Genomic DNA, 57,671 nt, shown 5'->3' with positions numbered 1-57,671 from the left:
GTACGCTGATCGGCTATTGCGTATTGATGCCGGTGGTCGATGAAATGCATCTGCTCAACTTATGTGTGACGCCCGCCGCGCAGGGCGCCGGCGCCGGGCTCGCGCTGCTGCGCGAGGCGGTGCGCATCACGCGCGCCGAGAAACTCGAAGGCCTGCTGCTCGAAGTGCGACCGTCGAATCATCGGGCGATCCGGCTTTACGAACGTTTTGGCTTTGCGTCGATCGGCCGGCGCAAGAATTATTATCCGGCGCGGCATCGCAGCCGGGAGGACGCCATCGTGATGCGTTACTCGTTTGCCACGGAGGGCGCAGATGGCGCTGCATGAATCGGTACTGGAAGAGTTTGGGCTGACGCCGCTGTGGGTGCGGCGCGGAATGGCGGCGGCGCGGGAAGCGGTCGCCGAGGCCGGCGTCGAGCCGGATGCCGCGGCGTTAGCGGAGCACGGCGCGCGCGGTGACGATCAACGCTTCGCGGCGCGCGAGCCGGCTTCGGTTGGGCGCGAGCAGGGCGGCAGCCAGTCCGCTCGCACGGAGAGCGCCGAGCGGCCCGCGATGCGCGCGGGCGAAACCCGGCCCGTCGGCTCCGCGCAAGCGGAGGTCGAGCGGCGTGGGGCGAATCGTGCGGAGCCGTCGTCACAGTCGGGCGAACCGCGCGGTCGGTTCGACCGCGAGGCTTCGGCACGCACAAGCGAGTCGGCGCCGCCGACGCAGGCTGGCGGGCAGGCCGAGCGTCGCGCGCCGTTGGCGGAACCGCGTCAGCCGCAATCACCGCGGTCCGGCGCTGCCGAGCGGGCGCAATTCGACGCGCCGCCCGACGACGATTTCGCGTGGTTCGACGATCTGCCCACCGACGCGCACGTCGCCGCCGAAGCCCGCCATGAAACCCCCGAACCGCCCGCGATCCACACGCTCGACTGGGACTCGTTGAGCGAGCGCGTCGCCGGCTGTCAACGCTGCCGGCTGTGCGAGAAGCGCACGAACACGGTGTTCGGTGTCGGCGATCGCAACGCCGACTGGATGCTGATCGGCGAAGCGCCCGGTGAAAACGAAGACCGTCTCGGTGAGCCGTTCGTCGGCCAGGCCGGCAAGCTGCTCGACAACATGCTGCGATCGCTCACGCTCGCGCGCGACGCCAACGTCTATATCGCGAATGTGATCAAGTGCCGCCCGCCCGGCAACCGCAATCCCGAGCCGGACGAGGTCGCGCGTTGCGAGCCGTATCTGCAACGCCAGGTGGCGCTGGTCAAGCCGAAGCTGATCGTCGCGCTGGGCCGCTTTGCCGCGCAAAGTCTGCTGAAAACCGACGCGAGCATTTCGTCGCTGCGCGGCCGCGTGCACGAATACGAGGGCGTGCCGGTCATCGTCACCTATCACCCGGCGTATCTGCTGCGCAGCCTGCCCGACAAGGCGAAGGCGTGGGCCGACCTGTGCCTCGCGCGCGATACGTGGCGCGCGGCCGGCGGCGCGTCGTCGAACGTGGCGCAGTGATGGCCTCGGACGGGCCGACGGCGGCCCCCGCCGCCGCGCCCGGCGCTTATGCCGCGCTGCTGGATCCATTGCTCGCTTCGTTGCGTGATGCGGCGGTGCGCGATCTCGCGTGGCTGCTGCTGAGCGCCGATCTGTTGCGCGCGCAGCCGCCAGTGGGCGCGCTCGCGAATCCTTTCGAAACGCCGCTCGAAGCCGCCGCCACCGTCGACTGGCTGCGCGCGCTCGACGCCGCGCCAGAACCCTTGCATCGCGATCTCGCGGCGACGCGCGTCACGCGTCTGGGCCGCTACGCCGAACGTCTGCTCGCGTGGTTTTTGCAGCATGGACCGGCGGCGCGGCTGGTCGCGGCGAGTGTGCCGCTGCGGCGCGCGGGCGTCACGCTCGGCGAATGCGATTTCCTCGTGCAGACGCAACAGGGCGCGCGGCAGCATTGGGAACTGGCCGTGAAGTGCTATCTGCACGCCGGCGAAGGGCGCGCGCGCCTCGCGGATTACGTCGGCCCGAATCTGAAAGACCGCTTCGATCTGAAGCTGGCGCATGTGCTCAATCATCAGTTGCCGCTGAGCGCGCGCGAAGAGTTCGCGTCGGTCGGCCACGAAGGGCCGTGGGCGCCGCGCATGTTCATCAAAGGCTGGCTGTTTTACCGGCATGGCGAGACGCCGTCCGATCCCGTGGAGCTCGATCCGGCGCATGGACGCGGCTGGTGGGTGACACGCGGCGATTGGCCGGCTTTCGCGGCCGCGCATGGACAAAGCTGGCGTGTGTTGCCCCGGCTCGAATGGCTCGCGCCGCGGCATCACGAACGAGATGAGGCGCGGTCCGCGGGTGGTGCTTTCGTCGACGCCGAATCACTCGCGGCGCAAATCTCGCATCAGCCTGGACCGACGATGGTCGCCGCGTTTGTCTCCGACGGCACGGGCGCGTCGATCGAGCGCTCGCGTGGATTCATCGTGCCGGACGAGTGGCCGGAGCAGGCGCGGAACTACGCGCGGCAATAGCGATAGCGACAGCAACGGTAACGGCAACCGCGCAAGGCGCGCCATGTCGCCAGTCGCGTTACCACCACCGATAAAAATGATGCACCGGCCCGACGCCGCTGCCGACGTCGAGCTGATCGCTCGCCTGCAACGCGCCTGTCAGATACTGCTTGGCGTCGGCCACGGCGCTCGCCAGGTCGCCGCGTTGCGGAATCAGCGCCGCGATCGCCGACGACAGCGTGCAGCCCGTGCCGTGCGTGTTCTTCACCGGCACGCGTGGGCCGCCAAGACGCAGCGAGCCGTGCTCCTCGATGAGCCAGTCGGGACTATCCGCCGCGCTCAGATGACCGCCCTTCATCAGCACCGCGCGCGCCCCGAGCGCGCGCAGCGCTTCGCCTTGCGCGACCATGCCGGCTTCGTCGGCCGCGGGCTGCACGCCGAGCAAGGCGGCGGCTTCCGGCAGATTGGGCGTGAGCAGGTCGGCGAGCGGCAGCAGTTCGTCGCGCACCACCGCGACCGCATCGGGCAGCAGCAGCGCGTGATTGCTCTTCGAGATCATCACCGTGTCCAGCACGATGTGCTTCGGCTTGTGCCGGCGCAGCGCATCGGCGACCACGCGCGCGATCGGCGCATTCGCGAGCATGCCGATCTTCACGGCGTCGATACGGATATCGTCGAACACCGCGTCGAGTTGCGCGGTAACGAACGCGGGGTCCGGCGCGTGAATCGCCGTGACGCCGCGCGTGTTCTGCGCGGTGAGCGCGGTGATCACGCTCGCGCCGTAGGCGCCGAGCGCAGAGAAGGTCTTCAGATCGGCCTGAATGCCGGCGCCGCCGCCGGAATCGGAACCGGCGATCGTCAGCACATTCGGAATCGGTTGAGTCATGGCAAGGCGGGAAGGTGGAGGGCGCGGACATGACGGGAGCGGGGCCCCCGCCGCGGGTCAATGCTTGACTTCGCCGATCAGCGCGACGGAGTCGAACGCGCGCTGATTCGCCTGGTGACGGCGCATCACGACCCACATCATCAGGCAGACGAAGGTGCCGAACAGCACGATCACCGCCGCGACCGGCACGTCGAGCCACACCAGCACCGCGTACAGGCACAGCATGACGAGCACCGAGAGATTTTCGTTGAAGTTCTGCACGGCGATGGAGTGACCCGCCGACAACAGCACATGGCCGCGATGCTGCAGCAGCGCATTCATCGGCACGACAAAAAAGCCCGAGAGGCCGCCGACGATCATCAGGAAGATGTACGCGACAATCAGGTAGCCCGGCACGTGCACGCGGCCGAAATACAGCCCCCAATGCGCGGGGAACAGATCGCGCGTATAGAACGCCATCAGCATCACGGCGGCGCCCATGATGATGCCGACCGGCAGCACCGAGAGCGACTTCTTCAACGGCACGCGCGAGGCCGCGAAGATCGCGCCGGCCGCCACGCCGACGGCGACCACCGCCTGCAGGACCGCCGCTTCCGAGAGCGACATGTTGAGCGACACTTCGGCCCACTTCAGCACGATGAATTGCAGCGTTGCGCCCGCGCCCCAGAACAGCGTCGTCACGGCGAGCGAAATCTGGCCGAGCTTGTCACGCCACAGCACGACGAAACAGTCGGCGAAATCGGTGACCAGTTTGATCGGGCCGCGTTCCTGTTTCGGATAACGCGCGCCGGTGTCGGGAATGCGCAGATTGAACAGCGCGGCGATCACGTAGATTCCCATGATGATCAGCATGGCCGCTTCGGCTGGCGTGTTGACGGTGGGAATGTGGTGCCTGAGGATCGGTGCTGCAATGTGCGGGCTGATCAGCGCGCCGCCGAGCACGGTGCCGAGAATGATCGAGCCGACCGTGGTGCCTTCGATCCAGCCGTTCGCGGCGACCAGCCGGTCAGGCGGCAGCAGTTCGGTGAGAATGCCGTACTTGGCCGGCGAATAGGCCGCCGCGCCAAAGCCGACGATGCCATACGCGAGCAGCGGATGCGCGCCCGCCAGCATCGTGAGGCAACCGACCACCTTGATGGTGTTGGTGATGAACATCACGTGCCCTTTGGGACGCGAGTCGGCGAAGGCGCCCACGAAAGCGGCAAGAACGACGTACGACAGCACGAAGAACAGCTTGAGCAGCGGCGTCATCCAGTTCGGAGCGTGGAGATCTTTCAGCAGTGCGATAGCGGCGATCAGAAGCGCATTGTCGGCCAGCGACGAGAAAAACTGCGCGGCCATGATGGTGTAAAAACCTTTTTTCATCTGATGCGATGCTGTCCTCGCTGCGGCCTGTCCGCCCCGGCCGCGTGCAAGGCGTCCGGGCTTATGCCGTTCGAAATGGGTTGTGCGCACGGCTTTATATCATGAAAATAGATGGATTCGGACTAGCAGAATCCTTGATCGCACCGCCCAGCGGCGGACTGGCATTGAAAACGCCCTGTAAGCCGCTGATTCGCAAGCGTCTTTACGAAAATATCCCATGCCGCGCCCCCTCTCAGCCACGATTCATACCTCCGCACTCGCCAATAACCTCGCCGTCGCCCGGCGCTACGCGCCAAAGTCGAAGATCTGGGCCGTCGTGAAGGCGAACGCTTACGGGCACGGCCTCGCGCGCGCTTTTCCGGGCCTGCGCGCAACCGACGGCTTCGGGTTGCTGGACCTCGAAGAAGCCGTGAAGTTGCGTGAATTAGGGTGGGCCGGCCCAATTTTATTGCTCGAAGGCTTTTTTCGTCCGACCGATATCGACGTGATCGACCGCTACAGCCTGACCACGGCGCTGCACTCGGACGAACAGTTGCGCATGCTTGAAATGGCGCGCCTCTCCAAGCCCGTCAACATCCAGTTGAAGATGAACAGCGGCATGAACCGCCTCGGCTACACGCCGGAAAAATTCCGCGCCGCATGGGAGCGCGCGCGCGCCTGCCAGGGCGTCGGCCAGATCACGTTGATGACCCACTTCGCGGACGCCGACGGCGAACGCGGCGTCGCGCATCAGATGGACGCCTTCGAGCGCGGCGCGCAAGGCATCGCCGGCGCGCGCAGCCTCGCCAATTCGGCGGCCACGCTGTGGCATCCCGAAACGCACTTCGACTGGGTGCGTCCGGGCATCATTCTGTACGGCGCGTCGCCCTCGGGCGTGACGGCCGCGATCGCGGGCACCGGGCTGCAGCCGGCCATGACGCTCAGTTCGGAATTGATCGCCGTGCAAACCATCGGCGAAGGCCAGACGGTCGGCTACGGCTCCTTGTTCAAGGCGCGCGCGCCGATGCGCATCGGCGTGGTGGCCTGCGGCTACGCGGACGGCTATCCGCGCATCGCCCCGGAAGGCACGCCGGTGATCGTCGACGGCGTGCGCACGCGGGTCGTCGGGCGCGTCTCGATGGACATGCTCACGGTCGACCTGACGCCGATCCCGACCGCCAACGTCGGCTCGCGCGTCGAGTTGTGGGGCGCCTCGCTGCCGATCGACGACGTCGCGCAGGCATGCGGCACGATCGGCTACGAGCTGATGTGCGCGGTGGCGCCGCGCGTGCAGGTGCGCGCCGAGTAGGCGGTTTCTTCCGGTAGCGCGTGCGGCGTTTGCACACCGACGGGCGAGCCGCCAATGGCGGTCCGCGTATATCGGCTCGGTGGCCGCATGGGTTGCCGACCAATCACTCGCCGAACTCTCCTCACCGAGCCCACCCTCCCAAGAACAGCAATACAGGCAATCGCGCGTGGCTAAACCGAAGACGTTGTACATCTGCAGTGAATGCGGCGGGCAATCGCCGAAATGGGCCGGTCAATGCCCGTCATGCAATGCATGGAACACGCTGGTGGAATCGGTCGCGGAAACGCCGTCCACCCACCGCTTCCAGTCGCTCGCGAAGAGCGCGCCCGTGCGGCGTCTCGCCGACATCGAGGCGTCCGACGTGCCGCGCTTTTCCACTGGCGTGAGCGAATTCGACCGCGTGCTGGGCGGCGGCCTGGTGCCGGGCGGCGTGGTGTTGATCGGCGGCGATCCGGGCATCGGCAAATCGACGCTGCTGCTCCAATCGCTCGCGGAAATCGCTGCGCACAAACGCGCGCTGTATATCAGCGGCGAGGAATCGGCCGCGCAGATCGCGTTGCGCGCGCAGCGGCTTTCGTTGCTGGAGCCCGGCTCGAAGGCGAGCGAGCTGCAACTGCTCGCGGAAATCCAGCTCGAAAAAATCCAGGCGACGATCGCCGAGCAACGGCCCGACGTCGCCGTGATCGATTCGATTCAGACCGTTTATTCCGATGCGCTGACTTCCGCGCCCGGCTCGGTCGCACAGGTTCGCGAATGCGCGGCGCAATTGACGCGGATCGCCAAGCAGACGGGCACCACGATCATCATGGTCGGCCACGTGACCAAGGAAGGCGCGCTCGCGGGGCCGCGCGTGCTCGAACATATCGTCGACACGGTGCTGTACTTCGAGGGCGACACGCATTCGTCGTACCGGCTGGTGCGCGCGATCAAGAACCGCTTCGGCGCGGTCAACGAACTGGGCGTGTTCGCGATGACCGAGCGCGGCCTGCGCGGCGTCGCCAATCCGTCGGCGCTGTTTCTGTCGCAGCATGAGCAGTCGGTGCCGGGTTCGTGCGTGCTGGTCACGCAGGAGGGCACGCGGCCGTTGCTGGTCGAGGTGCAGGCGCTGGTGGATTCGGCCAACGCGCCGAACCCGCGGCGGCTCGCGGTGGGCCTCGAGCAGAACCGGCTCGCAATGCTGCTGGCCGTGCTGCATCGGCACGCCGGCATTGCCTGTTTCGATCAGGATGTGTTCCTCAACGCGGTGGGCGGCGTGAAGATCAGCGAGCCCGCCGCCGACCTGGCCGTGCTGTTCTCGATTCATTCGTCGATGCGCAACAAACCGCTGCCCAAGGGACTCGTCGTATTCGGGGAAGTGGGGCTGGCCGGCGAGATCCGGCCGTCGCCGCGCGGTCAGGAGCGGCTGAAGGAAGCCGCCAAACTGGGCTTCTCCGTCGCGGTCATTCCGAAGGCCAATGCGCCGAAGCAGCCGATCGAAGGCTTACAGGTCGTTGCGGTCGAGCGTATCGAACAGGCTATCGACCGGGTTCGCACGCTCGAATAGACGGGGCTTGCGCGCCCGTGCGCGCTGGCGCGACCCGTAATGCGCGGTAAATATCTCCATATTGGTTGTAACCCATCGGACATTCCTTTTTCCTAAGCTGCGGGGATATTGCATCCCTTCTGATGCCCGAAAAAGGATCGCGCCTTGAAACAGTCATATGAAACCGTGGCCGAGCGGCCGATGCAGGTGCGCGGTTGCCGCGTCTCCGAGCCTATTCGCCAGCCTTGGGGCGGTGCTTGCCGGATCGTCGAATGGATCGATACGGCGGGGCAGATTTCGCGGGGCGTGGTCGCCGAGCACGCCACGGCCGCCGAGGTGCGAGCCACGATCAATCGTCACGTGGAAGGCCGCAAGCATCTGCTGTACGACGATGAAAAGACACCGCGTCAGACCTTGCCGCGGCAGACGCCGGCACGGCGCTGATGGTTCGGGGCAGCGGCGTTTGCCTGAACTGCGCGGTGGTAAGCGCTGCATGACTGCCGAGCCGGTCGACCTGGCTTTTGCCTCACGCCGGTCGAACGCTCCGTTCAACCGATAAACCGGTCGTCGGCTTCCGCTTCGTTTTCGCCGCCGCTCGCCGCCGCGAGAGCTTGCGGATCGAACAGCGGGTGCCGCGCGGCTTCCGCCGGCGTCAGCACCGGCGACACGCAGCAGCCGAGCGGCTCCAGCAACCGCACCCATTCCTCCAGCGCACGCTTGCCGATCATGTCGGCGAGTTCCTGCGTTAGCGCGGCGGCGTCCGGGCCGCCGATCGCCTGGCCGAGACTCCAGTGGCGCGTCGCCCATTCGGGCCGGTCGAGCGCCATGCACAGCGTTTCCCAGAACTTCAGTTCGAGCGCGCCGACCGCGAGCCAGCGGTTATCGAGCGTGCGGTACAGGTTGTAGCAGGGCACCCCGCCATTCAGCAGACCGCCGCCGGCTGCCGGCGCGGCGCCGTCATTGACGAGCCCGACTTGCGCGACGATGTTATGCGCATGCGTGACGTGCGCCATCGATACGTCGATGAAGCGGCCCGCGCCGCCGCGCGACACGTGCCATAACGCGGCGAGAATCTGCGTGACCGCGCTCAGCGCGCCGCCGAGCAGATCCGCGATCTGGAAATTCGGCAGGATCGGCGTGCCGTCGCGGCTCGCCAGTTGATCGAGCACGCCCGCATAGCCGATGTAGTTCAGGTCGTGGCCGGGATGGTCGACGAATGGGCCGCTCGTGCCATACCCGCTGATCGCGCAGTAGACGAGCCGGGGATTGGCCGCGCGCAGCGTTTCATAGCCGACGCCGAGGCGCTCCATCACGCCTGGCCGAAAACTCTCGATCAGCACGTCGGCTTCGGCGGCGAGCGCGCGCAACACGTTGCGTCCCGCCTCTGATTTGAGGTCGAGGCGCGTTTCGCGCTTGCCGCGATTCACCAGCCGGTAAAACGCGCCGGGCCGTCCGGCCACGCGGTCGCTCGACGACTGCATCATCGCGCGGGTGGGGTCGCCGGCGCCGGGCGCCTCGATCTTCAGCACGTCCGCGCCGAGTTCGGCAAGCCGCAACGCGGCGACCGGACCGGGCAGCAGGCGCGTCAGGTCGAGCACGCGCAAGCCTTGCAGCGCGGGCGGCACCGATGACGGCCCGGACGACACCCCGGATGATGTCGCAGATGACAAAGCCAACCTCCCGTCGATGCCGGTGCGGACCGCAAGCGGCGTGCCGCTAGCCGATCTGTTCGAGTTCCTCGTGAATCTCGAGCCATTCGGCTTCGAGCGTTTCGAGGCGTGCGTTCACGTCTGCCTGACGGCGGATTGCCTCCGTCAGCCTGCTTTTCTGCTCGGGCTCATAACTCGCCGGATCGACGACGAACACATCGAGCGCCGCCTTCTCCGCGTTGAGCGCGTCCATTTCCTTTTCGATCTTCGTGACGCGGCTTTGCAGCGGCTTTTTCAGGTGCGCGAGTTTTTGGCGCGTCTCCGCTTCGAGGCGCCGCTGTTCCTTGCGGTTCACGCCGCCGTCGGCGGCACTGTCCGCACCGTTCGCACCACTGGATGCGTTGCCCGCCTTGAGCGCCGCGCGCTGTTCGGCGGCATGTTGCAGCAGCCAGTCGCGGTAGTCGTCCAGATCGCCGTCGAATTCCTGCAGGCGGTGTTTCGCGACCAGCATGAACTGATCGGTGGTGGCGCGCAGCAAATGCCGGTCGTGCGACACGAGAATCAGCGTGCCTTCGAACTGCGCGAGCGCCATGGTGAGCGCGTGGCGCGTTTCGAGGTCGAGGTGATTGGTCGGCTCGTCGAGCAGCAGCAGGTTCGGCTTTTGCCAGATGATCAGCGCCAGCGCGAGGCGCGCTTTTTCGCCGCCGGAGAATGGCGCGATCTTCGAGGTCGCCATTTCGCCGGAAAAATTGAAGCTGCCGAGGAAGTCGCGCAATTCCTGTTCGCGCGTATCGGGCGCGAGGCGCGCGAGGTGCTGCAACGGCGTGTCGTCCGGGCGCAGCGTTTCGAGCTGATGCTGCGCGAAGTAGCCGATGCGCAGCCCCTTGCCTTCGCGCACCTGGCCGCCGAGCGCTTCGAGCGTGCCGGCGAGCGTCTTGATCAGCGTCGACTTGCCCTGGCCGTTCGCGCCGAGCAGGCCGATGCGCTGGCCGTTCTGGATCGACAGCATCACATGATCGACGATCGGAATCTCAATGCCGTCGCTACGATAGCCGCAGCGCACGTCTTCCATCACCATCATCGGATTGGGCGCCGAATCGGGCGTGCGGAATTCGAACGTGAACGGCGAGGACGCGTGCGCGGGCGCGATCAGCTCCATCTTTTCCAGCGCCTTCACGCGGCTTTGCGCCTGGCGCGCCTTGGTGGCCTGCGCCTTGAAGCGGTTGATGTAGCTCTGCAGATGCTCGACCGTGCGCTGCTGCTTTTCATACGCGCTCTGCTGCAAAGCGATCTGCTGCGCGCGCAGCACTTCGAATTGCGAGTAGTTGCCGCCATAGCGCCTGATCTGCTGTTTTTCCAGATGCAGCGTGACGTTGCAGACCGAATCGAGAAACTCGCGGTCGTGCGAGATCACGATCAGCGTGCCGGGATAGCGATGCAGCCAGTCTTCGAGCCAGATGATCGCGTCGAGATCCAGGTGATTGGTGGGTTCGTCGAGCAGCAGCAGGTCGGAACGGCACATCAGCGCCTGCGCCAGGTTCAGCCGCATGCGCCAGCCGCCCGAGAAGCTGCTGACCGGCTCGCGGGTCTGTTCGAGCGTGAAGCCGAGGCCGAGCAGCAAGGCTTCGGCGCGCGCGGGTGCGGTGTAGCCGTCGGCGTCCGCAAACGCGGCGTGCGCTTCGCCTTCGGCCGCGCCGTCGTGCGCGGCGGAGGCCTCGGCAATGCACGCTTCGATCGCGCGCAAGGCGGCGTCGCCGTCGAGCGTGTAGTCGAGCGCGGTTTTGTCTGCGGCGGGGGTTTCCTGCGCGACGTGCGCGATCTGCCAGGTGGGCGGGATCGAAAAATCGCCGCCGTCCGCATGCAGTTCGCCGAGCAGCACGGCAAACAGCGTCGACTTGCCCGCGCCGTTCGCTCCCACCAGGCCGGCTTTTTCGCCGGGGTTGAGCGTGAACGTGGTGTTGTCGAAGAGCGGCTTGGTGCCGCGCGCGAGGCTGAACTGGTTAAAGCGGATCACGAAGAGGCCGGCTGAAGAAAACCGCTATTTTAGACCGCCGGGGCCGGCGCCGGGCGCTCAAGCGGCATCGGCCATTCGGCCGACTGTATCGGCACGGCTTTTGGCATAGACTGACGGCTTTCAGAGAGGGGAGAGCCCATGACATCGATCTATTCGTTTTCGGCGCGCACACTGGGCGGCGAGGAAGTGAACCTCGAGCGCTATCAAGGCAAGGTGTTGCTGATCGTCAATACGGCGAGCGAATGCGGGTTCACGCCGCAATACGCGGGCTTGCAGAAGCTGTACGACGGTTACGCGGCGCGCGGGCTGACGGTGCTCGGTTTTCCGTGCAACCAGTTCGGCAAGCAGGAGCCGGGCGACGCGGCGCAGATCGGCGCGTTCTGCGAGAAGAACTACGGCGTGACCTTCCCGATGTTCGACAAGGTCGAGGTGAACGGGGCGAACGCGCATCCGCTATTCCGCTATCTGACGGGCGAGGCGCCGGGCCTGCTGGGGCTCGAGGCGATCAAGTGGAATTTCACCAAGTTCCTGATCGGCCGCGACGGCGAGGTGGTCAAGCGTTATGCGCCGTTGACCAAGCCCGAGGCGATTGCCGAGGACATCGAGAAGCTGCTTTGAGTGGCTGCTTTGAGTTGCCGCGTTGAGTTGCCGCTTTGAGTTGCCGCGGAGCGTAAGGCAAGGAACCGGCGCAAATGCAACGCAGCTAGAGAATCGGCGCGAACAGCCGCGCCACGTGCATCAACACGCGCCGCAGCGCGCTCGCATGCCGGTACTCGTTGCGATCGATTTCGATCGATTCGGCGAAGTCCTCGAGCAGCATCGCCTCAACCTCTTCGGCGAAGCCGCGGTCCACGGTCAGCACCATGATCTCGAAGTTGAGCCGGAACGAGCGGTTGTCGAGATTGGCGCTGCCGATCGCGGCGGCCATGCTGTCGATCAGCACCACCTTCTGATGCAGAAAGCCCGGCTGGTAGCGAAAGATCCGGATACCCGCGCGTAGCGAGTCGTACGCATACAGCTTCGAGGCTTCGAACACGACCACGTGATCGCGCCGGCACGGAATCATGATGCGCACGTCCACGCCGCGCAGCGCGGCGAGCCGCAAGGCCGCGAACACGGCTTCGTCGGGGACGAGATAGGGCGTGGTGATCCAGATCCGTTCGCGCGCCGCGTTGATCGCTTCGACGAAAAAGAGCGAGCAGGTCTCCTGTTTGTCGGCCGGGCCGCTCGGCACCACGAGGCAGTGCATGTCGTGACCGGCCGGGCGCTCGGCGGCCGCCGGCGCGGCGGGCATGTCGAACACGGGCAATTGCTGGGTCGCCCAGTGCCAGTCCTCGGTGAACACGAACTGAATGCTCGCGACCGCGGGGCCGCGCACCTCGATATGCGTGTCGCGCCACGGCGAGAGCGGCGGCCTCGCGCCGAGATATTCGACGCCAATGTTATGGCCGCCGACAAACGCGCGCTCGCCGTCCACCGAAACGATCTTGCGGTGATTGCGAAAGTTCAGTTGCAGCCGGTTTACGAACCGGCGATGGGTGGCGAACGGATGCATTTCCACGCCGCCTGCGGTTAGCGCCGCCACGTAGCGGTGCGGCAGATCGAAGCTGCCGATGCTGTCATACAGGAAGTAGACGCGCACGCCTTGTTTCGCCTTCGCGATCAGCACGTCCTTGAACATTTCGCCGAGCGCATCGGCGCGCACGATGAAGAACTGCACGATCACGTAGTGGCGCGCGTTTTCGATCGCCTCGAAGATCGCGTCGAAGGTCGCCGTGCCGTTCACCAGCGTGCGCACCGAGTTGCCCGGCAGAAACGGCATGCCGCCGAGCCGCGTGAGCGAATGCACGAGCCTTGCGCCGAGCGCCTGCATGGGCAGTCCCGTGGACGAAGCCTGCTCGTCCCACTCCGGCGGGTGGGCGCGTGCGCGCAGCAGTTCGTTTTCGACGCGGCGCGCGTCCGCATAGCCGGCGAACTTGCTGCGGCCGAGGAACAGGTAGGGCACCAGCGTCAGATAAGGCATCGCGACCAGCGACACGGCCCACGCGATCGCGCCTTGCGACGTGCGGGTATTCAGAATCGCGTGGCACGCCGCGACGACGCCCAGGATATGAGCGAGGGCGACCAGCGTGCCGACGTGAAGCAGGTCGAATTGCATAGGCAGGCGAAGGATTGGAAAGCGCGCTCCGAGTCACTTCCGGGAGTGTACTCAGACGCGCCGCGCGGCGAGCGACAAGCGTAGCCGACCGCCGCGCCCGGCCCGCGATAAACCGTTACACCGGCAGATCGGCGGCCTGGATCAGGAACACGTTGTCGTCGCCGGCGCTGGTGGAGAGCCATACCAGATCGAGGCCGCCGAACGCCGCCTCGACGTGCTGGCGCTCGTTGCCGATCTCGATCACGAGCACGCCGTTTTCGGTGAGCCAGTTGCGCGCGTCGGCGATGATCCGGCGCACGACGTCCATGCCGTCGGCGCCGCCCGCGAGCGCCATGTCCGGCTCGTGCTTGTATTCGGCGGGCAGCTCCCGCATCGACGCCGCGTTCACGTAAGGCGGGTTGCTGATGATGACGTCGTAGCGCCGTTCGGCGAGCGGCGCGTACAGATCGCCTTCGAAAAGGGCGATGCGGTCGTCGAGCTTATAGTCCGCGACGTTGCGCGCGGCGACTTCCAGCGCGGGCGCCGACAGATCGACCGCGTCGATATCGGCGTTCGGAAAGGCATGCGCCGCGAGAATCGCGAGGCAGCCGGAGCCGGTGCACAGTTCCAGCACTGCGCTCACCTGCTCGGGATCTTCCACGTACGGTTGCAGGCCGTCCTGCAGCAACTCGCCGATGAACGAACGCGGCACGATCACGCGCTCGTCCACGTGGAAGCGAAAGCCGTGCATCCACGCTTCCTGCGTGATGTACGCGGCCGGCACGCGTTCGGCGGCGCGGCGCTCGATCACGTTCAGCACGGCGTCGATTTCGGCCGCGCTCAAGCGCGCATCGAGAAACGGCTCCAGCAGATCGAGCGGCAAATGCAGCGTATGCAGGATCAGATAGGCGGCTTCGTCGTAAGCATTGGCCGAACCGTGGCCGAACGACAGCCCGGCCTGGTTGAAGCGCGACACCGCGAAACGCAGCAGGTCGCGGACAGTGGAAAACGGAAGCGTCATCGCAATTAGTCCTTGTTCAGGCGATCAGTTGTTCGAGCACGCGGCGGTACACGTTTTTCAGCGGCTCGATGTGCGCGAGTTCGATATGTTCGTCGATCTTGTGGATGCTGGCGTTCAGCGGACCGAATTCGACCACCTGTTTGCAGATGCGCGCGATGAAGCGGCCGTCCGAGGTGCCGCCGGTGGTCGACAGTTCGGTGCTTACGCCGGTTTCATCCGCGATCGCCTTGGCGAGCGCATTCGACAGGTCGCCGCGCGGCGTGAGGAACGGCAGGCCGCTCACGGTCCATTGCAGATCGTATTCGAGCCCGTGCTTGTCGAGGATCGCATGCACGCGCGCCTGCAGACCCTCCACGGTGCTGGCCGTCGAAAAGCGGAAGTTGAACATCACGTCCGCGTGGCCCGCGATCACGTTGGTCGCGCCGGTGCCGCTGTGAATGTTCGACACCTGCCACGTGGTGGGCGGGAAGTATTCGTTGCCGTCGTCCCAACGTTCGGCGACCAGTTCCGCGAGCGCGGGCGCGAGCAGATGCACGGGGTTTTTCGCCAGATGCGGATAGGCGATGTGGCCTTGCACGCCCTTGACGACCAGCTTGCCCGACATCGAGCCACGCCGGCCGTTCTTCACCGTGTCGCCGAACCGTTCGCTCGAAGTCGGCTCGCCGACGATGCAGTAGTCCATGCGCTCGCCGCGCGCCTCCAGCGCCTCGACCACCTTGACGGTGCCGTCGGTGGCGGGGCCTTCCTCGTCGCTCGTGATCAGGAACGCGATCGAGCCGCGATGCGACGGGTGGGCCGCGACGAATTCCTCGCTCGCCACCACGAAGCCGGCGATCGACGTTTTCATGTCCGCCGCGCCGCGGCCATACAGCTTGCCGTCGCGATGGGTCGGCTCGAACGGCGCCGAGCGCCACTGTTCGAGCGGGCCGGTCGGCACCACGTCGGTGTGGCCGGCGAAGGCGAGCAGCTTGCCCGCGGTGCCGTCGACGCCGCGCTTGACGGCCCACAGGTTGGTCACGCCGTTCGATTCGATCGTCTCGTGTTCGAAGCCGATGGCGGACAGGCGTTCGATCAGCAGGCGCTGGCAATGCTGGTCGTCGGGCGTGACGGACGCGCGCGCGATGAGTTGTTCGGTAAGGGCGAGGGTGCCGGACATGGATTTCGTACAAGCCACTTGGAAATGAAAAAATGCCGGCTGGCGGTTGAACACCGCAGCCGGCAACGGCTTTCAGGCAACGCGGCGAGGCCGCGTGTCGACTTCTTGTTGCGTTCGGGCGTGGCTTCACGCAAACAGCGTTGCGTATTCGTCCGCGGAAAAACCGAGCGACTTGACCCGACCGTTGACCACCAGCACCGGCCGCTTGATCACCGAGGGCTTGTGGATCATCAGCGCGATCGCGCCCGACTGGGTATCGGCGGCCGCCTTCATGTCGTCGGCCAGGCCGCGCCAGGTGGTGCCGCGCCGGTTCAGCAGCGCGTCGAGCTTCACGTCCTTCAGCCAGTCCTGCACGAGCGGCTCGGTCACGCCGGCTTTCTTGAAGTCGTGGAACTCGAACTCGACGCCGTGCTCTTCCAGCCACACGCGGGCTTTCTTCACGGTGTCGCAGTTCGGGATGCCGTAGACGACGGTTTTGGTGCCGCGTGCCATCAATCGCCTCGCAGCAGCTCGTTCAGGCCGACCTTGGCGCGCGTCCTGGCGTCGACCTTCTTGACGATCACGGCGCAGTACAGGCTATGCGAGCCGTCTTTCGACGGCAGGTTGCCCGCCACCACCACGGAGCCCGCCGGAATGCGGCCATACGACACTTCGCCGGTTTCGCGATCGTAAATCTTGGTGCTCTGGCCGAGGTACACGCCCATCGAGATCACCGAGTTTTCCTCGACGATCACGCCTTCCACCACTTCCGAGCGCGCGCCGATGAAGCAGTTGTCCTCGATGATGACCGGGTTCGCCTGCAGCGGCTCCAGCACGCCGCCGATGCCCACGCCGCCCGACAGGTGAACGTTCTTGCCGATCTGCGCGCACGAGCCGACGGTGGCCCACGTGTCGACCATCGAGCCTTCGTCCACATAGGCGCCGATGTTGGTGTACGACGGCATCAGCACGACGTTCCTCGCGATGAACGAGCCGCGCCGCGCGATGGCCGGCGGGACCACGCGAAAGCCGCCGGCGGCGAAGTCTTCAGCGGTGTAGTTGGCGAACTTCGACGGCACCTTGTCGTAGAACTGCGAGTAACCGCCGGCCGGCATCGGCGCGTTGTCTTCCAGGCGGAACGACAGCAGCACCGCTTTCTTCAGCCATTGATTGACGACCCAGTCGCCGTCCTTCTTCTCGGCGACGCGCAGCGCGCCCTTGTCCAGTTGCTCGATGGCGTGGGCGACGGCTTCGCGCACGTCGGCCGGCGCGGCCTTCGGCGACAGCTCGGCGCGGTTTTCCCAGGCGGTGTCGATGATGCTCTGAAGTTGTTGCGACATATGCGTGTTTTCTGAAGAGTTGAAGTCGGAAGAAGGGATGCGGTGCGGGGGCGTTAAAGCAAACTCAACCCGCGAGCGCGCGGCAAAAGTCGACGATCCGTTGCGCGCCCTGGGTGCATTCGTCGACGTCGGCGACGAGCGCCATGCGCACGAAATTGCGGCCGGGGTTCACGCCGTGCGCGGTGCGCGCGAGAAACGAGCCCGGCAGAACCGTCACATTATAGTCGGCGTACAGGCGCTGGGCGAACCCGGTATCCGTAAGGCCCGTGCGCGAGACGTCGGCCCACAGATAAAAGGCGGCGTCGGGCAGGCGCACGTCGAGCACTTCGGCGAGCATCGGCGTGACGGTGGCGAACTTGCGCACGTATTTCGCGCGGTTCTCGCGCACGTGCGCTTCGTCGTTCCAGGCGGCGATGCTGGCCGCCTGGTACACCGTCGACAAGGCCGCGCCGTGATAGGTGCGGTAGAGCAGGAAGGCTTTCAGGATCGCCGCGTCGCCCGCCACGAAGCCCGAGCGCATGCCCGGCACGTTCGAGCGCTTGGACAGGCTCGACAGCATCACGAGCCGCTCGAAGCCGCGGCCGAGCTTGTGCGCCGCTTCGAGGCCGCCGAGCGGGGGATGGGCTTCGTCGAAATAGATTTCCGAGTAGCACTCGTCGGAGGCGATCACGAAGCCGTAGCGGTCCGACAGCGCGAACAGTTCGCGCCAGTCGTCGAGCGTGAGCACCGCGCCGGTCGGATTGCCCGGCGAGCATACGTAGAGCAGTTGCGTGCGCGCCCAGATGTCGGCCGGCACTGCCGAATAGTCGCAGGCGAAGTTGCGCGCCGGGTCGCTGTTCACGAAGTACGGCTGCGCGCCGGCCAGAATCGCCGCGCCTTCGTAGATTTGGTAGAACGGGTTCGGACAGAGTACGATCGCAGGCTCGCCTTCGGCATTGCGTTGCGGGTCGATCACGGTCTGCGCCAGGGCGAACAGCGCCTCGCGCGAGCCCGACACCGGCAGCACCTGGGTGGCGGCGTCGACCGGCGGCAGGTCGTAGCGCTGCGTGACCCATTGCGCGATCGACTCGCGCAGCGGCTGCGAGCCGATCGTTGCCGGATACGCGGCCAGGCCGCCGAGCGAGGCGACCACCGCGTCGCGGATCAGCGCCGGCGTGGGATGTTTCGGCTCGCCGATGCCGAAGCTGATGTGCGCGAGGCCGGCCGGCGGCGTGATGTCCTTGAAAAGCGCACGCAGCTTTTCGAACGGATAGGGCTGGAGGGAATCGAGGAGCGGGTTCACTGGACGGTTCGGGCCTGATCGAAGATGGGCGTGGACGGATGCAGGAAGATGCCGGCACGCGCGCCGGCGGCAAAGCGCTGACCAATGCGCGAGACAGACAGCAGCGGGACGGCGGTAAAACAGCAGCGGGACGGCAGCCAAACGGACGGCGGCGAGCGGATGATTATAGCGTGGCGCGCATGGCGTAGCGCGTGGCCGTTCGCGGTCCCATCAGCCCTCTCACGACACGGCGCAGCGCTGACAAGCGGCTGGCCGCGCCGCCCGCCAGGTGGCGCAGCGCAGGCGACGCAGCGGGAACGACGCGAGCCGCCGACGGTTCGCGCAAGAAAGAAGCAGGAGCAGCAATGGTCGTAGCAGTCGTCAAGACATTCGAGACATTCGGACGAAGCGGGCGCGATAAACCCGCGGCCCCCAACAGCAGCACCGCCGGCGGTTCCGCAAGGAGCGCGGCATGACCAACTGGCTTCGCCACGGCTGGCCGACGCTTGCGATCATGCTGGGCGCTTCGGTGTGGGGCATGATCTGGTATCCACTGCGCATGCTCGCGGCGCTCGGCGTGACCGGCACGGCGGCGAGCGCGCTGACGAGCGGCGCCGGCTGCCTGTTCGTGCTGCTGGTGCGGCGTCACGCGCTCAAGACGGTGCGCTGGCATTGGCTGCTGCCGGCGTTGGCGCTGGCGGCCGGCATCACCAATCTCGGCTTCGTGTGGGGCTCGATCCACGGCGAGGTCATGCGCGTGTTGCTGCTGTTCTATCTCACCCCGGCATGGACCGCGCTGTTCGCGCACTTCATCCTGCATGAACGGTTGACCTGGCCGGGCGCGGGCCTCGCCGCGCTGTCGCTGGCCGGCGCGATGACGATGCTGTGGTCGCCCCGGCTCGGCCTTCCCGTGCCCGGCAATCTCGCCGAATGGGCGGGCCTCGCGGGCGGCATGGGCTTCGCGATGAGCAACGTGCTGATCCTCAAGACGAGCCGCGTATTGCCCGACATGAAGCCCGAAATGCGCACCGCGACGATCTTCGGCGGCGCGGCGCTTTTCGGCGCGTGCGCGTCGTTGTTCGAGGCCATGCCCGCGCCGCCCACCGGCGCGCATCTCGGCACCGCCGCGCTGCTGGTGCTCGGCCTCGGCTTTCTGCTGGCGTCGAACAATATGCTGGTGCAGTACGGGCTCGCGCGCGTGCCGGCCAATCGGGCCTCGATCATCATGCTGTTCGAACTCGTGGTCACGGCGTTTTCCGCGTGGCTTTTTGCCGGCGAGACGCCGGGGCCGCGCGAATGGGCGGGCGGCGCGTGCATCGTGCTGGCGTCCGCGCTGTCGAGCTGGATGCATCGCACGAGGGCTTTGCCGCCCGATCCCGCCAATCAGGACGTGAGCGCCGCCATCGATCCCGATACAGACCGTAAGGACGGTAAAAACCGTCCACGCGCGATGGTATGATTGCCCCTCATTAGCTGAAGCACGTTGGACAGCGCGTGCTCAGCGCCCATATCGCAGGGCGTTGCGGGGTGTCGCGAGCCTTTGCCGTTTCGCTGCTTCGGCGCGCGGCAGGCGCGGCCCTCGCGAGCCACTTTTTATTTTCCCTTTTCCAACAGCGAATCCGCCGTGCGTCTGACCTCGATCAAACTCGCTGGCTTCAAGTCATTCGTCGATCCCACGCATTTCCAGGTTCCCGGCCAGCTAGTTGGCGTGGTCGGGCCGAACGGGTGCGGCAAGTCCAACATCATCGACGCCGTGCGCTGGGTGCTCGGCGAATCGCGCGCCTCCGAGCTGCGCGGCGAGTCGATGCAGGACGTGATCTTCAATGGCTCGACCGCGCGCAAGCCGGGTAGCCGCGCCAGCGTCGAACTCGTGTTCGACAACGCCGACGGCCGCGCCGCCGGCCAGTGGGGCCAGTATGCCGAAATCGCCGTGAAGCGCGTGCTCACGCGCGACGGCACCTCGAGCTACTACATCAACAATTTGCCGGCGCGCCGCCGCGACATTCAGGACATCTTCCTCGGCACCGGCCTCGGGCCGCGCGCTTACGCGATCATCGGGCAGGGCATGATCGCGCGCCTGATCGAGGCGAAGCCGGAAGAGCTGCGCGTGTTTCTCGAGGAAGCCGCGGGCGTGTCCAAGTACAAGGAACGTCGCCGCGAGACCGAGAACCGTCTGCACGATACGCGCGAGAACCTGACGCGGGTCGAGGACATCGTCCGCGAACTCGGGGCGAATCTGGAGAAGCTGGAAGCGCAGGCGGTCGTCGCCACGCGCTACAAGGAATTGCAGGCCGACGGCGAAGAGAAGCAGCGCCTCCTGTGGCTGTTGCGCAAGAACGAAGCCGGCAGCGAGCAGGAGCGCCAGCAGCGCGCGATCGAACAGGCGCAAATCGACCTCGAGGCGCAAACCGCCAAACTGCGCGAAGTCGAGGCGCAACTGGAAACGCTGCGCGTCGCGCATTACTCGGCCAGCGACGCGATGCAGGGCGCGCAAGGCGCGCTGTACGAGGCGAACGCCGAAGTCAGCCGGCTCGAAGCCGAGATCAAGTTCATCGTCGAATCGCGCAACCGCGTGCAGGCGCAGATCGCCGCGCTCACCGCGCAACGCGAGCAGTGGCAGTCGCAAGCCGAAAAGGCGCAAGGCGATCTGGAAGAAGCGGAAGAGCAACTGGCCGTCGCCGAGGAAAAAGCCGCGCTCGCCGAAGACGAAGCCGCTGCGAAGCACGACGCGATGCCCGCCCTCGAAGCGCGCTGGCGCGACGCGCAGACGGAGTTGAACGCCGAGCGCGGCGGAATCGCGCAGACCGAACAGGCGTTGAAACTCGAAGCCGCGCATCAGCGCAATGCCGATCAGCAATTGCAGCAGTTGCAGCAGCGTCACGAGCGCCTGAAGCTCGAAGCGGGCGGTCTCGACGCACCCGACGAAGCGCAGCTCGAAGACCTGCGCATGCAGCTCGCCGAGCACGAAGAAATTCTGCACGACGCCCAGGCGCGTCTCGCCGACGCGCACGAAACACTGCCGCGCCTCGACGGCGAGCGGCGTGCCGCGCAGGAGCGCGTGCAGGCGGAAAGCGCGCAGATTCATCAACTGGACGCGCGCCTTGCCGCACTCAAGCAATTGCAGGAAAACGTCCAGACCGAAGGCAAGATCCAGCCGTGGCTCGAAAAGCACGAACTGAGCGGCTTGCCGCGTCTTTGGAAGAAGCTGCACGTCGAAGCCGGTTGGGAAACCGCGCTCGAAGCGGTGCTGCGCGAACGGCTCGCCGCGCTCGAAGTATCGAATCTCGACTGGGTTAAAGCGTTCGCAACCGATGCGCCGCCCGCCAAGCTCGCGTTCTACGCGCCGCCGCTGGCCGGGCAGCCGGCGGCCGCGTCGGCCACGCTGCGGCCGCTGTTGTCGCTGGTTCGTATCGACGACGCGGGCATCCGCGCGGTGCTGAACGACTGGCTCGGCCTCGTCTTCATGGCCGACGATCTGCAGCAGGCGCTCGCCATGCGCGCGCAATTGCCCGAAGGCGGCTCGTTCGTCGTGAAGGCGGGTCACGTGGTGACGCGCGTCGGCGTGCAACTGTATGCCGCCGATTCGGAACAGGCCGGCATGCTGGCGCGTCAGCAGGAAATCGAAAACCTCGCGCGCCAGGTGCGCGCGCAGGCTTTGCTCGCCGACGAGGCGAAGGCCGCCGCGATCCGCGCCGAAGCGGCTCATACGCAAGCCACGCAGGCGCTGAGCGACGTGCGTCAGCAGGCGGAACGCGCGACGCAGCGCGTGCATGCGCTGCAGATGGACGTGCTCAAGCTCACGCAGGCGCACGAGCGCTACACCCAGCGCAGCACGCAGATTCGCGAAGAGCTCGAGGAAATCACCGCGCAGATCGAAGAGCAGCGCGCGTTGCGGGCGGAGTCGGAAGCGAACTTCGAGCGTCATGACGGCGAACTCGCCGAATTGCAGGCGCGCTTCGAGGATCATCAACTGGCGTTCGAGGCGCTCGACGAAGCCCTCACCGCCGCGCGCGCGCAATCGCGCGATCTCGACCGTGCCGCCACCGACGCCCGTTTCGCCGCGCGCAACATGGCGAATCGCATCGACGAATTGAAGCGCAGCATTCAGGTCGCGCATGAGCAGAGCGAGCGCGTCGCGGCATCGCTGGAAGACGCGCGCGCCGAACTGGAAACGATCAACGAGCAAACGGCGCACACCGGCCTGCAGGACGCGCTCGACATCCGCGCGGTCAAGGAAGAAGCGTTGCACGCCGCGCGTCTCGAACTCGACGATCTGACCGCCAAGCTGCGCGCCGCCGACGAAACCCGTCTCACCGCCGAGCGCGCGTTGCAGCCGCTGCGCGACCGCATCAACGAATTGCAGTTGAAGGAACAGGCCGCGCGTCTGAACGGCGAACAGTTCATCGAGCAACTGGCCGCGGCCGGCGTCGATGAAGCCGAACTGCAAGCCAAGCTCACGCCGGACATGAAGCCGTCGTACCTGCAAGGCGAGGTCACGCGCATCAACAACGCGATCACGGCGCTCGGGCCGGTCAACATGGCCGCGCTCGACGAACTGAAAGCGGCGACCGAACGCAAGTCGTTCCTCGACTCGCAATCGGCCGATCTGACGAGCGCGATCGAAACGCTCGAGGACGCGATCCGCAAGATCGACGGCGAAACGCGCACGCTCCTGCAAGGCACCTTCGACGAAGTGAACCGTCATTTCGGCGAACTGTTCCCGCGTCTGTTCGGCGGCGGGCAGGCCAGGCTGATCATGACCGGCGACGAAATTCTCGACGCCGGCGTGCAGGTCATGGCGCAGCCGCCGGGCAAGAAGAATTCGACCATTCATCTGCTGTCGGGCGGCGAAAAGGCGCTGACCGCCACCGCGCTGGTGTTCGCGATGTTCCAGTTGAATCCGGCGCCGTTCTGTCTGCTCGACGAAGTGGACGCGCCGCTCGACGACGCCAACACGGAACGTTTCGCGAACCTCGTGCGCGCGATGTCGGACAAAACCCAGTTCCTGTTCATCTCGCACAACAAGATCGCGATGGAAATGGCGCAGCAGTTGATCGGCGTGACCATGCAGGAGCAGGGCGTCTCGCGGATCGTGGCCGTCGACATGGAAACGGCTGCCGGTTTCGCCCAGAATATCGTTTGAGTTTTCGTTTGAGTCGAGCATCGCGGGCGCCCGCGTTCAGCGCAGCGGCCATCGGCCGCGCGACACGTGGAGCGGGCGCAGCGCCGCGCATATAAAAGAATTGCTGATGGAGCATGCATGGACGAGTTGACACTCGGTTTGATCGGCGCGGGTGCCGTGGTGGTCGGGGGCGTGGTCGTGTACAACGCGTGGCAGGGCGCCAAGGTGCGCCGCAAGATGCCGCGACCGATGCCGGCCGATACCGCCGAAAGCTTCGCGCGGGACGATCAGCAGGAACAAAGCCCGTTCATCGAACCGGCCCGGCCGACCACGCGGCGCGAGCCGGTGGCGGGTTCCGATGCGGCGGCTGAAACGGCGGCTGCGCGCGTCGAGCCGACGTTCGGCGCGAGCGCCGCGCCGCTCGATACGCCGGCCGATATTCAGGCCGAGACGACCTCGCCGAACGGGTATCCGGACGCCGGGAGCGGAGCCGAGGCGGCTGATGCCGGCAAGATGTCCAAGGCCGGCAAGGCCACGACGGGAACGCCAGCAGGCCAGCCAGCAGGTCGGCAAGCGCACGAGCCGGTCGAGCCGATCATGCCCGCCGCCACGACCATTTCGTCGGCGCCGCCCGCCATCGTCGATCGCCGCATCGACTGTATCGTGCCGATTCGTCTGAACGGCCCGGTTGCCGGCGACAAGGTGATTCCGCTCGCGCAACGTCTGCGCCGCGCCGGCAGCAAGCCGGTGCATATCGAAGGCAAACCCGAGGGCGGCGCGTGGGAACTGCTGCAAAACGGCGCGCGCTATGACGAACTGCGCGCGGCCGCGCAATTGGCCAATCGCAGCGGGGCGCTCAACGAACTGGAGTTCTCCGAGTTCGTGACCGGCGTGCAGCACTTCGCCGACGCGCTCGATGCGTCGCCGGAATTTCCCGACATGCTCGAAACGGTGGCGATGGCGCGTGAGCTCGACGGTTTCGCCGCGCAATGCGACGCGCAGTTGTCGATCAACGTGCTCTCGGATGGCGCGCCGTGGTCGGCGAATTACGTGCAGGCGGTTGCGTCGCAGGACGGCTTGCTGCTCTCGCGCGACGGCACGCGCTTCGTCAAGCTGGACGCGAAGCAAAGCCCGGTGTTCATGCTGCAATTCGGCGACACCAACTTCCTGCGCGACGATCTCACCTACAAGGGCGGGCAGATGATCACGCTGGTGCTCGACGTGCCGGTGGCCGACGAGGACATCCTGCCGTTCCGTCTGATGTGCGACTACGCGAAATCGCTGGCCGAGCGTATCGGCGGGCGGGTGGTCGACGACGGCCGCCGTCCGTTGCCTGAAACCGCGCTGCTCGCCATCGAAAAACAGTTGATGACGCTTTACGCCAAGCTCGAGCAGGCGGGCATTCCGGCCGGTTCGCCGGCCACGCGGCGCTTGTTCAGCCAGTAAGTCCAGCGCATTGCAGGTTGTGTCAGACGGCCGCACGATGTGCGGCCGTCCGCGTTTGAGGAACGCGCATCGCGACGCTTTGGCGGGCCGCTTGCAGGGAAAGCCGGGCGCGAGAAACTGGCCGTTCGGCCGATGTAAAGGGGCACGCTTCCTGCGATAATCCAATGTCTGAATTTCATTGAAAAGACCTTCCGACAGCATGGCCCGAACCTCCGTCCCCAATCCAGCAACCAGCGCTCCGGCAGAACGGGCCGCGTGGCTGCGCGCGGAACTCGAACGCGCGAACTACGCGTATTACGTGCTCGATCAGCCGGATCTGCCGGACGCGGAATACGACAAGCTCTTCAAGGAGTTGGAGCAGATCGAGGCGGAGCACCCGGACCTGATCGTGCCGGATTCACCCACCCAGCGCGTGGGCGGCGAGGCGGCGAGCGGCTTCGAGCCGGTCCTGCACGATCAGCCCATGCTGTCGCTGAACAACGGCTTTGCCGACGAAGACATCGTCGCGTTCGACAAGCGCGTCGGCGATACGCTCGGCAACAACGCGAAAGAGCCGCCGGTGCCGGTCGATTACGCGACCGAGCTGAAGTTCGACGGCCTCGCCATTTCGCTGCGTTACGTCGACGGCACCTTCGTCCAGGCGGCCACGCGCGGCGACGGCACCACCGGCGAGAACGTCACCGAGAACGTTCGCACGATCCGCTCCATTCCGCTCAAGCTAAAAGGCAAGCGCGTGCCGCACATTCTCGACGTGCGCGGCGAAGTGCTGATGTTCAAGCGCGATTTCGAGCGCCTGAACGAACGGCAACGCGCGGCGGGGCACAAGGAGTTCGCCAATCCGCGCAATGCGGCGGCGGGCAGTCTGCGGCAACTCGATTCGAAGATCACCGCGCAGCGGCCGCTGTCGTTTTTCGCTTATGGAATCGGCGTGCTCGACGGCATGGAGATGCCGGCCACGCATAGCGAACTGCTCGACTGGTACAAGGAACTCGGTTTGCCGGTGAACGGCGAACGGGCGGTGGTGAAGGGCGCCGCGGGTTTGCTGGCATTCTTCCACGGTGTCGGCGAGAAGCGCGACCAGTTGCCCTACGACATCGACGGCGTGGTCTACAAGGTCAACCGTCGCGATGAGCAGGACGCGCTCGGCTTCGTATCGCGCGCGCCGCGCTTCGCGTTGGCGCACAAATTCCCCGCGCAGGAAGCGCTGACCAGACTCGTCGCGATCGACGTGCAGGTGGGCCGGACCGGCGCGATCACGCCGGTCGCGCGGCTGGAGCCGGTGTTCGTCGGCGGCGCGACGGTGACGAACGCCACGCTGCACAACGAAGACGAAATACGCCGCAAGGACATCCGCATCGGCGACACGGTAATCGTGCGGCGTGCGGGCGACGTGATTCCCGAGGTGGTGAGCGCGTTGCTCGACCGTCGCCCGGACGACGCCCGCGAATTCGTGATGCCCACGCATTGTCCGGTGTGCGGCTCGAACATCGAACGGCTGCCGGACGAGGCGATCGCGCGCTGCACCGGCGGACTGTTCTGCCCCGCGCAGCGCAAGCAGGCGCTGTGGCACTTCGCGCAGCGGCGCGCGCTGGACATCGACGGGCTGGGCGAAAAGATCATCGATCAACTGGTCGAGCAGAACCTGGTGCGCACGCCGGCCGATCTCTTCAACCTCGGTTTCGCAACGCTCGCCGAACTCGACCGGTTCGCCGAAAAATCCGCGCAGAATCTGCTCGACTCGCTCGACAAGGCCAAACACACTACGCTGGCGCGTTTCATTTACGCGCTCGGCATTCGCCATGTGGGCGAGTCGACGGCGAAGGATCTGGCGAAGCACTTCGGCTCGTTGAATCCGATCATGGATGCGTCCGTCGAAGCCTTGCTGGAGGTCAACGACGTGGGGCCGGTGGTCGCGGAGTCGATTCATCAGTTTTTCGCCGAGGAACACAACCGCACGGTGATCGAGCAACTGCGCGCGCCAGGCAAGGTAACGTGGCAGGAGGGGCCGCCCGCGCCGAAAGCGCCGCAAGGCGTGCTGGCCGGCAAGACGGTGGTGCTGACCGGCACCTTGCCTTCGCTGGCCCGCGAAGAGGCGAAGGAAATGCTGGAAGCGGCCGGCGCGAAAGTGGCGGGGTCCGTGTCGAAGAAAACGGACTATGTGGTGGCGGGCGCCGAAGCCGGCAGCAAGTTGGCGAAGGCCGAGGAACTCGGCATTCCGGTACTCGACGAAGATGGTATGCGTAAGCTCCTGGAGGGGCAGTTATGATCCGCGAAATTCTCAAGATGGGCGATCCGCGCCTTTTGCGCATTGCCGATCCGGTCGATCACTTCGATACGCCGGAACTCCATGAACTCGTCAAGGACATGTTCGAGACCATGCACGATGCGAACGGCGCGGGGCTCGCCGCGCCGCAGATCGGCGTCAATTTGCAGGTGGTGATCTTCGGCTTCGGGAGCAACGAACGCTATCCCGACGCGCCGCCGGTGCCCGAAACGGTGCTGATCAATCCGACCATCACGCCGGTCTCGCTGGATATGGAGGAGGGCTGGGAAGGCTGCCTGTCGGTGCCAGGCCTGCGCGGTGCGGTGAGCCGGTTCTCGATGATCAAGTATCACGGCTTCGATCAATTCGGCAAGCCGATCGATCGCGTCGCCGAGGGCTTTCACGCGCGGGTCGTGCAACACGAATGCGATCACCTGATCGGCAAGCTGTACCCGATGCGGATCAACGATTTCGCGAAGTTCGGCTTCACCGAGATCCTGTTTCCGGATATGGATCCGAATAGCGACGATTGAGGCTGCGTTTCCGAATCGCGGCATAAAAAACCCACGCGCTTGCGTGGGTTTTTTGTTGGGCGTCAAGCCGTTCGCGGTGTCGTTTCCGGCTGCTCTTCCGTCTGCTCGACCGGCCAGCCGAACGCGTTAAAACGACTCGTCCGGCGACAGATAGCGCCATTGCCCCGGCGGCAGCGCGCCGAGCGTCACCCGTCCCATCCGCACGCGCTTCAGTCCGACCACCTCGAGGCCGACCAGCTCGCACATGCGGCGGATCTGGCGCTTCTTGCCTTCGCGCAGCACGAAACGCAACTGCTCGCCGTTTTGCCAACTGACTTGCGCGGGCTTCAGCGGCACGTCGTCGAGCGACAGGCCGTGGCGCAGCAACGCAAGGCTTTCGGGCGGGAAGTGGCTTTCGACATCGGTGGTGTGCTCGCCGTACGACACGCGCACCAGATACTCCTTGTCGATCTCCGAATGGCCGCCGATCAGTTGCTTGGCGATGCGGCCGTCCTGCGTCAGCACCAGCAGGCCGGTCGAATCGATGTCCAGCCGTCCGGCCGGCGCCAATTGCCGCAGATGCGCGACCGAGAAGCGAATCGCGGAGCGGTCGCCTTCCCAGCGGTTTTCCGGCGTGACCAGCGTGATGGCCGGCTGATAGCCGTCTTCCGCCTGGCCCGACACGAAGCCGACCGTTTTATGGACCAGCACGGTGACCTGGCTCGCTTGCGCGGCTTCGGCGGCGGGGTCGATCTCGATGCGCTGATCCGGACGAACCTTGGTGCCGAGCGTGTCGATCCGCTCGCCGTCGACCAGCACCCAGCCTTTCTCGATCCACTCGTCGGCTTCGCGGCGTGAGCACAGGCCGAGTTCCGACATCAGCTTGGACAGGCGCAAGGTGCCGGGCGCGTCTTCGTAATCGCGACGCGGCGTGCGCGGGGCTGCGTCCATCTCGGGATTGCGTTTGGTGCGCGTTGCGGGCGCCGTGCCGCGCGGCTTGTCCGCACGCGCGGGGCGGTCGTCGCCGAAACGGCGCGAGGCGGCCGGCAGCGTTTTGTCGACACTGCGGGCAGGGCGCTCGGCGCGTTCGCCACGTTCGCCGGTTCGCGCCGGGCGGTCGCCGAATTCACGTTTGGCCGGCGCACGTTCGCCGCGATCGTCGCGCGGTGCGCGCGCCGGACGGTCGGAGCGGTCGCCATAGCCGCTCTTGACGGGTTTTGCGAAGCCGCGCTCGCCACGCTCGGACGAGCCGCGCTCACCCTCGAAACGGCGCGGCGCGCTGTCGCTGCGCGGTGCCCGCTCGCCGCCGGAGCGGCGCTCTTGCGGGGCGCCACGGTCGCTACCGAAGCGCGGACGGTCAGCGCCTTCGTGTTCGCGTCGCGCCGGACGTTCGCCGCGCGGTCCGCCTTCCGATGGGCGGCCTGCGCCTGGACGCGGTCCGGTGAACGAACGGCGTTCGCCGTCATCGCGGCGCGGCGCGCGGTTGCCTTCGACGCTGCGGGGCGCGCGGTCGGTGCGGTTACCAGCGCCTTCGAAACGGCGGGGAGCGCGTTCGGCGCGATCGCCTGTGCTTTCGAAACGGCGCGGCGGGCGGTCGGTGCGGTCTCCGGCACCTTCAAACCGACGCGGAGCCCGTTCGCCTCGATCGCCAGCGCCTTCAAAGCGTCGGGGCGGGCGTTCGGTGCGATCGGCCGCACCTTCAAAACGGCGGGGAGCCCGTTCGGCGCGGTCCCCTGTACCTTCAAAACGGCGTGGGGCACGTTCGGTGCGATCGGCCGCGCCTTCAAAACGGCGGGGAGCCCGTTCGGCGCGGTCCCCTGTACCTTCAAAACGGCGTGGGGCACGTTCGCCGCGATCGCCAGCACCTTCAAAACGACGGGGAGCCCGTTCGCCGCGGTCCCCTGCGCCTTCAAACCGACGCGGCGCGCGCTCGCCCTCGGCGCGTCGCGGAGCCCGCTCGCCACTACCTTCAAAACGTCGCGGCGCGCCGCCGGCGCCTTCACGCCGCGGCGGTCGATCCGACGTCGTCCGGCGCGGCCCACCCGCATCCCGCTCGCGCGAAAACGACCCTTCCGCGCGCGGCGCGCGCGCGCCGGCGCCCGCAGGTTTCCCGCCCGCCGGCCGCTTGCCGCCGCCCGCCGCCTTGCCGGCGCCTTCACCCCGTGCCCCGCTAAAACCCGCCGTCGACGATGACGGCTTGGGTCCGACCGGACGCGTCGGCTTACGCGCCGACGTGCTTCCGGTACGGACAGGGGCGCGTTCGGACGAAGCCGGCCGCGGGTGCTTGGCTGTTAATTTGACTCGCATGAAATCTCACACTGCGATCGCGCGCAGCAGTTCGGTCTCGACCTGAATTTGCAGGCGGTTGTCCGACAGACCGTTTCCATCCAGCAGGAACACGTCCTCGACGCGTTCGCCGAGCGTATTGATCCGCGCCGACGCGACGCCGACCCGGTGCTCGGCCAGCACGCGCGCGATCGAATAAAGAAGGCCTGGCCGGTCGTTCGCCGACACGGACAGGATGTAGTATTGGCCGCGCTCGTCGGCCCGAAGATCGACGCGCGGCGTAACAGGGAAGGTCCGCGACAGCCGCGACAAACGGCCTTTCGACGGCCCGGGGAGCAGGGTGCCGTCGCCGGTGAGGCGCGCGGTCAGTTCCTGTTCGACCAGATTGGCAATATCGCGATAATGCACGTCTTCTTCGGTGTGCGCGACGAGGAAATTATCGAGCGCATATCCGTGGCGGGTCGTGCTGACGCGTGCATCGAGCACCGACAGGCCGTTGCGGTCGAAATACGCGCAAATGCCGGCAAACAGATCGGGCTGGTCTTTCACGTACACCAGCACCTGGAGCGCCTCGCCGATCGGCGACGGACGCGCCCGCACGATCGGTGTAGGCGTTTCGACATGGCGATACAGCACGCGCGTCTGCCATGCGATGTCCGCGGCGTCATGGCGCAGGAAATAGCCGACGTCCAACTGATCCCACAACGCCTTTTGCGCGCCTTCCGGCACGGTTTCGAGACGCAGCAGCGCGAGCGCCTCTTCCTGGCGCGATTTCAGTTCGGAATGCGCGTCCGGCCGCGCGCCGCCGAGCACCGCGAGCGTGGCGCGGTACAGGTCCTCGAGCAGCTTGCCTTTCCAGGTGTTCCAGACTTTCGGGCTGGTGCCGCGGATGTCGGCCACCGTCAGCAGATAGAGCGTGGTAAGCCGGCGCTCGGTGCCGACCAGTTCGGCAAAGCGCTTGATGACTTCCGGGTCGCTCGTGTCCTGCTTTTGCGCGACCTGGCTCATGGTCAGGTGCTGCTGAACCAGCCATACGACCAGTTCGCCGTCCTCGCCCTCGATGCCGTGATTGCGGCAGAAGCGTCGCGCGTCGGCCATGCCTAGCTGCGAGTGGTCGCCGCCGCGGCCCTTGGCGATGTCGTGAAACAGCGCCGCCACGTACAGCACCCAAGGGCGGTCGAGGTTGGCGATCAACTGACTGCAGAACGGATATTCGTGCGCGTGCTCGGCCACCGCGAAACGGCGCAGATTACGCAGCACCATCAGAATGTGCTGATCGACGGTGTAGACGTGATACAGGTCATGCTGCATCTGTCCGACGATGCGCCGGAAATTCAGCAGATAGCGCCCGAGCACGCTGGTCTGGTTCATCAGGCGCAGCGCGTGCGTGATGCCGGCCGGCTGCTTCAGGATCTCCATGAAGAGTCGCCGGTTTTCCGGGTCGCGCCGCCAGTGCTGATCCATCGCGTCGCGGGCGTTGTAGAGCGCGCGCAAGGTACGCGCTGACAGGCCCTTCACGCCAGGTGTCTGTTCGTACAGCAGGAAGGCTTCGAGGATCGCATTCGGCTCGCGCTCGAACACGTCGTCGCTGGCGATCTCCAGCATGCCCTGCTTCTCGACGAAACGATCCGACAACACGCGGGTAATGCCGCTGGTGCTGGGGAAAAGCTGCGCCTCGATGTTCTGGATCAGGATCGTGGCGAGCTGCGTGACGGCCTTGGCAGACCAGTAATAGCGGCGCATCAGCTGTTCGCTGGCGCGCTTGGTGGCGGTCGGCTTGTAGCCGAAACTTTCGGCCACCGCCGTTTGCAGGTCGAACACCAGAATGTCCTGACGACGTCCGGCGGTCACATGCAGGCGGGCGCGCAGCGATTTGAGGAAGCCTTCGTTGCGGCGCAATTCGCGCGCTTCGCGCTCGGTGATCAGGCCGCGCGCTTCCAGTTCGCGCCAGCTGCTGCCGAACCCGGCCGCCTGGGTGATCCACAGAATCAGTTGCAGATCGCGCAGACCGCCCGGGCTTTCCTTGATGTTCGGCTCGAGCGCGTAAGGCGTGTCCTGAAACTTGGCGTGGCGCTGACGCATTTCCAGCACTTTCGCCTGGAAGAACGCGCGCGGGTCGAGCGCCTCGCGATAGCGCTTGCCGAAGTCGTTGAACAGTGCCGTGCTGCCCGTGATGCGTCGCGCTTCCAGCAGCGACGTGCGCACGGTGACGTCGTTGGCGGCTTCCTCGAGACATTGCGAGACGCTGCGCACGCTGCTGCCGAGTTCCAGCCCCAAATCCCACGCGAGGCTGATAAAGCGTTCGATGCGCGCTTCCAGGTGCGCGATCGGCGTGTCGGGCAGCAACACGAGGATGTCGATGTCCGAGTGCGGCGCGAGTTCGCCCCGCCCATAGCCGCCGACGGCCAGCAACGCCAGTTCCGGCGGCAGTTCGCAGGTGTTCCAGGCGGCGCGCAGCGACTCGTCGGTGGTGCGCGCGAGCGCGGCCATCAACGCGTCGACGTTGGTGGCCGTCTTGAAGCGTTCCAGCAACTGGGCTTTGGCCACTTTGTAGTCCGCCTTGAGCGACGTGGCATGGGATGGGGCGACGGCTGGAACACTACTCATTGGCAGGAGGGCGAGGTCGGAAGTCGTTCAGGCGGTGGCCGCGACGACCGGCGGACGCGCGGGCGTGCCGGCGGACACGGTGAGCACGTCATGGCCGGTTTCCGTGACGAGGATCGTGTGTTCCCACTGCGCCGACAGGCTGCGGTCCTTGGTCTTGACGGTCCACTGGTCCGGCATGGTGCGGATGTCGCGCCGGCCGGCGTTGATCATCGGCTCGATCGTGAAGATCATGCCCGCCTGCAGTTCCAGCCCGGTGCCGGGGCGGCCGTAATGCAGGATCTGCGGGTCTTCGTGGAACACGGTGCCGATGCCGTGGCCGCAATATTCGCGCACCACGCTGTAGCCGTGACCCTCGGCATGCTTCTGGATCGCATAGCCGATGTCGCCCAGATGCGCGCCCGGGCGCACCTGATCGATACCGAGCCACATGCATTCGAAAGTAGTCTGCACGAGCCGCCTGGCCAGGATCGAGCCCTCGCCGACGATGAACATGCGGCTGGTGTCGCCGAAATAGCCTTCCTTGATGACCGTGACGTCGATATTCAGCGCGTCGCCGTTCTTCAGCGTCTTGTCGCCCGGAATGCCGTGGCAGATCACGTCGTTGACGGAGATGCAGGTGGCTTTCGGATAGGGCGGATAGCCGGGCGGCTGATAGTTCAGGGGCGCCGGAATCGTGCCCTGTTCCTTCAGCATGTATTCGTGGCACAGACGGTCGAGTTCACCGGTGGTGATGCCGGCCGTGACGAACGGCGTGATGTAGTCGAGCACTTCGCTGGCAAGCTTGCAAGCGACGCGCATTTGCGCGATATCGTGTTCGTTTTTGAGCGTAATAGCCATGAGCCGGGCCTGAAATGCAATTTATTGCGAGATTATCGCACCATATTCCGGCTGCCGCAGGGTTTTGCGATAGGCGCGGCGGCTTGGCGGGCGCGTTTTCAGCGGCTTGCGGCAAGCATGGACGAGCGTTCGGATGCAACCCGGCTGCGGCAAAGGGAGCCGCCGGGCAGGTTGAGTCGGCCGATAGTCACGTGCTATAATCTTTGGCTAAGTCGATCCCTGTCTTGCTTTGTGTTTCTCGGTATGAGTGAGGGCGCAGGAGCAGGAGAGGCGCAGGAGGGAAGACTTCTCGTAGTGCTGGTTGCCTGTGCTACGGGGTGAAGCAGCAGTAAAAAGAGGCAGCAGATTAGCAGCAACTCGCAAGCCGGCGCACCCAGGGTGTCCGTCGCGTTCAGCCACAAAGGCGGCGCGGCCGATACGGCAGCCGGCTTAAGACCCAACCCTCGCGGAGATTTTCATGGCAGTTACCATGCGTCAAATGCTGGAAGCCGGTGTCCACTTCGGTCACCAAACGCGCTTCTGGAATCCGAAGATGGCCCCCTTCATTTTCGGCCATCGCAACAAGATTCACATCATCAACCTCGAAAAGACGCTGCCGATGTACAACGACGCGCTGAAGTACGCGCGTCAACTGGCGGCAAACCGCGGCACGATCCTGTTCGTCGGCACGAAGCGTCAATCGCGCGACACGATCGCTGAAGAAGCGCAGCGCGCCGGCATGCCGTACGTCAACGCACGCTGGCTCGGCGGCATGCTGACCAACTTCAAGACGCTGAAGGTATCGATCAAGCGCCTGAAAGACATGGAAGCGGCGCTGGAAGCCGGCGAAACCGAACGCATGAGCAAGAAGGAAGCGCTGCTGTTCGAGCGCGAAATGGCCAAGCTGCAAAAGTCGATCGGCGGCGTGAAGGACATGGGCGGTATTCCGGACGCGATCTTCGTGGTCGACGTCGGTTACCACAAGATTGCCGTCACCGAAGCCAACAAGCTCGGCGTGCCGGTCATCGCCGTGGTCGACACGAACCACTCGCCGGAAGGCATCGACTACGTGATCCCGGGTAACGACGACGCCAGCAAGGCTGTCGCTCTGTACACGGCTGGCGTGGCTGACGCGATTCTCGAAGGCCGTGCGAATGCGGTCAACGAAGTGGTGCAGGCTGCACGTGGCGGCGACGGCGACGAGTTCGTCGAGGTCAACTCGGAAGCGTAAAGCTGCCCCGTGTCCGGCAAAAAAGGGGGCTTTCTACAGGCCCCCTTTTTTTAAGCCGCGACGTCGTGGGGCACTGTTCATGGCGGTCAGAACTGGCCGAAGCGGTGCCCAAAGCGTTGTCTGTGAAAAATACGCACAGCGCTGAAACGAATTCTTGCCCCCGGTATCGAAGTCCGGGCGGCGTGTCAAAGACGGAACTCAAGGAGCAAATGATGGCGGCAATTACCGCAAGCATGGTTGCAGAACTGCGCGCAAAGACCGACGCGCCGATGATGGAATGCAAGAAGGCGCTGACGGAAGCCGACGGCGACATGGCGCGCGCCGAAGAATTGCTGCGCGTGAAGCTGGGCAACAAGGCCAGCAAGGCGGCATCGCGCGTGACGGCTGAAGGCGTGGTTGCGTCGTTCATCGGCGGCAATGCGGGTTCGCTGGTCGAGCTGAACTGCGAAACCGACTTCGTTTCGAAAAACGACGACTTCCTCGCGTTCTCGAAGAAGGTCGCCGAGCTGGTCGCCACGCAAAACCCGGCCGACGTCGCCGCGCTGGCGGCACTGCCGCTGGACGGCCAGACGGTCGACGCAGTGCGCCTCGCGCTGGTCGGCAAGATCGGTGAAAACCTGTCGATCCGCCGTTTCGTGCGTTTCGAAACCCCGAACAAACTGGCGGCGTACCTGCACGGCACGCGTATCGGCGTGCTGGTCGAATACACCGGCGCGGACGAGCAGGTCGGCAAGGACGTCGCCATGCACATCGCCGCGATGAAGCCGGTTTCGCTGTCGTCGGACGACGTGCCTGCGGACCTGATCGCCAAGGAGCGCAGCATTGCCGAGCAGAAGGCCGCCGAATCGGGCAAGCCGGCTGAAATCGTCGCCAAGATGGTCGACGGCAGCGTGCAGAAGTACCTGAAGGAAGTGTCGCTGCTGAACCAGACGTTCGTTAAGAACGACAAGCAGACGATCGAGCAGATGCTCAAGGCCGGCAATGCGAGCGTCCAGAAGTTCGCGCTGTTCGTGGTCGGCGAAGGCATCGAGAAGAAGCAGGACGACTTCGCGGCCGAAGTGGCTGCTCAAGTCGCTGCTGCAAAGCAACAATAAGTCTCATATCGAAGCTTCATCGTAGTATCGTTGGACCCGCGGCGGAGCAAGACTTTGCCGCGGTCGGCGGCGCCGCAAGGCTGCGCGCGGGTTGGTCCCGGCCGCGCGGCCGCCAGCGAACCCCAGGGTTCGTGAATTTGGCGGCGCTTGCCCGAATCAGCGTTTCACCCCTACATTAGTCCCTTGTTGTTGCCCTGTTCTGCGCGATCTGGATACCCCTATGCCCATTGCCTATAAACGCGTCCTGCTCAAACTCTCCGGTGAAGCTCTGATGGGCGACGATGCCTTCGGCATCAATCGCGCGACCATCGAACGAATGGTGGCGGACGTGGCCGAAGTGGTCCGTCTCGGAACGCAGCTGGCCGTGGTGATCGGCGGCGGTAATATTTTTCGCGGCGTAGCAGGCGGCGCGGCCGGCATGGATCGCGCCACGGCTGACTACATGGGCATGCTGGCCACCATGATGAACGCGCTGGCGTTGCAGGACGCAATGCGCCACGCCGGTATCGAAGCACGCGTGCAATCCGCGCTGCGCATGGACCAGGTGGTCGAGCCGTACATCCGGCCCCGCGCGATTCGCCAACTGGAAGAAGGCAAGGTCGTGATTTTCGCGGCCGGCACCGGCAACCCGTTCTTCACGACGGATACGGCCGCCGCGCTGCGCGGCTCCGAAATCGGCGCGGAAGTCGTGCTGAAGGCCACCAAGGTGGACGGCGTCTATTCCGCCGACCCGAAAAAAGACCCGAGCGCCACCCGTTACACCACGATCAGCTTCGACGAGGCGATCGGCCGCAACCTGCAGGTGATGGACGCCACGGCATTCGCGCTGTGCCGCGACCAGAAGCTGCCGATCCGCGTGTTTTCGATCGTCAAGCCGGGCGCGCTCAAACGCATCGTACAAGGCGAGGACGAGGGCACCCTCGTCCACGTGTAAACTCTCGTTCACATAACGTGGGCTTTAGCGCGAGCAGTGGCCGCCGCATATCGCGCGCGCTGGCCGGCTCGCACCGTTTTGAAGGTTCGGAGGTTTAAAAATGTCTGTGGCTGATATCCGCAAGGGCGCTGAGCAAAAGATGCAGCGTTCCATCGACGCGTTCAAGAACGACCTGTCGAAGATCCGCACGGGCCGTGCGCACACTGGCCTGCTCGATCATATCCAGTGCGATTACTACGGTTCGCCGGTGCCGATCTCGCAGGTCGCGAACCTGACGCTGATCGACGCACGCACGATCGGCGTGCAGCCGTGGGAAAAGAAGATGGTGCAGGTCGTCGAAAAGGCGATCCGCGAGTCGGACCTCGGTCTGAACCCCGCCACGCAAGGCGACGTGATCCGCGTCCCGATGCCCGCGCTCACCGAGGAACGCCGCCGCGAACTGACCAAGGTGGTCAAGAGCGAAGCCGAAACGGCCAAGGTCGCCGTGCGCAACCTGCGCCGTGACGCCAACGAGCAACTCAAGAAGCTCGTGAAAGACAAGGAAATTTCAGAAGACGACGAGCGTCGAGCGGGTGACGATATTCAGAAGCTGACGGACAAATTCGTCGCTGAAATCGACAAGCTCGTCGTGACCAAGGAAGCCGAGATCATGACGGTCTGAGGCCGTCTGGCTCAGTACCTTCACGGTTTCCACTTCTTTATTTGCAGTCACTGTCCCGACGGCCATGACCTATACCAGCTCAACCGTGCGCGTGCCTGATGTCGCCGCGGTGCCGCGACATATCGCGATCATCATGGACGGCAATGGCCGTTGGGCCACCCAGCGGCGCCTGCCGCGCGTGGCCGGCCATACGCGCGGCGTCGACGCGGTGCGTGCGGCCGTCGAGGCATGCGCCCGGCAGGGCGTCGAATATCTGACGCTGTTCGCCTTCAGCTCCGAGAACTGGCGCCGTCCGAACGACGAAGTCTCGTTCCTGATGCGCCTGTTCGTCACCGCGCTGGAGCGCGAAATCGGCAAGCTGCACGCAAACGGCATCCGGTTGCGCGTGGTGGGCGACCTGTCCAAATTCGACACCCGCATCCGCGATCTGATCAAGCGCGCGGAATCGAAGACCGCGCGCAATACTCGTCTCACACTGACCATCGCCGCCAATTACGGCGGTCGATGGGACATCATGCAGGCTACCCGCAAGCTCGCCGAGCAATCGGCGCTGGCGGGCAAGGCGGTCGAGATCAACGAGGAATCGTTCGCCGAACACCTGTCCATGGCCTATGCGCCCGAGCCGGACCTGTTCATCCGCACGGGCGGCGAGCGCCGCGTCAGCAACTTCCTGCTGTGGCAACTCGCATACACCGAGTTCTATTTCACCGACACCTTCTGGCCGGACTTCGACGCCGACGCGCTCGGCCACGCCATCGCATCGTACGCCGAGCGTGAGCGCCGCTTCGGCCGCACCAGTGCTCAACTCGAGCCGCAATCGCAAAACGTCGATTCGCTCCCATGCTAAGAACCCGTGTCATCACGGCGATCATTCTGCTGGCGGTGTTCCTGCCGGTCACGCTGTTCGCGCCGGTGGGCGCGTTCGGCGCGCTGATCGCCTTTGTCGTCGTGTTCGCCGCATGGGAGTGGGCGCGCCTGCTGAAGCTGGGCGGCGCGGGCCCGGTGATTTACGCGCTGGTCGCCGCAGTGGCCCTGGTGGCGAGCACGTGGCTCGGCGCTGGTGTCGAGAAACCCCGGCCGCTCTTTCAGGCGGCCGCCATTTTCTGGCTGGTCGCGGGGCCCTATGTGCTGCTGCGCAAGCCGGCGCTCGCTCAGGGCGCCTGGCGCGCCTTCCTGTTCCTTGCCGGCATTGTGGTATTCGTCGCGTGCTGGCATGCTCTCGTCGCCGCGCGCATGAAGGGCGTGCCGTTCGTGCTGTCGCTGCTCCTATTGGTATGGCTGGCCGATATCGGCGCATACTTCTCGGGAAAAGCGTTCGGAAAACACAAGCTGGCGCCAGCCATCAGTCCGGGCAAGACCTGGGAGGGCGCGATCGGCGGCTGGCTGGTGGTGATGATCGTCGCGGCGGCGGCGGTCTTTTTGCAGGCGTTCGAGCCGACGCTGTATTCTGCGCTGCTGGCGCAACTGGGCGCCGTACGCACGCTGCTCGCACTGACCTTGCTGGTGGCATTCAGCGTGGTGGGCGACCTGTTCGAATCGATGTTGAAACGCCAGGCCGGAGTGAAGGATTCAAGCGGCCTGTTGCCGGGGCACGGCGGCGTGCTCGATCGCATCGACGCATTGTTGCCGGTGCTGCCGCTTGCCATGCTGCTGCTCGGCTAGAGAAAGAGATATGCAAAAACGTCTGACATTGCTCGGTTCCACGGGCTCGATTGGAGACAGCACGCTCGACGTCGTCGCGCGTCATCCCGAGCGCTTTTCGGTTTACGCGCTCAGCGCGCATCGCAACGGCGACAAGCTCGCCGAGCAATGCCTGCGCTTTCAGCCGGAAGTCGCGGTGGTCGGCGACGCCGACACGGCCGCGCGCGTCGCCGCGAAACTGCGCGCCGCGGGTTGCAAGACCGAGGTGACGTACGGACCGCAGGCGCTCGTCGACGTGTCGAACGGCGACGGCTGCGACACGGTGGTCGCGGCGATCGTCGGCGCGGCCGGCCTCGCGCCCAGTCTCGCCGCCGCGCGTGCCGGCAAGCGCATTCTGCTCGCCAATAAGGAAGCGCTGGTGATGTCCGGCGCGATCTTCATGGACGCAGTGCGCGACAACGGCGCCGTCCTGCTGCCGGTCGACAGCGAACACAACGCGATTTTCCAATGCCTGCCGCGCGAAGCCGCGTTGCATGGCGGGGTCTCCAAGATCATTCTGACGGCCTCGGGCGGACCCTTCCGCACGCGTGAACCGGCCACGCTCGCCAACATTACGCCGGAAGAGGCCTGCAAGCATCCGAACTGGGTGATGGGCCGCAAGATTTCGGTCGACTCGGCCACGATGATGAACAAGGGCCTCGAAGTGATCGAGGCGCACTGGCTGTTCGGCTTGCCGGGCGAGCGCATCGACGTGCTGATCCATCCGCAAAGCGTGATTCACTCGCTCGTTTCTTACGCCGACGGCTCGGTGCTCGCGCAACTCGGCAACCCCGACATGCGCACGCCGATCGCGCACGCGCTGGCGTTTCCGGATCGCGTGGATTCGGGCGTCGCTCAACTCGATCTCGCGGAAATCGCATCGCTGTCGTTCGAAAAACCGGATTACGCCCGCTTTCCGTGTCTCGCGCTCGCCATGAAGGCGTTGGCCGCGGGCGGGGTGGCCAGCGCGGCGTTGAATGCCGCGAACGAAATCGCCGTTGAAGCGTTCCTGTCGCGCCAGATCGGTTTCATGAAGATCGCCGAAGTGGTCGAGGCGGTACTCAATGCGCTGCCGAACCGCAGCGCGCACGTGCTCGAGGACGTGATCGAAGCGGATGCCGCCGCGCGTCGCTCCGCTGCCGAACTCATCGCGCGCCTGCCCGACGGCGCACGTCGTACGGAACGCGCCGTCCAGTGAGGCGCTCATGAATCTGCTAATCGAACTGCTGGCTTTCGCGGTCGCGATTGGCGTACTCGTGGTGGTTCACGAGTACGGGCATTACAGTGTGGCGCGCCTGTGCGGCGTCAAGGTGCTGCGCTTTTCGATCGGTTTCGGCAAGCCGCTGTTCCAATGGGTAAGTCCAAAGACGGGCACCGAGTGGACCATTGCGGCCTTGCCGCTCGGCGGCTACGTCAAGATGCTCGACGAGCGCGAAACCGGCGGTGCGCCGATTCCCGCGGAAGCATTGCCGCATGCGTTCAACCGGCAGTCGGTGGGGCGTCGCTTCGCGATCGTCGCGGCCGGGCCGGTCGCCAATTTCCTGCTTGCCATCGTACTGTTCGCGCTCGTGTTCGCCACGGGCGTAACCGAGCCGGCGGCCGTGGTCGCGGCGCCGGCGTCGAATACACCGGCGGCAATGGCCGGCTTCGACGGAGGCGAAACCATCGTCGCGGCGCGTACCGAGAACGCCGGCGAATCGGAACCGGTGCGTTCATGGTCTGATCTGCGCTGGAAGCTGCTAGGTGCCGCGTTCGATCACAAGCGCGTCGTGCTGAGCGCGAAAGATGCGCACGGCACGTCCGAGTTTCAGCTCGATCTGCGCGGCATCACCGAGAAAGACGTCGATGACGACTTCATGTCGCATCTCGGTTTCGAGCCGGGCGGCGGCAAGCTGACGGTTGCAGGTGTGCAGCCGGGCAGCGCGGCGCAACAGGCTGGTCTGACGGCGGGCGACCGTCTGCGCTCCGTCGACGGCATGTCGACCGACAATGCCACGGCCTTCATCGCCTATGTGAAATCGCACGCCGGCAAGCCGATGACGCTGCAAGTGGAGCGTGGCGGTGCCGGCGCGGCGGCGGGCAAACTCGCAGAGATTCGCATCGTTCCGCAAGCGCAGCGTGACGACGCGACGGGGCAGCAGATCGGCCGCATCGGCGCGGAACTGTCCACCCAGGTGCCGTCGATCGACGTGCATTACGGGCCTATCGAGAGCTTGCAACTCGGCGCGCGCCGTACCTGGGATCTCGCGGTTTATTCGGTGCGGATGTTCGGCAGGATGATCGTCGGCGAAGCCTCGCTGAAAAATCTTTCGGGTCCCGTGACGATCGCCGATTACGCAGGAAAGAGCGCACGTCTAGGTCCTTCTGCGTTTCTGTCGTTCCTGGCCCTTGTCAGTATTAGCCTCGGCGTACTGAACTTGTTACCGATTCCGGTATTGGACGGGGGGCATCTGTTATATTATTTGGTTGAAGCTGTGACCGGCAAAGTTGTCTCCGATCGCTGGCAACTCGTTTTTCAGAGGGCGGGGCTCGCCTGCATCGTCGCGTTGTCGGCGATTGCGCTGTTCAACGATCTGGCTCGTTTAATCCATTTTTAAAGTGTCCGGCGGCGTTCACGATGGCGACCGTCTGACCTGATGCAGCTATACACACTGGGGAAGCACGTTGTTTAAACCTCATCGCTTTGTTCCAAAGACGGTTATAGCCGCGGCGTTCGCCGCGCATGGGCTGGTTGCTCACGCAACGTCGCCCTTCGTGGTGCAAGACATTCGGATCGAGGGATTGCAACGCGTCGAACCCGGCACCGTGTTCGCGTACCTGCCCATCAAGCAAGGCGACACCTTCAGCGACGACAAGGCTTCCGAAGCCATTCGCGCACTGTACGCCACGGGTTTTTTCAACGACGTCAAGATCGCGACCGAAGGCAATGTCGTCATCGTGCAGGTGCTCGAACGCCCGGCCATCGGCACGATCGATTTCTCCGGCATTCACGAGTTCGACAAGGAAAACCTGACCAAGGCGCTGCGTGCCGTCGGGTTGTCCCAAGGCCGCTACTACGACAAGGCGCTGGTCGACAAGGCCGAGCAGGAACTCAAGCGCCAGTACCTGACGCGCGGCTACTACGCCGCCGAAGTCACCACCACCATCACGCCGATCGACCGCAACCGCGTGTCGGTGCTGTTCTCGGTGGCCGAAGGTCCGAGCGCGAAGATCCGCCAGATCAATTTCATCGGCAACAAGGCGTTCAGCACCGGTACGCTGCGCGACGAAATGCAGTTGTCCACGCCGAACTGGTTCTCGTGGTACACGAAGAACGATCTGTACGCGAAAGACAAGCTCACCGGCGACCTCGAAAACGTCCGCTCGTATTACCTGAATCGCGGCTACCTCGAGTTCAACATCGAGTCGACCCAGGTGTCGATCACGCCGGACAAGAAGGACATGTATCTGACGGTCACGCTGCACGAAGGCGAGCCGTACATGATTTCGAACATCAAGCTGGCCGGCAATCTGCTCGACCGCGAGGCCGAGCTGAACAAGCTCATCAAGATCAAACCGGGTGAGCGCTTCTCGGCCGAGAAACTGCAAGCCAGCACCAAGGCCATCGTCGACAAGCTCGGCGAATACGGCTATGCGTTCGCCACCGTCAATGCGCAGCCGCAGATCGATCAGACCAACCACAAGGTCGACCTGACGCTGCAGGTGGACCCGAGCCGCCGCGTATACGTGCGCCGCATCAACGTGGTCGGCAACACGCGTACGCGAGATGAAGTGGTGCGCCGTGAAATGCGCCAACTCGAAAGCTCGTGGTTCGACTCCAATCGTCTCGCGCTGTCGAAGGACCGGATCAACCGTCTGGGCTACTTCACCGATGTCGACGTGACCACGATTCCGGTCGAAGGCACGCCGGACCAGGTCGACGTGGACGTCAAGGTGGCCGAAAAGCCGACCGGCGCAATCACGCTGGGCGCGGGCTTTTCGTCGACCGACAAGGTCGTGCTCTCGGCGGGCGTGTCGCAAGACAACGTGTTCGGTTCGGGCACGAGTCTCGCGGTGAACGTCAACACCGCAAAGACGTACCGTACGTTGACGGTCACGCAGGTCGACCCGTACTTCACGGTGGACGGCATCAAGCGCATTACCGACGTCTACTATCGTACGTATCAGCCGCTGTACTACTCCACGGATTCGAGCTTCAAGATCGTCACGATCGGCGGCGACCTGAAGTTCGGCATCCCGTTCTCCGAAGTCGACACGGTGTACTTCGGTGCCGGCCTCGAACAGAACCAGTTGGACGTGGACTCGAACACGCCGGCGTCCTACAAGGAATACGTCAAGGACTTTGGCCGTGTGTCGAACAACGTGCCGATCACGGTCGGCTGGTCGCGCGACGCCCGTGACAGCGCGCTCGTGCCGAGCCGCGGTTATTTCACGCAGGCGAACGCCGAATACGGCACGCCGATCGGCGGCACGCAATACTACAAGGCCGACATCAACGCGCAGTACTATTACTCGTTTGCGCGCGGCTTCGTGCTGGGCTTCAACTTCCAGGGCGGCTATGGTAAAGGCATGGGCGGCAAGCCTTATCCGATCTTCAAGAACTACTACGCCGGCGGTATCGGTTCGGTTCGAGGCTACGAGCCGAGCTCGCTCGGTCCGCGCGACGCATCGACGGGCGATCCGATCGGCGGCTCCAAGCTGCTGGTGGGGAACATCGAGTTGACTTTCCCGCTGCCGGGCACCGGCTACGACCGCACGTTGCGCGTCTTCACGTTCCTCGATGCAGGCAACGTGTGGGCCGACGCAAGCACCGCTGCGACGTCGAATGGCGCGAACGGTCTGCGCTACGGCTATGGTGTCGGTCTCGCGTGGATCTCGCCGATCGGCCCGCTCAAGCTGAGCCTGGGCTTCCCGCTCACGAAGCACACCGGCGACCAGTATCAGAAGTTCCAGTTCCAGATCGGAACGGCATTCTGATCCGGCGGCCGGCGCTCGGTGGCCCGCGATCGGGTGACGGGCTGCCGGCCAAACTACAGTATCGAGAGGATGACTTTGCTAACCGGTATGTTTTCGAAACGTGTGGCATGCGCGCTGGCGCTGGCAATGACGCTGGGCGTCGGGGTAGCGCACGCGCAGGAAGCCAGGATCGCCGCAGTGAATTCCGACCGGATCCTGCGTGAATCCGCTGCCGCCAAGACCGCGCAGATCAAGCTCGAGGCCGAGTTCGCCAAGCGTGACAAGGATCTTGCCGACATGGCGCAAAAACTCAAGTCGATGTCCGATTCGCTCGACAAGAACGGCGCGTCGATGTCGCCGGCCGATCGCGCGCAGAAGCAGCGCGACCTGTCGCAATTGGACACGGACTTCCAGCGCAAGCAACGCGAGTTTCGCGAGGACCTGAACCAACGCCGCAACGAGGAACTGGCTGCGGTGCTCGACCGGGCGAACAAGGTGATCAAGCAGATCGCCGAACAGCAACATTACGACCTGATCGTTCAGGAAGCGGTGTACGTGAGCCCGCGCATCGACATCACCGATCAGGTGCTGAAGGCATTGGCGGCCTCGGGCAACTGAAGGCGGTCACCTGGCCACCGGCGCGTAGCCGGCTCGCGAAACAGACAGGTTGCAACGAACTGCAGCAAGGATGTTGCATGGGATTGGAGTAAGCGCCAAAGCGCCGCTCCAACCGACGCGCAAATCGCATGGGGTTGGAGTAAGCGCTAAAGCGCTAACTCCAACCGACACAGGAGACAGAGTAGGCATGGCATTTACGCTCGAGGACATCGTCCAACGGTTCGGCGGTGAAGTAGTCGGAGAGGGTTCGCAGCGCGTCGGCAGTCTGGCGCCGCTCGACCAGGCAGGCCCGGACCAGCTGGCGTTCCTCGCCAATCCGAAGTACCTGTCGCAGGTCGAGACGACCCGTGCGGGCGCGGTGTTGATCAACGCCGACGACCTCGCGAAGCTCGCCTCCCGCGACGCTCGTAACTTCATCGTCACACCGAATCCGTACGCTTACTTCGCGCGCGTCGCGCAAACTTTCATCGATCTCGCCTCGCCGAAGGCGGTGCCGGGCGTGCATCCCAGTGCCACGATCGATCCGTCGGCGCAGATCGCCGCGAGCGCGGTGATCGGTCCGCATGTCACCGTGGAAGCAGGCGCGGTGATCGGCGAAAACGTGCGGCTGGACGCCAACGTCGTGATCGGCTGCGGCACCAGGATCGGTGCGGGCTCGCACCTGTATCCGAATGTCTCGGTGTACCACGGCTGCACGCTCGGCGAGCGCGTGATCGTGCACGCGGGCGCGGTAATCGGCTCGGACGGTTTCGGCTTCGCGCCGGATTTTGTCGGTGAAGGCGATGCGCGTACCGGCAGCTGGGTGAAAATTCCGCAGGTCGGCGGCGTCTCGATCGCGGCAGACGTGGAAATCGGCGCGAACACCACGATCGACCGCGGCGCAATGGCCGACACGATCATCGAGGAATGCGTGAAGATCGACAACCTCGTCCAGATCGGCCACAACTGCAAGGTTGGCGCCTATACCGTGATCGCAGGCTGCGCGGGGATCGCCGGCAGCACCACGATCGGCCGTCATTGCATGATCGGCGGCGCGGTCGGAATTGCCGGACATGTCACGCTGGCCGATCACGTGGTCGTCACGGCGAAGTCGGGCGTGTCGAAGTCCTTGTTGAAGCCGGGTGTGTACACCAGCGCGTTCCCGGCTGTGAACCATGCGGACTGGAACCGGAGCGCGGCTTTGCTGCGCAATATCGACAAACTTCGCGACCGCATCAAGGCACTCGAAAACGCCGCCGCTGATAAGCTGGACAGCGCGGCGGGCAATGCGCCGGGCAATTCCGCGAGCGAGAAAGCCTGAGATATCAGGGGCAGCCGCCGGCACCGCGTAAAATAGCGGGCGAGCATCAGGAAGCAACGTCGGTTGCCGTGACCGGGTGGCATGGCCGCCGGGTCACGGCAAGCGCCGGCAGCATGCGTTACTAACCCACCTGCACCAGCATCCGCAGTCATCATCGCGCAGTCAATGCGTGAGCAGAAACACCATGAGCACCGAAAAAATCAATCTCGACATCCACAAGATTCTCACGCTGCTGCCGCATCGTTACCCGTTCCTGCTGGTCGACCGGGTGCTCGAACTCGAGCCGCACAAGAGCATCAAAGCGTTGAAGAACGTGTCGATCAATGAGCCGTATTTTCAGGGGCATTTCCCCACGCGTCCGGTGATGCCGGGCGTGCTGATACTCGAGGCGCTCGCGCAAACGGCAGCGCTGCTGACGTTTTCGGAAGAACCGAGCGATCCGGCGAACACACTGTATCTATTCGTCGGTATCGACAATGCACGCTTCAAGCGCGTGGTGGAACCGGGCGACCAGTTGATCCTGAACTGCACGTTCGAGCGCCATATGCGCGGCATCTGGAAGTTCAAGGCGCGCGCCGAAGTGGATGGCGCCGTGGCGGCGGAAGCCGACCTGATGTGCGCGGTGCGGCATACGGATAAAGACGCCTGAGTCGGCGTCCCGGCGGTGAACGGCTGGCGCGGCTATCAGCCTCGCCGCTCCCGGCCGGGCCCATCCAGACAACGCAACAGAATCAGAAGCGAGGACGCATGAGCAGGATTCATCCCACTGCGATCGTCGAACCGGGCGCGCAACTCGACGAATCCGTCGAAATCGGACCGTATGCCGTGATCGGCGCACATGTGACGATCGGCGCCCGGACCACGGTCGGTTCGCATAGCGTGATCGAAGGTCATACCACGCTCGGCGAGGACAACCGGATCGGTCACTACGCATCGGTCGGCGGCCGTCCGCAGGACATGAAGTACAAGGACGAGCCGACCCGGCTCGTCATCGGCAACCGCAACACGATCCGCGAGTTCACCACGATCCACACCGGCACGGTGCAGGACGCGGGCGTCACCACGCTCGGCGACGACAACTGGATCATGGCCTACGTGCACATCGGCCACGATTGCCACGTCGGCAGCAACGTCATTCTGTCGAGCAACGCGCAGATGGCGGGCCACGTCACCATTGGCGACCACGCGATCGTCGGCGGCATGTCGGGCGTACATCAGTTCGTCCGGATCGGCGAGCATTCGATGCTGGGCGGCGCCTCGGCGCTGGTGCAAGACATTCCGTCGTTCGTGATCGCCGCCGGCAACAAGGCTGAGCCGCACGGCATCAACGTCGAGGGCTTGCGTCGCCGCGGCTTCTCGCCGGATGCGATTTCCGCGCTGCGCACGGCGTACCGCGTGCTGTACAAGAACGGCCTGTCGCTGGAAGAGGCGAAGGTGCAGTTGCGCGAACTCGCGTCCGCGGGTGGCGATGGCGACGCGCCGGTGCAAACGCTGCTCGCGTTCGTCGAAGCGTCGCAACGCGGCATCATCCGCTAACCGATGGCATTGCAACCGAATCCGCTGCGCGTCGCGATGGTGGCGGGCGAGCCATCCGGCGACCTGCTGGCGGCCTCGCTGCTCGACGGCCTCGCGAGCCGTCTGCCGGCCGCCACCCAGTACTATGGGATCGGCGGACCGCGCATGATCGCCACGGGTTTCGACGCCCACTGGCCGATGGAAAAACTCAGCGTGCGCGGCTATGTCGAAGCGCTGCGGCATATTCCCGGCATTCTCGCCGTCCGCAACGAACTGAAGCGCCAGCTGCTGGCCGAGCCGCCGGCGGTGTTCGTCGGCGTGGATGCGCCCGATTTCAATTTCGGCCTCGAGCATCCGTTGCGCGAGGCGGGCATTCCGACCGTCCACTTCGTCTGCCCGTCGATCTGGGCGTGGCGGGGCGGCCGCATCAGGAAGATCGCCAAAGCGGTCGATCACATGCTGTGCGTGTTTCCGTTCGAAACGGCGCTGCTGGAGAAGGCGGGCGTCGCGGCATCGTACGTGGGCCACCCGCTCGCCGACGAAATCCCGCTCGAACCCGATACGCTCGGCGCGCGCCGCACGCTGGGTCTTGCGGAAAGCGGGCCGATCATTGCGGTGCTGCCAGGCAGCCGTCGCTCGGAAATCGATCTGATCGGCCCGACCTTCTTCGCCGCGATGGAAATGATGCAGCACCAGGAACCGGGCCTGCGCTTCGTGATGCCGGCGGCTACGCCGGCACTGCGCGAGATGCTGCGGCCACTGGTGGATGCGCACCCCGGTCTCGCGCTCACGATCACTGACGGCCAGGCGCAGCTCGCAATGACGGCGGCAGACGCGATCCTCGTGAAAAGCGGCACAGTGACGCTCGAAGCGGCGTTGCTGAAGAAACCGATGGTGATCTCGTACAAGGTGCCCTGGCTGACCGGCCAGATCATGCGCCGCCAGGGCTATCTGCCGTATGTCGGGTTGCCGAACATTCTGGCGGGGCGTTTCGTGGTCCCGGAAATTCTTCAGCACTTCGCCACGCCGCAAGCGCTTGCCGAAGCCACGTTGAAACAGTTGCGCGACGAGTCCAACCGGCGCACGCTGACGGAAATCTTCACGGAGATGCATCTCGTGCTGAAGCAGAACACGGCGCAGCGTGCGGCGGAAGTCGTGGCGAGCGTCATCGAACAGCGCAAGGGGCGGCCGTGACCCAATCACGCGCACCGCGCCGCAAGGCCGCGACCGTTGCAGGCGCGGCGGCGGAGCAGGTCGGCCTGAACTTCGAGACGCCGGACGACATCGTCTGCGGCGTCGACGAAGCAGGGCGTGGACCGCTAGCCGGTCCGGTCGTCGCGGCCGCGGTGATTTTCGACCCGTCCAAACCGATGATCCGCGGCCTCGACGATTCCAAGGCCCTCACCGCCAAAAAGCGCGAGGAACTGTACGACAAGATCGTCGATCGGGCGCTCGCCTACTGCATCGCTTCGGCAACGGTCGAGGAAATCGATACGCTGAACATTCTGCACGCCACCATGCTGGCGATGAAGCGCGCCGTGGAGGGCCTGTCGGTCGCGCCGACGCTCGTCAAGATCGACGGCAATCGCTGTCCGACGCTGAGCATTCGCAGCGAAGCGGTGATCGGCGGCGACGCGCTCGTCAAATGCATTTCGGCGGCGTCGATTCTTGCCAAGGTCACGCGCGACCGGATGCTGCTCGAATTGCACCAAACGTATCCGGTCTACGGCTTCAACGCCCATGTCGGCTACAGCACGCCGCAGCATCTCGCGGCGCTGCGCGAGCACGGGCCGTGCGAGCATCACCGGCGCTCGTTCGCGCCGGTGCGCGAAGCGCATCTGCGCTTCGGCACGGGTGTGCCGCTGCCGGCGGGCGACGTCATCCTGCCCGCCATGCTCGACGATAATGCCCTGCTCGACGACGACGCTTTCGGCGAACGCAGCGGCGCGTAATCGACCAACTCGTGGGCGTGGCCAGCGCGTCGCCCGCTAATCGCTCATCCTTACTGTCTTCGCTGCCTGTGAAAGCCATCACCTCGCGGGACAATCCGCTCTACAAGCGCCTGAAAGCACTGGCCGGTTCGACGCATCAGCAGCGTCGCGGCGGCCACGCGCTGCTCGAAGGGTTTCATCTCGCAAGCGCCTATCTCGACGTCGCCGGGCAGCCGGAACTGTGCATCGTCACGGATGGCGCGCTGCGCCATGACGAAGCGCAGGCGATCGTGTCGCGCGTCGACGAGCATCGCCTTGTCACGCTGCCGGATGCGTTGTTCGGGCAACTGTCGAATGTCGTGCACGGCGTCGGCATTCTGCTGCTGGTCGAGAAGCTCGATACGCCTTTGCCGGAAAAGGTCGCGCAAACCTGCCTCGTGCTCGACGGCGTGCAGGACGCCGGCAACGTCGGCTCGATTCTGCGCAGCGCGGCGGCCGCCGGCATTCAACAGGTATTTTGTGCGCCCGGCACGGCGTACGCGTGGTCGTCGAAAGTACTGCGCTCGGGCATGGGCGCGCATTTCCTGTTGCAGATTCACGAAGACGTGGAAGCGCAAGCGCTGATCGAGCGTCTTGCGATACCCGTCGTGATCACGGATTCGCACGGTGCCGAGGCGATCTACGACTGCGATCTGAGCGGACCGCTTGCCTGGGTGTTCGGCAACGAGGGGGCGGGCGTCTCGCAGGCATGGCGCGACGCGGTCTCGTTGCGGGTGACGATTCCGCAGCCGGGCGGCATGGAGTCGCTGAATGTGGCGGCTGCGGCGGCTGTCTGCGTGTTCGAACAGTGCCGGCAGCAGCGCGGCCGCGCGTGAGCCGGGAATCCCGGCGCCGCGCGCATTTCAGGCGCAACCGAGCGATCAATAAGCCGATCGCTCGAGCTTGATCTCCTGCAGGATCGTGGTCGCGATCTCCTCGATCGACTTATGCGTCGACGACAACCACTTGATGCCTTCGCGCCGCATCATCGCTTCCGCTTCGTTGATCTCGTAACGGCAGTTTTCCGGCGCGGCGTACTTGCTGCCCGGCCGGCGCTCGTTGCGGATCTCCGAGAGCCGCTGCGGATCGATCGACAAACCAAACATCTTCTGCCGATGCGCCAATAGCGGCGTAGGCAGCTTGCCGCGCTCGAAATCTTCGGGAATCAACGGATAATTCGCCGCTTTCACGCCGTACTGCATGGCGAGATAGAGGCTCGTCGGCGTCTTGCCGCTACGCGATACGCCGACCAGGATCACGTCGGCGTCGGCGAGATTGCGATTCGATTGACCGTCGTCGTGGGCGAGCGAGAAATTGATCGCCTCGATGCGATTCTTGTATTCCTCAGTGTCCGCGTTCTGGTGGCCGCGACCCATCGCGTGACTCGATTTCAGCTCCAGTTCCTGTTCGAGCGGCTCGACGAAGGTCTGGAACATGTCGAGCACGAGCGCGTTCGAGCCTTTGACGATCTGATTCGACGCGCTGTCCACCAGCGTCGTGAAGACGATCGGACGGCGGCCGTCCTGCTGGATCGCTTCGTTGATCTTTTCGAGCGTGGCATATGCCTTTTCCGTCGAGTCGACGAAAGGCACGCGAACCAGGCGGAATTTCTGGTCGAACTGGGAGAGGATCGAATGCGCGAAAGTTTCGGCAGTGATCCCGGTACCGTCGGAGACGATGAATACGGTGGGCGGCATCAGTGGGGCTGGGAACGTGAGCGGAAATGAGCGCTCGAAGGAAACATCGCTGCGTTGAGTTCGCTGCACGGCGGCTGACCGGAAACTGCAGCGGCGTCGATGCAGCGCGCCGTGGGCACCGCAATCGCTCCCGGATGGCAACGGGGCCTCGCAAAGCCCGCCGGCCGGTCCAGGACGCGGTTCGAGGCGCAATTCTCGGCCGACTGTCACATTTTGAGAGTCGGCACGGTAGAATAGCGGCAACCTGTTGGATAAGCAATTGCAGGCGATTGGCGCCTAACTTACCGCGAATAGCCGGTCAACGCCTTGCTTTCGGCCGTAACCTGCGCCGAATAGGGCGGATCGATCGGTAAATTCGTCCAATCGTCTTCTACGTCGTGCATCTGGTGTTTCGAGCGCCCCTCGGCAACTTGCAGCGATTGCTTCTCCAACAGGTTGTGCAAGACGCGAGGTCACGCTTCCAATGAGCGTCTCGCGTTCAAGCCCACTTGCACAGCCGTGAATTTCTTTCACACTTAGGGGCTTGTATGACTAACGCAGTTACCGTCGCAAAGGACAAGGCGTATGTAGTTCCGTTCGAGCAGTTGCGGATGACCGATGTGGAAATCGTCGGCGGCAAGAACGCGTCGCTTGGCGAGATGATCAGTCAGCTCGCTGAAGCCGGCGTGCGGGTGCCGACCGGTTTTGCCACCACGGCGCTGGCTTTCCGTGACTTCCTGCATCACAACAATCTGACCGAACGCATCGCCAAACGTCTCGAAACGCTCGACGTCGACGACGTGAAGGCACTCGCCGAAGCGGGCAAGGAGATCCGTCAATGGATCGTCGACGCGCCGCTGCAGCCGCAGCTCGAGGCTGATATCCGCGCGGGTTTCGACACCCTGCAAAACAGCTCGCCCGAAGAGCTCTCGTTCGCCGTGCGTTCGTCGGCCACGGCTGAAGACTTGCCGGACGCATCGTTCGCGGGTCAGCAGGAAAGCTACCTCAACGTGGTCGGCATCGACGACGTGCTCGATCGCATGAAGCACGTGTTCGCGTCGCTATATAACGACCGCGCTATCTCCTATCGCGTCCACAAGGGTTTTACTCACGCCGAAGTCGCGTTGTCGGCGGGCGTGCAGCGCATGGTGCGCTCGGACGTCGGCGCAGCGGGCGTGATGTTCACGCTGGATACGGAATCGGGCTTCAAGGACGCCGTCTTCATCACGTCGAGCTACGGTCTGGGCGAAACGGTGGTGCAGGGCGCGGTCAATCCGGACGAGTTCTACGTCTACAAGACCACGCTCGCCCAAGGCAAGTACCCGATCATCCGCCGCTCGATCGGCTCGAAGCTGATCAAGATGGAATTCACGAAGGCCGGCGAAGAAGGCCGCGTGAAGACCGTGGACGTGCCGCACGAGCAGCGCAACCGCTTCTCGATCACCGACGAAGACGTCATCGAACTCGCGAAGTACGCCGTCATCATCGAAAAGCACTACCAGCGTCCGATGGACATCGAGTGGGGCAAGGACGGCCGCGACGGCAAGATCTTCATTCTGCAGGCGCGTCCGGAAACGGTGAAGAGCCAGGCCACGGGCAAGGCCGAGCAGCGCTTCAAGCTGAAGGGTCAATCGAACGTGCTGGCAACCGGCCGCGCGATCGGCCAGAAGATCGGCGCGGGTCCGGTGCGCGTGATTCACGATCCGTCGGAAATGGACCGCGTGCAGCCGGGCGACGTGCTGGTCGCCGACATGACCGACCCGAACTGGGAGCCGGTGATGAAGCGCGCATCCGCGATCGTCACGAATCGTGGCGGGCGGACCTGCCACGCGGCCATCATCGCGCGTGAGCTGGGCGTGCCGGCCGTGGTCGGCTGCGGCGACGCCACCGACGTGCTGAAGGAAGGCGCGCTCGTCACCGTGTCGTGCTCGGAAGGCGACGAAGGCAAGATCTACGACGGCCTGCTGGAAACCGAAATCACCGAAGTGCAGCGCGGCGAACTGCCGCCGATCCCGGTGAAGATCATGATGAACGTCGGCAATCCGCAACTGGCCTTCGACTTTTCGCAACTGCCGAACGCTGGCGTGGGGCTCGCGCGGCTCGAGTTCATCATCAACAACAATATCGGCGTTCATCCGAAGGCGATTCTCGAGTATCCGAACATCGATCAGGACTTGAAGAAGGCTGTCGAAAGCGTGGCGCGCGGTCATGCATCGCCGCGCGCGTTCTACGTCGACAAGCTGACCGAAGGCATCGCGACGATTGCCGCGGCGTTCTATCCGAAGCCCGTCATCGTGCGTCTGTCGGACTTCAAGTCGAACGAGTACAAGAAGCTGATCGGCGGTTCGCGCTACGAGCCGGACGAAGAAAACCCGATGCTGGGCTTCCGCGGCGCGTCGCGCTACATCGCCGACGACTTCGCCGAAGCGTTCCAGATGGAATGCATCGCGCTGAAGAAGGTACGTGAAGAAATGGGCCTCGACAACGTCGAGATCATGGTGCCGTTCGTGCGCACGCTGAAGCAGGCGGAACGCGTGGTGGGGCTGCTCGCGAAGTACGGCCTCAAGCGCGGCGAAAACGGCTTGCGCCTGATCATGATGTGCGAAGTGCCGTCGAACGCGATTCTCGCCGAGGAATTCCTGCAATTCTTCGACGGTTTCTCGATCGGTTCGAACGACCTCACGCAGCTCACGCTCGGCCTCGACCGCGACTCCGGCATGGAACTGCTGGCGGTCGATTTCGACGAACGCGATCCGGCGGTCAAGTTCATGCTCAAGCGCGCGATTGACACCTGCCTGCGCCTCGACAAATACGTCGGTATTTGCGGCCAGGGCCCGTCGGATCATCCGGACTTCGCGCAATGGCTGACCGATGAGGGCATCAAGTCAATCTCGCTGAACCCGGACACGATCATCGAGACGTGGCAGCAACTGGCGAAGTCGTCGAAGAAGTAAAGCGCGCGCCATGCATGCCGTTTTCAGGCGGCATGCAGGGCGAGCGGTGTGCCCAGCCGAGCGCGTGTCAGGCGCCTGTTAAAGCTTGTTGCACCGCTCGGTAAAATGCACCCGCTTCGTGCTATAAACACCCCGGTAGATCCGGGGTGTTTTGCTTTGTGGAGGTCGACGTGGCGCCAGCGGGATGGTTCTGGTGGGTCGGGGCGGGTGTGCTTGTCGTGCTGGAACTGATCAGCGGCACGTTCTATCTGCTAATGATCGCGTTGGGCTTCGTGGCGGCTGCCATCGCGCACCTCATGGGCGCCGCCGCCGACGCGCAGTTCGCGCTGGCGGCCGGCGTGGCGCTCGCCGCGGTGCTGTTGCTCCGGCGCTCCGGTTTTGGCCGCAGAACGCGCAAGGAGGCGTCGAAGAACCCGGACGTCAATCTGGACATCGGTCAGACGCTGAGCGTGCCGGCGTGGCACGAGCGCCGGGCGCGCGTCGATTATCGCGGCGCGGCATGGGACGTCGAACTGGCCTCGGGCGAGCCGGAAGACGCGCAGGTCTACGAGATCACGGAGCTGCGCGGCAGTTGTCTGATCGTCGTGGCGAGCCCGCATGCGAGGCGCAAGCAAAAGGCGACGGCGACCTGAACGTTTGCAATGCACACAACGATTCGAACAAGAACCGGAGGGCATTAATGGATTCGACCATCATCGGGGCAGTGTTTTTAGTCATCATGATCGTGCTGGCGGCGCAGACCATCAAGATCGTGCCGCAACAGCATGCGTGGGTGCTGGAGCGGCTCGGCCGCTATCACCGCACGTTGACGCCGGGCTTGAGCTTCGCGTTTCCCTTCGTCGACCGGATCGCGTACAAGCACATCCTCAAGGAGATTCCGCTCGAAGTGCCGAGCCAGGTCTGCATCACGCGTGACAACACGCAGTTGCAGGTGGACGGCGTGCTGTATTTTCAGGTTACCGATCCGATGAAGGCCTCGTACGGGTCGAGCAACTTCGTGTTCGCGATCACGCAGTTGTCGCAGACCACGCTGCGCTCCGTGATCGGCAAGCTGGAGCTCGACAAGACGTTCGAGGAGCGCGACTTCATCAACCACAGCATCGTGTCGTCGCTGGATCAGGCCGCGGCGAACTGGGGCGTCAAAGTGTTGCGCTATGAAATCAAGGACCTCACGCCGCCCAAGGAGATTCTTCACGCGATGCAGGCGCAGATCACCGCCGAGCGCGAGAAGCGCGCGCTGATCGCGGCGTCCGAAGGGCGCAAGCAGGAGCAGATCAACATCGCCTCCGGCGGCCGTGAAGCGTCGATCCAGAAGTCCGAAGGCGAACGGCAGGCCGCGATCAACCAGGCGCAAGGCCAGGCGGCGGCGATCATGGCGGTGGCCGAAGCCAATTCGCAGGCGATTCAGAAGATCGCGGCGGCAATCCAGTCGAATGGCGGGATGGAGGCGGTGAACCTCAAGGTGGCGGAACAATACGTGAACGCGTTCGCGAACCTGGCGAAGCAGGGCACGACGCTGATCGTGCCGGGCAATATGTCGGATATGAGTTCGATGATCGCCTCGGCGCTGACCATCGTGAACAAAGGCAAGGGCGTGACCGACGTGCGGTGAGTTCGTCGCGGGTGAGCCTGTCAGTGCACGGCTTGGTCCGCAGAAAAAAGAATGGCCCGCGCGGTGTGCGGGCCATTTTTCATTGAGCGCCTGCTTGTGGCGCCCGTCGTCAAGCCTGGATCAGCTCGGCGAGCGCATCAGGCGCGCCTTCTCGCGCTCCCAATCGCGTTTCTTCTCGGTTTCGCGTTTGTCGTGCTGCTTCTTACCCTTGGCGAGACCGATTTCGCATTTGACGCGGCCGCCCTTGTAGTGGAAGTTCAGCGGCACGAGCGTGTAGCCGCGCTGCTCGACCTTGCCGATCAGTTTGCTGATCTCCTCGCTGTGCAGAAGCAGCTTGCGCGTGCGCACGGGGTCCGGGTGGATGTGGGTCGAGGCTTCGGGCAGCGGGCTGATGTGCGTGCCGATCAGGAACAGTTCGTTATTGCGGATAACGACGTAACCCTCCTTGATCTGGCCGCGCCCGGCGCGTAGCGCCTTGACCTCCCATCCTTCGAGCACGAGCCCTGCTTCATAGCGTTCTTCGACCGAGTAGTCGTAGAAGGCTTTTCTGTTGTCGATGATGCTCATGAATGGAAAGTGCCCAACTCGTTTAAAATCACGATTTTAGCAAAGCGGGGCAAGGAAAGCCCGCGGCGCTTGTCCACCCTTGCCACGTGCTGTTCAATTTATGGCAGATGTCCAGAAAACCGTGTTGATCCGCCATTCGGCGGAACAGATGTTCGACCTCGTTACCGACGTCGCCGATTACCCCAACTTCCTGCCCTGGTGCGGAGGCGTCGAAATCCGCCGCCAGGACGAAACCGGCATGGAGGCGAAGATCGATATCAACTTCAAGGGCATCAAGCAGCATTTCGCCACGCGTAACAGCATGGAGCGGCCCACCCGCATCGATATGGAATTCGCGGACGGCCCGTTTCGCAAATTCACCGGTTTCTGGCGCTTCACGCCGTTGCGCGCCGACGCCTGCAAGATCGAATTCGCGCTGCACTACGAATTCACCAACATCATTCTCGAGAAGATCATTGGGCCGGTGTTCAATCACATCGCCAATACTTTCGTCGAATCGTTCGTGAAGCGCGCCGATCAGCGCTACGGTAAGGCATGAGCGCGCGGCTGTCGATCGAAGTCTGCTACGCGAGCGCCACGGAGCAGACGCTGATCGCGGTTGATTTGCCGCAGGGCGCGACGCTGCGGCAGGCGATCGAGGCGAGCGGCATCCTGCAACGCTACCCGCGGATCGATCTCGACACGCAGAAAGTCGGCGTGTTCGGCAAACTCAAGCCGCTCGATACGGTGCTTGCCGACCACGATCGCGTCGAGATTTACCGGCCGCTGCTGGTGGATCCGAAGGTGTCGCGTCAACGGCGCGTCGAAAAGACGCGCAAGGCGGGCTCGATCGAGGGCCGCCGCTGGCAGAACAAGGATTCGCGTTAGACCGGTCCGCGGCGCCTGCCGCGCCCCGCCTCAAGGCGCCGCGATCCTTGCCTCGTCCCGCGCCTTGTCCCCAAGCGACGCCGCCCCGGACGAATCATCATCCGCATGCTGGCGCACCGACCAGCAGACCCCCGCCACCAGCAGCAAAATCGCCGCGATTTCCAGCGGACGCGGCAGGCGCTGATCGTAAATGAACGCGTAGAGCAGCGCGAACAGCGTCTCGAACACGATCATCTGACCCGAGAGCGTCAGCGGCAGTCGTTTCGACGCGGCGTTCCACAGCCCGTTGCCGAGCCACGACGCGCCGACGGCAAGCCCGAGATTCAGCATCCAGAAGGTATGCCAGCGGCCGTCCGCGAGTTCGCCTTGCAGGCCGTCCGACGGCAGCACGCCGATCACGAGCCACAGCGCCGCGCCGAGCGCACCCGTCACCACGCCCCACAGCACCGACCATTCGTTGCCGCTGAAATGCGTCTGACGCTGCAGGTAGCGGGTGTTTTCGACCGCGAACCACGTCCAGCATCCCAGCGCGCCGACTGCGCAGGCGAGTCCGATGAGCCTGGTGGCGACGCTCGCCGGCGTGCCGTCCGCGACCGTGAACACGTCGACATTGATGCAGGCGATGCCCGCCATCACCATCGCGAGCGGCCATGCGAGGCGGGCGAGCGGCACCGCGCCGCGATCGCGCCGGCCGAGCAGCGTGACCGTGACGGGCAGCACGCCGACGATCAGCGACGCCGGCGCGATGCCGATCAGATGGACGGCCGCTGTCAGCAGCAGGTAGTAGAGCAGGTTGCCGACCACTGCGAGCTTGACGAGCGCGCCCAGATCCTCGCGAGTGAGACGCTTGACGAGCGAGCGCATCATCGGCAGCGCGGCGGCCAGCGAGACGAGGCCGTAC

49 protein-coding genes (2 of these 49 cut by a window edge) are annotated in these 57,671 nt (G+C 64.8%); 33 read left to right on the top strand and 16 right to left on the bottom strand.

Features of this window, described 5'->3' with window-relative positions; all coding sequences use genetic code 11:
• The 3 genes in view from rimI to ACTJLC_RS11550 are tightly spaced (each overlapping or abutting the next) and all read left to right on the top strand, a layout consistent with a single transcriptional unit that may run on beyond the window.
• Positions 1-326: the 3' portion of a ribosomal protein S18-alanine N-acetyltransferase gene (rimI, locus tag ACTJLC_RS11560; protein WP_073427958.1), read on the top strand. 169 nt of this gene lie to the left of the window's left edge; only the last 326 of its 495 coding nucleotides appear in the window; its start codon lies beyond the left edge, outside the window; the stop codon is at positions 324-326.
• Positions 313-1,488: a uracil-DNA glycosylase gene (locus ACTJLC_RS11555; protein WP_073427959.1), complete on the top strand. Its 1,176-nt coding sequence runs from the start codon at positions 313-315 to the stop codon at positions 1,486-1,488. The genes rimI and ACTJLC_RS11555 overlap by 14 nt, the downstream gene beginning before the upstream one ends.
• Positions 1,488-2,486, top strand: a complete 999-nt coding sequence (locus ACTJLC_RS11550; RefSeq protein WP_073428104.1) for a DUF1853 family protein — start codon at positions 1,488-1,490, stop codon at positions 2,484-2,486. Before ACTJLC_RS11555 ends, ACTJLC_RS11550 begins: the two co-directional genes overlap by 1 nt.
• A 58-nt stretch (positions 2,487-2,544) precedes the next feature.
• Here ACTJLC_RS11550 and thiD read toward each other — a convergent pair whose 3' ends face one another.
• Together thiD and lplT are read right to left on the bottom strand one after the other, a co-directional pair.
• On the bottom strand, positions 2,545-3,351 hold the full coding sequence (gene thiD, locus ACTJLC_RS11545; RefSeq protein ID WP_073427960.1) for a bifunctional hydroxymethylpyrimidine kinase/phosphomethylpyrimidine kinase: 807 nt from the start codon (positions 3,349-3,351) through the stop codon (positions 2,545-2,547).
• A 57-nt stretch (positions 3,352-3,408) separates the two neighbouring features.
• A complete protein-coding gene (gene lplT, locus ACTJLC_RS11540) occupies positions 3,409-4,716 on the bottom strand; it encodes a lysophospholipid transporter LplT (RefSeq protein WP_073427961.1) in 1,308 nt (435 codons plus the stop codon).
• A 217-nt stretch (positions 4,717-4,933) separates the two neighbouring features.
• On the opposite strand from lplT, the gene alr reads away from it, so the two are divergent.
• The 3 genes from alr (at position 4,934) to ACTJLC_RS11525 (ending at position 7,970) form a co-directional block, all read left to right on the top strand.
• A complete protein-coding gene (alr, locus tag ACTJLC_RS11535) occupies positions 4,934-6,004 on the top strand; it encodes an alanine racemase (RefSeq protein ID WP_073427962.1) in 1,071 nt (356 codons plus the stop codon).
• 166 nt (positions 6,005-6,170) lie between these two features.
• Positions 6,171-7,547, top strand: coding sequence for a DNA repair protein RadA (radA, locus tag ACTJLC_RS11530; RefSeq protein WP_073427963.1), 1,377 nt, complete (start codon positions 6,171-6,173; stop codon positions 7,545-7,547).
• Between the two features lie 144 nt (positions 7,548-7,691).
• Positions 7,692-7,970, top strand: a complete 279-nt coding sequence (locus tag ACTJLC_RS11525; RefSeq protein ID WP_073427964.1) for a DUF2866 domain-containing protein — start codon at positions 7,692-7,694, stop codon at positions 7,968-7,970.
• Positions 7,971-8,074: 104 nt separating this feature from the next.
• Here ACTJLC_RS11525 and ACTJLC_RS11520 read toward each other — a convergent pair whose 3' ends face one another.
• Both ACTJLC_RS11520 and ACTJLC_RS11515 read right to left on the bottom strand, forming a co-directional pair.
• The gene (locus ACTJLC_RS11520) at positions 8,075-9,139 is read right to left on the bottom strand and encodes a CaiB/BaiF CoA transferase family protein (RefSeq protein ID WP_073428105.1); all 1,065 of its coding nucleotides are present in this window, start codon (positions 9,137-9,139) and stop codon (positions 8,075-8,077) included.
• A gap of 103 nt (positions 9,140-9,242) precedes the next feature.
• A complete protein-coding gene (locus ACTJLC_RS11515) occupies positions 9,243-11,189 on the bottom strand; it encodes an ATP-binding cassette domain-containing protein (RefSeq protein WP_073427965.1) in 1,947 nt (648 codons plus the stop codon).
• A 138-nt stretch (positions 11,190-11,327) separates the two neighbouring features.
• Between ACTJLC_RS11515 and ACTJLC_RS11510 the strand changes: the two genes are divergently transcribed.
• Entirely contained in the window at positions 11,328-11,807 is a 480-nt protein-coding gene (locus ACTJLC_RS11510; protein WP_073427966.1) for a glutathione peroxidase, read from the top strand.
• Positions 11,808-11,892: 85 nt separating this feature from the next.
• Here ACTJLC_RS11510 and cls read toward each other — a convergent pair whose 3' ends face one another.
• The 6 genes from cls to dapC all read right to left on the bottom strand — a co-directional run bounded on the left by cls (position 11,893) and on the right by dapC (position 18,104).
• Entirely contained in the window at positions 11,893-13,347 is a 1,455-nt protein-coding gene (gene cls / locus ACTJLC_RS11505) for a cardiolipin synthase (protein ID WP_440844005.1), read from the bottom strand.
• A gap of 115 nt (positions 13,348-13,462) precedes the next feature.
• Positions 13,463-14,347, bottom strand: coding sequence for a 50S ribosomal protein L3 N(5)-glutamine methyltransferase (gene prmB / locus ACTJLC_RS11500; RefSeq protein ID WP_073427968.1), 885 nt, complete (start codon positions 14,345-14,347; stop codon positions 13,463-13,465).
• Positions 14,348-14,363: 16 nt separating this feature from the next.
• Positions 14,364-15,503: a succinyl-diaminopimelate desuccinylase gene (dapE, locus tag ACTJLC_RS11495; protein ID WP_073427969.1), complete on the bottom strand. Its 1,140-nt coding sequence runs from the start codon at positions 15,501-15,503 to the stop codon at positions 14,364-14,366.
• Positions 15,504-15,629: 126 nt separating this feature from the next.
• Positions 15,630-15,995 carry an ArsC family reductase gene (locus ACTJLC_RS11490; protein ID WP_073427970.1) on the bottom strand — a complete coding sequence of 122 codons (366 nt, stop codon included), beginning with the start codon at positions 15,993-15,995 and terminating at the stop codon, positions 15,630-15,632.
• Complete coding sequence (gene dapD, locus ACTJLC_RS11485; protein ID WP_073427971.1) at positions 15,995-16,822, bottom strand: 2,3,4,5-tetrahydropyridine-2,6-dicarboxylate N-succinyltransferase; 828 nt, start codon at positions 16,820-16,822, stop codon at positions 15,995-15,997. Before dapD ends, ACTJLC_RS11490 begins: the two co-directional genes overlap by 1 nt.
• A 64-nt stretch (positions 16,823-16,886) precedes the next feature.
• Positions 16,887-18,104, bottom strand: a complete 1,218-nt coding sequence (gene dapC, locus ACTJLC_RS11480; protein ID WP_073427972.1) for a succinyldiaminopimelate transaminase — start codon at positions 18,102-18,104, stop codon at positions 16,887-16,889.
• A gap of 451 nt (positions 18,105-18,555) precedes the next feature.
• Here dapC and ACTJLC_RS11475 point away from each other — a divergent pair, with 451 nt between their 5' ends.
• From ACTJLC_RS11475 to def, 5 genes are all read left to right on the top strand, one after another.
• Positions 18,556-19,542, top strand: coding sequence for a DMT family transporter (locus tag ACTJLC_RS11475; protein ID WP_073427973.1), 987 nt, complete (start codon positions 18,556-18,558; stop codon positions 19,540-19,542).
• A 165-nt stretch (positions 19,543-19,707) separates the two neighbouring features.
• Positions 19,708-23,226, top strand: a complete 3,519-nt coding sequence (gene smc, locus ACTJLC_RS11470) for a chromosome segregation protein SMC (protein WP_440844001.1) — start codon at positions 19,708-19,710, stop codon at positions 23,224-23,226.
• Between the two features lie 117 nt (positions 23,227-23,343).
• Positions 23,344-24,651, top strand: coding sequence for a cell division protein ZipA C-terminal FtsZ-binding domain-containing protein (locus ACTJLC_RS11465; RefSeq protein ID WP_073427974.1), 1,308 nt, complete (start codon positions 23,344-23,346; stop codon positions 24,649-24,651).
• A gap of 199 nt (positions 24,652-24,850) precedes the next feature.
• Positions 24,851-26,917 carry an NAD-dependent DNA ligase LigA gene (gene ligA / locus ACTJLC_RS11460; RefSeq protein WP_310134707.1) on the top strand — a complete coding sequence of 689 codons (2,067 nt, stop codon included), beginning with the start codon at positions 24,851-24,853 and terminating at the stop codon, positions 26,915-26,917.
• The gene (def, locus tag ACTJLC_RS11455) at positions 26,914-27,447 is read left to right on the top strand and encodes a peptide deformylase (protein ID WP_083083854.1); all 534 of its coding nucleotides are present in this window, start codon (positions 26,914-26,916) and stop codon (positions 27,445-27,447) included. The genes ligA and def overlap by 4 nt, the downstream gene beginning before the upstream one ends.
• A gap of 126 nt (positions 27,448-27,573) precedes the next feature.
• Here the strand turns inward: def and ACTJLC_RS11450 are convergent, their stop codons facing one another.
• The 3 genes from ACTJLC_RS11450 to map are packed head-to-tail and all read right to left on the bottom strand — an operon-like array spanning position 27,574 to position 33,156.
• On the bottom strand, positions 27,574-29,733 hold the full coding sequence (locus tag ACTJLC_RS11450; RefSeq protein ID WP_440843999.1) for a pseudouridine synthase: 2,160 nt from the start codon (positions 29,731-29,733) through the stop codon (positions 27,574-27,576).
• A gap of 6 nt (positions 29,734-29,739) precedes the next feature.
• Positions 29,740-32,319, bottom strand: a complete 2,580-nt coding sequence (locus ACTJLC_RS11445) for a [protein-PII] uridylyltransferase (protein ID WP_073427978.1) — start codon at positions 32,317-32,319, stop codon at positions 29,740-29,742.
• Between the two features lie 27 nt (positions 32,320-32,346).
• A complete protein-coding gene (map, locus tag ACTJLC_RS11440; RefSeq protein ID WP_114162650.1) occupies positions 32,347-33,156 on the bottom strand; it encodes a type I methionyl aminopeptidase in 810 nt (269 codons plus the stop codon).
• A gap of 457 nt (positions 33,157-33,613) precedes the next feature.
• Here map and rpsB point away from each other — a divergent pair, with 457 nt between their 5' ends.
• The 16 genes from rpsB to ACTJLC_RS11360 all read left to right on the top strand — a co-directional run bounded on the left by rpsB (position 33,614) and on the right by ACTJLC_RS11360 (position 49,930).
• Positions 33,614-34,366 (top strand): 30S ribosomal protein S2, encoded by a 753-nt coding sequence (rpsB, locus tag ACTJLC_RS11435; RefSeq protein ID WP_073427980.1) that lies wholly within the window; start codon positions 33,614-33,616, stop codon positions 34,364-34,366.
• Between the two features lie 212 nt (positions 34,367-34,578).
• Positions 34,579-35,460 (top strand): translation elongation factor Ts, encoded by an 882-nt coding sequence (gene tsf, locus ACTJLC_RS11430; RefSeq protein ID WP_073427981.1) that lies wholly within the window; start codon positions 34,579-34,581, stop codon positions 35,458-35,460.
• Between the two features lie 220 nt (positions 35,461-35,680).
• Entirely contained in the window at positions 35,681-36,394 is a 714-nt protein-coding gene (gene pyrH / locus ACTJLC_RS11425) for a UMP kinase (RefSeq protein WP_007181434.1), read from the top strand.
• A gap of 100 nt (positions 36,395-36,494) precedes the next feature.
• On the top strand, positions 36,495-37,055 hold the full coding sequence (gene frr / locus ACTJLC_RS11420) for a ribosome recycling factor (RefSeq protein WP_073427982.1): 561 nt from the start codon (positions 36,495-36,497) through the stop codon (positions 37,053-37,055).
• A gap of 64 nt (positions 37,056-37,119) precedes the next feature.
• Complete coding sequence (gene uppS, locus ACTJLC_RS11415; protein ID WP_073427983.1) at positions 37,120-37,902, top strand: polyprenyl diphosphate synthase; 783 nt, start codon at positions 37,120-37,122, stop codon at positions 37,900-37,902.
• Complete coding sequence (locus ACTJLC_RS11410; protein ID WP_310134713.1) at positions 37,896-38,717, top strand: phosphatidate cytidylyltransferase; 822 nt, start codon at positions 37,896-37,898, stop codon at positions 38,715-38,717. The genes uppS and ACTJLC_RS11410 overlap by 7 nt, the downstream gene beginning before the upstream one ends.
• Positions 38,718-38,727: 10 nt before the next feature.
• Positions 38,728-39,933 (top strand): 1-deoxy-D-xylulose-5-phosphate reductoisomerase, encoded by a 1,206-nt coding sequence (locus ACTJLC_RS11405; protein ID WP_440843994.1) that lies wholly within the window; start codon positions 38,728-38,730, stop codon positions 39,931-39,933.
• Positions 39,934-39,940: 7 nt separating this feature from the next.
• Positions 39,941-41,332 (top strand): RIP metalloprotease RseP, encoded by a 1,392-nt coding sequence (rseP, locus tag ACTJLC_RS11400; RefSeq protein WP_073428107.1) that lies wholly within the window; start codon positions 39,941-39,943, stop codon positions 41,330-41,332.
• 67 nt (positions 41,333-41,399) lie between these two features.
• Positions 41,400-43,712, top strand: a complete 2,313-nt coding sequence (bamA, locus tag ACTJLC_RS11395; RefSeq protein WP_440843991.1) for an outer membrane protein assembly factor BamA — start codon at positions 41,400-41,402, stop codon at positions 43,710-43,712.
• 75 nt (positions 43,713-43,787) lie between these two features.
• Positions 43,788-44,309: an OmpH family outer membrane protein gene (locus ACTJLC_RS11390; RefSeq protein WP_176035760.1), complete on the top strand. Its 522-nt coding sequence runs from the start codon at positions 43,788-43,790 to the stop codon at positions 44,307-44,309.
• A gap of 187 nt (positions 44,310-44,496) precedes the next feature.
• Entirely contained in the window at positions 44,497-45,609 is a 1,113-nt protein-coding gene (lpxD, locus tag ACTJLC_RS11385) for a UDP-3-O-(3-hydroxymyristoyl)glucosamine N-acyltransferase (RefSeq protein ID WP_440843990.1), read from the top strand.
• Between the two features lie 184 nt (positions 45,610-45,793).
• Positions 45,794-46,258, top strand: a complete 465-nt coding sequence (gene fabZ, locus ACTJLC_RS11380; RefSeq protein WP_073427989.1) for a 3-hydroxyacyl-ACP dehydratase FabZ — start codon at positions 45,794-45,796, stop codon at positions 46,256-46,258.
• A gap of 98 nt (positions 46,259-46,356) precedes the next feature.
• On the top strand, positions 46,357-47,145 hold the full coding sequence (gene lpxA / locus ACTJLC_RS11375) for an acyl-ACP--UDP-N-acetylglucosamine O-acyltransferase (protein WP_440843987.1): 789 nt from the start codon (positions 46,357-46,359) through the stop codon (positions 47,143-47,145).
• Positions 47,146-47,148: 3 nt separating this feature from the next.
• The gene (lpxB, locus tag ACTJLC_RS11370) at positions 47,149-48,318 is read left to right on the top strand and encodes a lipid-A-disaccharide synthase (protein ID WP_310134725.1); all 1,170 of its coding nucleotides are present in this window, start codon (positions 47,149-47,151) and stop codon (positions 48,316-48,318) included.
• Positions 48,315-49,076: a ribonuclease HII gene (gene rnhB, locus ACTJLC_RS11365; protein WP_310134727.1), complete on the top strand. Its 762-nt coding sequence runs from the start codon at positions 48,315-48,317 to the stop codon at positions 49,074-49,076. Before lpxB ends, rnhB begins: the two co-directional genes overlap by 4 nt.
• A 68-nt stretch (positions 49,077-49,144) precedes the next feature.
• Positions 49,145-49,930, top strand: a complete 786-nt coding sequence (locus tag ACTJLC_RS11360; RefSeq protein ID WP_073427993.1) for a TrmH family RNA methyltransferase — start codon at positions 49,145-49,147, stop codon at positions 49,928-49,930.
• 45 nt (positions 49,931-49,975) lie between these two features.
• Here the strand turns inward: ACTJLC_RS11360 and ppsR are convergent, their stop codons facing one another.
• A complete protein-coding gene (gene ppsR, locus ACTJLC_RS11355; RefSeq protein ID WP_073427994.1) occupies positions 49,976-50,791 on the bottom strand; it encodes a posphoenolpyruvate synthetase regulatory kinase/phosphorylase PpsR in 816 nt (271 codons plus the stop codon).
• Between the two features lie 527 nt (positions 50,792-51,318).
• Here ppsR and ppsA point away from each other — a divergent pair.
• The 3 genes from ppsA (at position 51,319) to ACTJLC_RS11340 (ending at position 55,336) form a co-directional block, all read left to right on the top strand.
• A complete protein-coding gene (ppsA, locus tag ACTJLC_RS11350) occupies positions 51,319-53,724 on the top strand; it encodes a phosphoenolpyruvate synthase (protein ID WP_073427995.1) in 2,406 nt (801 codons plus the stop codon).
• Positions 53,725-53,894: 170 nt separating this feature from the next.
• Positions 53,895-54,356, top strand: a complete 462-nt coding sequence (locus ACTJLC_RS11345; protein ID WP_440843983.1) for an NfeD family protein — start codon at positions 53,895-53,897, stop codon at positions 54,354-54,356.
• Between the two features lie 47 nt (positions 54,357-54,403).
• Positions 54,404-55,336, top strand: coding sequence for an SPFH domain-containing protein (locus ACTJLC_RS11340; RefSeq protein WP_440843981.1), 933 nt, complete (start codon positions 54,404-54,406; stop codon positions 55,334-55,336).
• 120 nt (positions 55,337-55,456) lie between these two features.
• Here the strand turns inward: ACTJLC_RS11340 and smpB are convergent, their stop codons facing one another.
• Positions 55,457-55,903 carry an SsrA-binding protein SmpB gene (smpB, locus tag ACTJLC_RS11335; RefSeq protein ID WP_073427998.1) on the bottom strand — a complete coding sequence of 149 codons (447 nt, stop codon included), beginning with the start codon at positions 55,901-55,903 and terminating at the stop codon, positions 55,457-55,459.
• 100 nt (positions 55,904-56,003) lie between these two features.
• Between smpB and ACTJLC_RS11330 the strand changes: the two genes are divergently transcribed.
• The gene (locus tag ACTJLC_RS11330; protein WP_073427999.1) at positions 56,004-56,441 is read left to right on the top strand and encodes a type II toxin-antitoxin system RatA family toxin; all 438 of its coding nucleotides are present in this window, start codon (positions 56,004-56,006) and stop codon (positions 56,439-56,441) included.
• Positions 56,438-56,770, top strand: a complete 333-nt coding sequence (locus ACTJLC_RS11325; protein ID WP_114162643.1) for an RnfH family protein — start codon at positions 56,438-56,440, stop codon at positions 56,768-56,770. Before ACTJLC_RS11330 ends, ACTJLC_RS11325 begins: the two co-directional genes overlap by 4 nt.
• Positions 56,771-56,800: 30 nt before the next feature.
• Here the strand turns inward: ACTJLC_RS11325 and ACTJLC_RS11320 are convergent, their stop codons facing one another.
• On the bottom strand, positions 56,801-57,671 hold the 3' portion of the coding sequence (locus tag ACTJLC_RS11320; RefSeq protein ID WP_310124769.1) for a DMT family transporter. The gene runs 119 nt beyond the window's last position; the window shows 871 of its 990 coding nt (coding positions 120-990); its start codon lies off the right edge, out of view; the stop codon is at positions 56,801-56,803.

It is taken from the genome of Paraburkholderia sp. 22099 (genome assembly GCF_052045835.1).
Taxonomy (GTDB): domain Bacteria; phylum Pseudomonadota; class Gammaproteobacteria; order Burkholderiales; family Burkholderiaceae; genus Paraburkholderia; species Paraburkholderia terricola.
This window is presented reverse-complemented; position numbering and strand designations above follow the sequence as displayed.

Coding starts and splice junctions, on each gene's coding strand:
- frr (WP_073427982.1), top strand. CDS start 36,495: ATGTCTGTGGCTGATATCCGCAAGGGCGCTGAGCAAAAGATGCAGCGT.
- ACTJLC_RS11490 (WP_073427970.1), bottom strand. CDS start 15,995: ATGGCACGCGGCACCAAAACCGTCGTCTACGGCATCCCGAACTGCGAC.
- ACTJLC_RS11510 (WP_073427966.1), top strand. CDS start 11,328: ATGACATCGATCTATTCGTTTTCGGCGCGCACACTGGGCGGCGAGGAA.
- smpB (WP_073427998.1), bottom strand. CDS start 55,903: ATGAGCATCATCGACAACAGAAAAGCCTTCTACGACTACTCGGTCGAA.
- ACTJLC_RS11445 (WP_073427978.1), bottom strand. CDS start 32,319: ATGAGTAGTGTTCCAGCCGTCGCCCCATCCCATGCCACGTCGCTCAAG.
- ACTJLC_RS11555 (WP_073427959.1), top strand. CDS start 313: ATGGCGCTGCATGAATCGGTACTGGAAGAGTTTGGGCTGACGCCGCTG.
- dapE (WP_073427969.1), bottom strand. CDS start 15,503: ATGTCCGGCACCCTCGCCCTTACCGAACAACTCATCGCGCGCGCGTCC.
- ACTJLC_RS11340 (WP_440843981.1), top strand. CDS start 54,404: ATGGATTCGACCATCATCGGGGCAGTGTTTTTAGTCATCATGATCGTG.
- uppS (WP_073427983.1), top strand. CDS start 37,120: ATGACCTATACCAGCTCAACCGTGCGCGTGCCTGATGTCGCCGCGGTG.
- rseP (WP_073428107.1), top strand. CDS start 39,941: ATGAATCTGCTAATCGAACTGCTGGCTTTCGCGGTCGCGATTGGCGTA.
- ACTJLC_RS11330 (WP_073427999.1), top strand. CDS start 56,004: ATGGCAGATGTCCAGAAAACCGTGTTGATCCGCCATTCGGCGGAACAG.
- dapD (WP_073427971.1), bottom strand. CDS start 16,822: ATGTCGCAACAACTTCAGAGCATCATCGACACCGCCTGGGAAAACCGC.
- alr (WP_073427962.1), top strand. CDS start 4,934: ATGCCGCGCCCCCTCTCAGCCACGATTCATACCTCCGCACTCGCCAAT.
- def (WP_083083854.1), top strand. CDS start 26,914: ATGATCCGCGAAATTCTCAAGATGGGCGATCCGCGCCTTTTGCGCATT.
- ACTJLC_RS11475 (WP_073427973.1), top strand. CDS start 18,556: ATGACCAACTGGCTTCGCCACGGCTGGCCGACGCTTGCGATCATGCTG.
- ACTJLC_RS11465 (WP_073427974.1), top strand. CDS start 23,344: ATGGACGAGTTGACACTCGGTTTGATCGGCGCGGGTGCCGTGGTGGTC.
- lpxD (WP_440843990.1), top strand. CDS start 44,497: ATGGCATTTACGCTCGAGGACATCGTCCAACGGTTCGGCGGTGAAGTA.
- ppsR (WP_073427994.1), bottom strand. CDS start 50,791: ATGCCGCCCACCGTATTCATCGTCTCCGACGGTACCGGGATCACTGCC.
- thiD (WP_073427960.1), bottom strand. CDS start 3,351: ATGACTCAACCGATTCCGAATGTGCTGACGATCGCCGGTTCCGATTCC.
- lplT (WP_073427961.1), bottom strand. CDS start 4,716: ATGAAAAAAGGTTTTTACACCATCATGGCCGCGCAGTTTTTCTCGTCG.
- ACTJLC_RS11410 (WP_310134713.1), top strand. CDS start 37,896: ATGCTAAGAACCCGTGTCATCACGGCGATCATTCTGCTGGCGGTGTTC.
- ACTJLC_RS11550 (WP_073428104.1), top strand. CDS start 1,488: ATGGCCTCGGACGGGCCGACGGCGGCCCCCGCCGCCGCGCCCGGCGCT.
- pyrH (WP_007181434.1), top strand. CDS start 35,681: ATGCCCATTGCCTATAAACGCGTCCTGCTCAAACTCTCCGGTGAAGCT.
- tsf (WP_073427981.1), top strand. CDS start 34,579: ATGGCGGCAATTACCGCAAGCATGGTTGCAGAACTGCGCGCAAAGACC.
- lpxB (WP_310134725.1), top strand. CDS start 47,149: ATGGCATTGCAACCGAATCCGCTGCGCGTCGCGATGGTGGCGGGCGAG.
- fabZ (WP_073427989.1), top strand. CDS start 45,794: ATGAGCACCGAAAAAATCAATCTCGACATCCACAAGATTCTCACGCTG.
- ACTJLC_RS11450 (WP_440843999.1), bottom strand. CDS start 29,733: ATGCGAGTCAAATTAACAGCCAAGCACCCGCGGCCGGCTTCGTCCGAA.
- lpxA (WP_440843987.1), top strand. CDS start 46,357: ATGAGCAGGATTCATCCCACTGCGATCGTCGAACCGGGCGCGCAACTC.
- cls (WP_440844005.1), bottom strand. CDS start 13,347: ATGCAATTCGACCTGCTTCACGTCGGCACGCTGGTCGCCCTCGCTCAT.
- ACTJLC_RS11405 (WP_440843994.1), top strand. CDS start 38,728: ATGCAAAAACGTCTGACATTGCTCGGTTCCACGGGCTCGATTGGAGAC.
- ligA (WP_310134707.1), top strand. CDS start 24,851: ATGGCCCGAACCTCCGTCCCCAATCCAGCAACCAGCGCTCCGGCAGAA.
- ACTJLC_RS11325 (WP_114162643.1), top strand. CDS start 56,438: ATGAGCGCGCGGCTGTCGATCGAAGTCTGCTACGCGAGCGCCACGGAG.
- prmB (WP_073427968.1), bottom strand. CDS start 14,347: ATGACGCTTCCGTTTTCCACTGTCCGCGACCTGCTGCGTTTCGCGGTG.
- rpsB (WP_073427980.1), top strand. CDS start 33,614: ATGGCAGTTACCATGCGTCAAATGCTGGAAGCCGGTGTCCACTTCGGT.
- map (WP_114162650.1), bottom strand. CDS start 33,156: ATGGCTATTACGCTCAAAAACGAACACGATATCGCGCAAATGCGCGTC.
- ppsA (WP_073427995.1), top strand. CDS start 51,319: ATGACTAACGCAGTTACCGTCGCAAAGGACAAGGCGTATGTAGTTCCG.